The following is a 52,718-nucleotide window of genomic DNA, read 5'->3' as shown; positions in this document are numbered from 1 at the left end:
TTAGGCACGCCGCCAGCGTTCATCCTGAGCCAGGATCAAACTCTCCAATAAGAGTATTGATTGCTCAATAAGTTTGTTACTTAGAATTAACGTTGACGCTTGTATTATGTTTAGTTTTCAAAGAACTAATTTGGAGCGGGTGATGAGAATCGAACTCACGACATCAGCTTGGAAGGCTGAGGTTTTACCATTAAACTACACCCGCAAATATTAAATTTCGTCTGGTCGGGAAGACAGGATTCGAACCTGCGACCCCTTGGTCCCAAACCAAGTGCTCTACCAAGCTGAGCTACTTCCCGATATAATATGGCGCGCCCGAAAGGAGTCGAACCCATAGCCTTCTGATCCGTAGTCAGACGCTCTATCCAATTGAGCTACGGGCGCATATTGTGAAGTGATTCAAAATCAGCGACTTTTCTATAATAGCATCTTACAAAGTTAATTGCAAGTACTTTTTTAAAAAAGTTTTTTTGGTGCGGTCGAGAAGACTCGAACTTCCACGGGATCAACTCCCACTAGGCCCTCAACCTAGCGCGTCTGCCATTCCGCCACGACCGCAAATACATCAAGTACAGTGCGGGTGAAGGGACTCGAACCCCCACGTCAAAGACACTAGATCCTAAGTCTAGCGCGTCTGCCAATTCCGCCACACCCGCATATACAATTAAAATGGTGAGCCATGAAGGACTCGAACCTTCGACCCTCTGATTAAAAGTCAGATGCTCTACCGACTGAGCTAATGGCTCTAAAATGGCTGGGCTAGCAGGATTCGAACCTACGAATGACGGAGTCAAAGTCCGTTGCCTTACCGCTTGGCTATAGCCCATTGAGTTAACTTCACGAATATCTTCATCGAATATGCTGCATGAGCTTCTCCGCAAGAGGATATTCTGAAAAATTTCAGCAGGAAATTTTACGGAATATCGTCGACATCCCCAGTTATCCTTTAAAACCTTCTATAACAAAACGCTATAAGTTACATACATGTTTTAAATGGTGGAGGATGACGGGATCGAACCGCCGACCCCCTGCTTGTAAGGCAGGTGCTCTCCCAGCTGAGCTAATCCTCCATTTATAGAGATAGAAATGGGAGGTAGGAATTTTGAATCCTACATCCCATGATTGTATGACCCGTACGGGATTCGAACCCGTGTTACCGCCGTGAAAGGGCGGTGTCTTAACCGCTTGACCAACGGGCCATTTTAAGCTGGCGGAGAAGGAGGGATTTGAACCCTCGCGCCGCTTACGCGACCTACACCCTTAGCAGGGGCGCCTCTTCAGCCACTTGAGTACTTCTCCATTGGCTCCGCAGGTAGGATTCGAACCTACGACCGATCGGTTAACAGCCGATAGCTCTACCACTGAGCTACTGCGGAATAATGTAGCGACATTATTTATTATAAAAACAGACCTTCCTGTTGTCAAGAGCATCTGTTATTTATCTGTTTTTTGTCTGTCCGTTTTCGCGGCGACTTTTATAATTTATCACAGGAATAAACACGAGTCAATATTTTTTTACTTGAACTAATTTTCCAGAGCATTTTCCGCAAACATAACGATTTGTATCGATTCTTCTTTTTCTTACATATCCTATCCCACAGCCTTTACAGGTATACAAATATTGTTTTGAAGTTTTTCGTTTCTTAACGGATTCTAATGGTTTACAAAATCGTGGAGCATCGACAGCTTTTAAGAGATTCCGAAAGTCACGATCGCGATGCTGGTATCCCTTCCCTTCAAGATGCAAATGGTAATGACAGAGTTCGTGTTTAATGATTCCCACCAACTCATCGATTCCACGCTCCTGGTAATATTTAGGGTTTAGTTCAATATTGTGGGATTTCAATAAATACCTACCACCAGTCGTTTGCAATCGATTATTGAATGTTGCTTTATGAAGGAATGGTTTTCCAAAGAACTCAAGAGAAACTTCTTCCACGATTTTTTGCAACTCAAACTGTTCCATTTTTTACTTCCTTTCCATCCTTTTCGAACAGGACGTACTGTATGTGCATACACTATATATACTCAAACGTTCAATTTGGTAACTGTAATTACTATAGTATCATTCTTTTTGTTTTCCTGAGGATAAAAGTTATTTACGAGGAGGTTTAGGGTATGCCTACTTGGTTTCAGAATCAAATAAAACGTGCCTTTTATGAAAAAAATCGATACCAAATTAAAGTATTGAATCAATGCTGGTATTTTTATAGAAAAAAACACTGCTCCTAAAAGCAGTGTTTTCATTTTTAGCTTTGTGGCGGTAGCATTGTTAATGCGACTCTACCCTTTTTCACGTCGACATCGTCAATCCAGACGGTTACAACATCGCCTACTGAAACAACGTCAAGTGGGTGTTTAACGAAGTTTTTACTTAGCTTAGAGATATGGACTAAGCCATCTTGCTTAACTCCGATATCTACAAAAGCTCCAAAATCTACAACATTTCGGACAGTTCCTTCGAGCTCCATTCCTTTTGCGAGATCTTCAAGCTTAAGGATGTCTTTTTTAAGTAATGGTTTTGACAACTCATCACGTGGATCGCGTTCTGGGCTAACTAAAGCTTCTGTAATGTCGTGAATCGTAATTTCACCGATTCCTAATTCAGCAGCTATTTCTTCCGGAACAATGGATGAAATGGCTTCTTTTAATTTTTCCGTTCCTAAGCCATTACTTGTTAGACCGAATTTTGCAAGTAGTTTTTTAACCTCTTTATAGTTTTCTGGGTGAATCCCAGTGCGATCTAATGGCTCGTCTCCATCAATAATACGGAGGAATCCAATACACTGCTCATAGGTTTTTGCACCCAGACGCGGAATATCCTTCAATTCGCTTCTATTCTTAAATTTACCTTGTTCCTCACGTTTTTTCACGATATTGTTAGCGACCGCTTTTGATAGTCCTGCTACATATTGTAGTAAGGAAGGAGATGCTGTATTAACATTTACACCAACCTTGTTAACTACTGTTTCAACAACAAATGTTAGCTGTTCATTTAGCTTTTTCTGGGAAACATCATGTTGGTATTGACCGACGCCTACTGACTTCGGATCAATTTTTACGAGTTCAGCTAATGGGTCCTGAAGTCTTCTTGCAATCGATACAGCACTTCTTTCTTCAACATGTAAATCAGGGAATTCTTCACGTGCAATCTCAGATGCAGAGTACACACTCGCCCCCGCTTCATTCACAATGATATAAAAGATTTCTTGATTGACTTCTTTTAGAACATCCGCAACAAAGCTTTCCGTTTCTCTTGAGGCCGTACCATTTCCGATAGCCACCATTTCTACCTTAAATTCTTGTATAACGGATTTTATTTTCTTAATCGCTTCATCCCTTTTATTCACTGGTGGATGCGGATAAATTACACCTATATTAAGAACTTTTCCGGTTTCATCAACTACCGCAAGTTTACATCCAGTACGGTAGGCAGGGTCCACTCCAAGAACAATCTTCCCTTTAAGTGGCGGTTGTAAAAGTAGATTACGAAGATTTTCTGAAAAAATATGAATGGCACGATCTTCCGCTTTCTCTGTTAGCTCTTTTCGAATTTCCCTTTCAATCGAAGGCTGAATAAGACGTTTATAACTATCCTCGATTGTTTCCACAATATAAGGAGTTGCTGGAGAATTTTCCGTTTTTACGATTTTTCGATTTAAAAAGGTTAAAATTCGGTCAAGAGGCGGCTCAATTGTTACACGTAGGATTTCCTCTTTTTCTCCACGGTTCATCGCTAGGACACGGTGTGGAACAACCTTGTGGATCGGCTCCTTGTATTCATAGTACATTTCATAAACATTTTTCTCGTCTTTTTCTTGGTCTTTCACAGCTGTTTCAATGGTCCCTTGTTTGAATGTTTCATTGCGAATCCATTGACGAAAAGCAGCGTCATCGGAAATCCATTCTGCGATAATATCCTTCGCACCACCGATAGCATCTTCAGCGCTCAGAACTTCTTTTTCCTCTGAAATGAATTGAGTCGCATATTGTTCAACATCCACATTCATCGGGAACGTATATAGCCATTCTGCTAATGGCTCAAGTCCTTTTTCTTTTGCAACAGTCGCTTTTGTACGCCGTTTTTGTTTATAGGGTCTGTATAAGTCCTCAACCTGCTGAAGCTTTGTGGACTTCACGATTTCTGCTTGAAGCTCATCGGTTAGCTTCCCTTGTTCAGAAATGAGGCGAATCACCTCTTCTTTTCGTGATTCGAGGTTTTGCAAATAAGCCCATTTTTCTTGAACATCTTTAATTTGGACTTCGTCTAAAGACCCAGTTAGTTCCTTTCTGTAACGCGCGATAAAAGGTACAGTATTACCTTCATCTAAAAGGTTGATTACACTATGAACTTGCTTAGTCGTGATTCCAATTTCTTTGGCGATGGTTTTTACCATCATTTCGTTTGTTTGCAATATCTGACTCAAAACTGTTTCCTCCTACTTTCCACTACTATCTCTATTTTACCAAAATTACCTCATCCAAGTACGGCTTGCCGAAGCTTTTTAATAGCACTTCGCTGAATGCGAGAAACATGCATTTGTGAAACACCCACGATTTTCCCTGTATCTCTCTGACTTTTCTCTTTTATATATGTGTAATAAAGAATTCTTTTTTCTCGTTCTGACAGAACATGGAGGGCTTTCTTAACATCTAATTTCTTTAACACCTTTTCATAGCCTTTTTCCTTTTTTCCTACTGTTTCTAGGATGGTTTTTCCTTCTGAATCTGGATCAGTTGGCGTATCGATAGGCTGTGTATGATAGGCTTGTCTTAATTCGATTGCTTCTAGAACTTCCTTTTCATCTACCTGAAGATGATTTGCGATTTCATATATTTCTGGCTTCCTTTGCAAGTAGCTTGTAAGCTCCTCTTCAGCCTTTATAATCTTAATTCCGAGCTCTTTTGCCCTTCTTGGTACATGAACACTCCAGGTTTTATCTCGTAAATAGTGTTTGATTTCACCAATAATGGTTGGGATTGCGAAACTGTGAAAACTTCTTCCAATTGTTTGATCATACCTTCTTATCGCACCTAAAAGTCCCATCCTGCCCACTTGGACGATGTCCTCGTGAAACGACTGGCCCTTGGAGTATTTCCAAGCGATTGAATGGATCACTTTTTCATACTTTTCAACGATTTCCCTTTCTGATTGTTTTGAGCCAGTTTTTTGGAAGTTCTGTATCAGCCTTTCTACTTCCTCACGTTTCGGACTTGTAGATTGCTTTCTCATTTTTTCCACCGCTCTCTTTTTTATTTGTCATGAAAGGTAGTTTGGGATAATCCCTATGATGTATTTCGATTAAAATGATGTGATTTCCTTCACATTCTGTGATTTGTTACACAAGTAAAATATTTTTGTAATATAACATAACGCAAAAATAAAAGAAGCTACCACGGGGTAACTTCTCATAGACGTATCATATAAAAAAATGAATTAAAAATCGATGAGTCCTAAACTAATTTGTAAGGCATCATCCACTCTGTCCATCATCTCTTCATCGAGATGTGTAATCTTATCGGTTAGACGCTGCTTATCGATTGTACGTATTTGTTCTAACAGAATAACTGAATCGCGCTCAAATCCATAGCGCTCCGCATCAATTTCAACATGTGTTGGAAGTTTTGCTTTTTGAATTTGGGCAGTTATAGCTGCGACAATGACTGTGGGACTAAACCGATTCCCGATATCGTTTTGGATGACAAGAACAGGACGAACGCCTCCTTGCTCTGAGCCAACAACTGGGGAGAGGTCTGCAAAATAAACGTCGCCACGTTTTACAATCAAATGATTACCCCCCGCTAACTAAGCGTTCTACGGTGTGGTCAGCCTCAGATTCAGCCAAAAAAGCCTCCGATGCAATAGTAAGGTTAATTTTCGCCATTTCCATGTAACCGCGTCTCATAGATTCTGTAATCTGGCGCTTCTTTCGCTCACGTAGATACATTTTTGTAGCCTGATAAATCAGTTCATTTCGGTTACCGTTTTCTTGTTTCACTAGGCCATCCAACTCACTAATTAAGTTTTGTGGTAATCGTACTAGAATTTCTGTTGTTGCGCTGGATTCAGACACAAACATACACCTCCACCAACTTGCCACCATTATTCTACTCCAATCTTAATAATACCATTATTATGATTGGATGCAAAGCTTAATCCCATCAATTCTTATTTATTATCGACATTTAGAATTGGTTTTTATGCACATCTTTTACAACGTTTCCAAAATCTTCATTCGACTACACGCATAAAAAAAGAATGTACCCTATTTCTACAACTAATGTACTAACTTTTTCTACTAGTAATGTCTTAATAACGGATTTCTCACTTCAATTATTCTCTTATTTCTTAAAAAAATACGCGGAACACGAAAACTTATTGAACATGTGACCTCGTAGTTAATTGTTTCAAGCGCCTTCGCTACATCGTCAACACTAATGAATTTGTCGTTTTGTCTTCCAATTAAGGTAACTTTTGTCCCAACGGGAAGTTTCTTTGGAAGACGGACCATAAATTGGTCCATACAAACGCGACCGATGATTTGGCAGAGTTCACCGTTAACTAAGACATGCGTATTTTGTAGTTTTCGGATCCACCCATCCGCATAGCCGACCGGGACGGTTCCAACCCACATATCTTCATCCGCTGTAAATGTTGCACCGTAACTTACTTTTTCCCCTTTCGCAAGTTGTTTTACATGGACAAGCATACTGTGGAAGGAAATAGCTTGTTTAAGCTCATATGGAAGCTGGTCTTTTATTTCTAAAGATGGTGTCAATCCATACATTCCTATACCAAGTCTTACTGCATTAAATACTCTTTCTGGAAAACGGTAACCAGTTGCACTGTTTCCGCAATGGATCATTTTCGGTTTGTTCGGGATCCACTCAAGCATTTTTAGGAAATTCTGATACTGCTGGTCAAAATAGGAGGTATCTATTTCGTCTGCTGTTGCGAAATGAGTAAAAACGCCTTCAAGTTGAACTTGAGGATGTTGCTCAATTGTTGCAAGGATTGTTTCTAGTTCGTCTTTTTTTCTTACTCCAAGACGCCCCATCCCTGTATCAAGTTTCAAGTGCAGGTTAAGTGGAGTACTGCCGTGATAGTTTTCAATGATATGATTTAGACATTCTTGACTATAAATAGTGAGTGCTATATTGTGTTGTGCAGCAATCATGGCGTCGGTTGGACGTGAAGCTCCGAGAACGAGTATGGGTGCATCAATTCCTCTATGACGCAAGGAAATACCTTCATCAATAAAAGCTACCGCAAGATAGGTTGCACCCGCTTCAAGTGCCGTTTTTGCAACCTCAGCATCTCCGTGACCATATGCATTTGCCTTAACGACTGCCATAATGTCCACTTGTTCTGGTAAAAAGCTTTTCATGTTTTTCACGTTTTCAAAAATGCTGTCTAAATCAACTTCAACCCACGTATCGCGATAAAAATGGGTAGAATCCATGAGTATACACCTTCTTAGATTAATTGCTATTACGATATATAAGTTCGATTTTAAACCTCATTTTGTCCATGTCAATGGTGTTTTTTGTTATACCCTTTTCTTATACCCATCTTAACATATGACGGAAAAAATAAAATATGAAAGGGAAATTTCGAAAGCATGACAAAGACCCCTTTGGGTGGTCAAAGGGGCCTTACAAATTTCTTATTTAAAAATTAACACCTTCCCAACTGTACCATCAGCACTTTGACCAACAACTCGGAATTTCAGACCGTATTCAGGAATGTTTCGCCCTGCGTCGACCAAGCCTGGGTTGCTGTAGTCAGCACTGTCATCAAATAAAGGTGTGCGTTGTGTAAAGTTATCCTTTAGTGTTACTCCTAATAAATCAGTGTAATCCAAGAACATTTTCTCTGTTTTATCTAAACTAAATGCTGCATCGTGTAGTTGATATCGGGTTGAACCTACAGCTTTATCGCTCCAGCTTACTGCATGCTGGTCAGCATCGACAACCCCTAAGAAACCATCTCCAGGATGGACGCCTGTCCAGTTGTTGTCATAGCTTTCATCGACATACCACACTACTAAACCTGGGTCATATGACATTAGGCTTGCACCACGGCGGATGTTCTTTAAGCCTACATCCACACCATTATGGGATCTCCATTCTAATAAATAGTAATGAGGAGATGTATATTTACCATCATGCTTTTCAAAACCATCTAATGTAAATTGAGGTTCTCCCTCTGCTCCATCAGAGAATACGACATCGGCATCTGCTTTAACAGTTACATTATCTGTAAAGAAGCCGTCAAGATTTGTAGCCCAGTCGGTCATTGAACGGAATTGAAGCTGAATTTTTTGACCTGCATAGTCACTTAAATCAATCGTTTCATGAACCCACCCATTACTTGAGCCAGTGTAGCCTGGGAGGTTTTCTTTAATCGCCGGATAACCATCTGGGTCAAGTGTTGATGATGTTCTGTCGCTTGAAAGTGATATCCATGTTTCTCCTCCATCGGTTGAAACTTGAACCATGGCATAGTCCCAATCTTGTTCGATATTATACCAAGCATCAAAATCAAGAGTAGCCTTATCAGCGCCAGTTAAATCAATTTCAGCGACCATTTTATGGTCAACCTCATCCCCTTTACCGCCGAAATACTCAAAGTTTCCTTCAGCAGGTGTATTTAAAACATTAACCTTATCCGGTAAATCTACTCGTACAGCATCATGATTAGTACCTTTTGTTACTGCTTCATCAAGAAGTAACTCCGTACCTTGTTTTGTAATATCATCGGCATGAAGTGTTGTCCCACTTAACCAGTTCCCACCATGCCATGCTTGAAGTTTTTCTTTAGCATACGCACTCATGCCAGGTGGTTCTGTTCCCGGAATGTCTCCAGACCAGCTTCCACTTGCCATTACAGACCAGTAAGCAACCGCTTCACCTGCTCCACTATACACTGTGTCATACTCATCAGGAAGACCTAGATCATGTCCGAATTCATGTATAAATACACCTGCAGCTCCATCTTCAGGTTCAATCGTGTAATCGTAGGCACCCAAAAGTCCTCCAAAGCGGTCACTATTTGATGTACCACCTGGTACCGCTACAAGATTTCCTAGGTTCCATCGGTGTGACCAAATGGCGTCACCCCCAAGTGAGCCACCACCTGCTTCCTCTCCTACACCAGCGTGAATAACCATCAGATGGTCAATGATTCCGTCAGGCTCATTATATACACCGTCATTATCATAATCATCGCGGTCCCACACATCGTATTCACTTAAATCAACATTTGGATCCTGGCCGGCTTTTGTTAATGCTTCATATACTAACGTACGCGGACGTGCATCACTGCCATCTGGCGTTGGATAATTTCCACCATAATATGCAGCCGGATGGTCTGCCGTATACCAGCCCGCCACAGTTCCATCAACTGTATAACTTCCTCCTGATTGTTGTTCATAGTATTGTTTCATCGATAATAAATTTTCACCATTTGGACCTTCATATCCATTTTCACCGAAAATCATATCTTGGAAATGGTCATGGGTATAATCTTCATACCACATATCTGTTTCGTCTTTTGTAATGGAGCTTTTTTTATAATCAGGGAAATCGATGGCTAGGACTAAAACTTTATCGTGGCGTACTTCACCATCATAATTTTCTTTTTCAACTGAATCTATTTTGTTTTTCTTAGCTTGTCCAAGCTTGTTCCCCTTTCCATTTTTCAAGCCATTATCATTTTCTTTATTCGCAGATTTAAGATTTGCATCTAGCCCTTTTGGTAGCTTGTCCTTTGTTTTACCAGAGTTAGCTGCTTTTGTTTGTAGATATGTTTTCAATACCTTCTCCGCTTCTGCTGGTGATGCATTTTTTGCTATTTTTCCGTTTTTCTTGAGCATTTCAATGAGTTTTTCATCGTTTGCGATTCCTAGATCGATTGGCGAACCATGTGAAGCTAGTTTTGAGGATACATCTGATGCGTTAGCTTTTGGTGTCATGGTTGGACCCGCTACTAGTCCAACGCTTAATGATAATGCAAGTGCTGTGGTTAAAATCTTTCGTTTCTTCAACTTCATACCCCTCCTAAAAATCTGGTTTACGTTCTGTACATTTTTAGCCTTAATTTTGTGTAAATCCAACCCCCTTCAAGACTATGGACAATCCTTGCTTAGATAATGTAACAGAACTTTCAAAAGAAATTTGTAGAAATTCAATATATAGAACTTTTTTCGTTCGTTAAATTCTACGTTCCCTCTACCCCATCCGACAATATCCTTCGATATACGAAATAAATAACCTTGTAATTTGTCGAGATTTTAAAATAAAAAACAGGTCCGATCATTCGGACCTGTGATTAACTATTTATTTTACTGACTTACTTTGTACTGTACGTGCGACAGAGATTAACTCTTCTTGAGATAAGTCATCAGAAGCAATCATGAATTCAGCACCATTGTATGTCCAGGAAATAGATTTATCTGTAAGGGTACCCACTGTGAATCCAAGGTCAACTGGTTCACCACTTAGTGAAATCGTCGTAGCAACCTCTGCAACACGTGCCCTTTCTTGAATCAATGTGAAGGTTTTCTCTCCACCGAATGTCATAATTACTCGTGTACCATTTTCAGTTTCAATTTTCTTTTCTTCTTTTAATTCAACACCAGCAAGCGCGTCCTCTGAAGGATAGAGAACTTCAAGTGGCTGCTTATCCACTTCGCCCATAACTGGGATTTCATCTAAAGTAGCAGAAGACATATTCTTATCTACATCAAATGCTGATTTATCAAAGCTTGCATCAAATTCTACTTTTTTAAACTCCACAAGTAGCAGGACTTTTCGATCCGGATCCATCACTTTTACAGACACAGGTTTTAAATCCTTTTTGCTAAAGGTAATTTCTTGTTTTGGTAGCATATTATTATTTTTATAGTTTGTTTTTGTTTCGAAAACATATTGATCCTTAGTAGCCGTAAATTTCGCCTCTGGATCTTCCTTCACATCGTGCACCAAGGACTCAAACAAATAGGCCTGGCTACTGTTTTCTGGCCAATCACTCTGGAAGCGGAAGCTCTTATTAAGGGCAGGTGTTAACACGAACACACCTTCTTCATTACGTAAAATCATTTGGCTTTGATCTTTTTCTGCATTTTTTAGGTTTACGCGATAGAAAGTTGGATCCTTGTGCCAAATTTCCACTTCGTACACCTGTGGATCATTACCAGTTTGAAGCGTCATCTTTGCATCTGCTTTATAGCCTGTCATCTTTTGCACCTTTTCATCTAGTGCGCTAACCACATCTTCCTGTGATTTTTCCCCACATGCCGCGAGTACAAGGGCAATGAGTAGCCCTAATAACAACAAAAATACTTTTTTCTTCATTTCTTCTTCAACCCCTTTGCCTCTTATCGACTATTGGTTGAGACAAAGCCTACTACTAGATGAACAGGTTAGGAATCATTTCCGTGCTTATTAGGACCCCCAAAATTCTTATGTGAGTTTTTCTTCATTCCATTTCCCGTTTACGTACTGCTACGTGTAAACTAAGAAAAAGTCACACCGTTCACCATACTCGTACACCTTGTCTCACCTACCGCACTAAAAATATATGAGACAAAGTTGTGTAATATGCAGACTAGCTTGACAAGCTTTCTAAAATTACTTGTGCAACGGCATACTCTTTACTGTGAGAAATGGATAAATGAGCCTTATAATTCAAGGGCTTGGTAAGGACTGGCTTACCATGCTCATCCGATAAAACCTCGATATCTAAGAAGCTTACATTCTCACCAATCCCGGTCCCAACTGCCTTTGAATATGCTTCCTTGACGGCAAAACGTCCAGCAAGAAACTCAATTTGACGGGACTCTGATAAACGAAAAAATTTTTCTTTTTCTCCGTCTGTTAAAATCCGATCTACAAACTTTTTTTGTCTATGTAAAATCTTTTTAATACGTTCAAGCTCGACAATATCGATACCTGTACCAATGATCATTTCATAAAATCCTCTCTTCTATATAAAAACTTTCAATCATAAGATGGTACAAACTCTTTAAAGAATATAGTACGATAAAAAAGAAATTCAAATACACCTTGGCGTATTTGCGCCCGGTTTTTTTGCCCTCACGAGGTAGGTCACAAAGACGTTGCCACGGGGAGTGGCGATCTTAGTCTTTGATCCTACTGCGAGATACAGTGAAACTTCAATCTGTGGAAGCTTTACCCCACAGATTGATAGTTGAACCAATCAGGCTTTTACTGGCATTCGCCCTCAGTGAGGGCTTAGTGCCAGTTAATGCTGAAAAATTCCCTTTGAAAAATCGTGGCATCCGCCAGAGGCTAAGGCCCACACGAGGTGGGTCACTCAGACGTTGTCACAGGATGTGACAATCTTAGTCTGAGTTCCTTAATCTCAGTCAGGGATAAACCCTGTACTGAATTGTTTCTTGTTGCATTTAACACACCATATTATAAAGTGGAGTCTAATACTGAATAAAGTTAAAAGGAGAATCAAAATGTTTATACGGACTGAAAGCTTTCGTCAATTTTTACGATTATATCCTATTATATCAATAATCATCGCGATTCATATCCTACTCTGGCTGCTAATCTTTTTGTCCCTACCATTTGGGACGACACTTCTGCAGCACATGATTGGGTTTAACTTCTTGATTTCCGAGGGAGAATATTGGAGACTTGTTACGCCGATTTTTGTACATAGTGGGTTTGGTCATATGTTGTTCAATTCATTCTCTCTTGTTTTGTTTGGCCCTGCATTAGAAAATATGTTGGGTAAAGTCAAATTTGTCATTGCCTATCTTTTAACCGGGATTCTTGCAAATCTAGCAACCTTCTACATCGAGCCACTGGAATTTGCCCATGTCGGTTCATCGGGTGCCATTTTCGGATTGTTTGGGATTTACTTATATATGGTTGTGTTTCGCAAAGACTTGATCAATCAAATGAACTCACAGCTAATCATCACTATTTTAGTGATTGGCCTAGTCATGACCTTTATCAATTCAAATGTGAATATTGTGGCCCATATCTTCGGTTTTATAGCTGGCGCAATCGTTGCACCACTTGTTTTACCGAAAACCTCTGGTCAGCCGCAGATTATTATGGCAGGTGATACCTCATATCGACCGCGACTGAGGATTCCTAGACAATTTTCAATAAAGCATCTATTATGGTTGATTATTATCATCTTAGTGATTCTCGGAATTTTCCTTTAAAATCAACAAGGAGCTAAAGTGACTTTAGCTCCTCTTCTTATTCAACGGTTATTTCTTCTGTCAAATTCTTATTGCGCTTTGTGTACCATTCCCAAATAACCCAACAATCTGAGTCATCCAAATCCTTTACCTCAAATCCCTTGCCTGTCACTGCCGATTTAATAAAGGTCCGAACTGAACCAAGTTCTTTTTTCCTTTGTAAAAACGATTGTTTCTTGTCCATCGATTGAATTCGCTTTTTATGATGGAGAACAGTAACTTTACTAAAAAAGCGAAATTGCAGGGTTAGCTGGTCATCAACGATACTCCAGCCCGCTACTTTATAGCGACTATAGCCTAAAATTGCCCCTATTGGTAAAAGGAGTAACCCTAGATAGCCCCACGCACTAAAAACATATGACAGCATTACAATAGCTGGGACGAATATAATAAAAAATAACATTCCCCTAAACATATATCTCCACTTCGCCTTTGGTGGTACAAAGTTTTCAACATCTTGCATCTGGTAATCCGGGACAAAATGCTGTAGTAAATCATTAATCGCTGATTTTTTGACTAAAGGAAATAGCACTGTCGAAAAATCTTCTCCTTTATCAAGCGAGCCACCCGCGCTTTCAATATAGACCGTTGCATAACCCAATGGCTGTCTAATTAAATTCTCACCAATGCGTATAGCCTGAATACGCGTTAATGGAATGGTTGTCTGCTTTTTTTCAATCAAGCCTCTCGCAATGAACAACTCATCTTCCCGTTTTACAACTGTAAAATTGGCATAGCGCAATGTCATAATTAAAATACCGACAAACCATGCGATAAACAAGAACAATGCAATTAATACAATGATATAAATTAATATGGATAGACTAACATATTTTTCAATCGTATTATATAATTTTTCAAAAGGTAAGTATTCAGCAAACTGACTCAGGAATGCCAGGACACCAGAGATAACAATTCCAATCCCACCTGACGTGGATGCTAGAATAAGTAGCTCTTTTGGTGTAATTTGGTAGGTAACCCTCGTATGTTGCGTTTCAATTTCTTCTTGATGGTTCTTTGAACGGGATAACAGTTCACGTAATTGATTGGCCTCTTCTTCTTTGATGGCGGTTAAAACGGCTTCAGCTTGCATACCCCCACCAGCTGTTTCCACCTGCAGCTTCACCAATCCAAAAATCCGTTGAATAATTCCAGCAGACACATCAATCGTTTGAATTCGCTCAATTGGAATAAAGCGTTTTTTACGGATAAACACACCATATTCAATTCGTAATTCTCCATTTTCAATCCTGTAAGTATACCGGTACCAATGAAGTATCCCGAATACTAGCATTAAAAAAATGACAACACATGCACCTAATAAATAATACGTTTCAAAATCATCTCCAGGTCCGACAAAAAAGAGAAAAATAAACGGAAGTATTATTTCCTTCAGCTGCTTTAAAAAGCTTAGAAAGCCCGCAACTGGGTGCATACGACGTGGTTCAAATATCATCTTCATCCACCCTCGCTAATCTTGAGATGGAATCACGCAATTGGTCCGCTTCTTCTAAATCAAGCGCGGGTATTTCATGAACCGTTGCCGCTGTTGAAATTGTAACGCTTGCTAAATGATGTTTGCGAAGCAATGGACCTTGTTGTGTATCTACGTGTTGGACACGGTTCATCGGGATAATCGTTCTTTTGACAATTAACACCCCACGTTGAAGGTCAATTTCATGTTCATGTACCTCATATCTCCATCGCTTCCATTTGAGCTTTGGTAAGATAAAAATGGTTAAAATCGATTCGAGTAACGATAGAATTAGCAGGATTGCAAAAATCCAAAATGGCCAATCAAAAATGATGGTGAAGACTAAAACGGCAATCGCACCAATCCAACCAATCAAAGAAGTAATAATTGCAGATGTTTTCCATACTGTTAAGGCACGTTCACTTATCCGATTTTTTGGGATATCTCTCATCATCCGACCAACCTTTCCCCCATTGGAATATTTTTCATATCAACCTTTTCAGTATAAATGATTTTGTCGAAATATCATACATAAAAAAAAACAGCGCACATAAATTGTGCACTGTTTTTTGCTATTAATTTTCGTTTTTACGGAAGTTACCGCGACGATTGCCACCACTTGAAGAATAACGATTTCCTCCTGATCCTTGACGTCCACCATTACCACGTCCACGATCTCGGTTTCCACCCTTATAACGTCCGCGATCACGTCCACCGCGGTTGTTATTATCTCTATTGTCTCTCTTCACACGAACAGGTGCTTCTTCAGTTAATTTAACTGGTGTTGCGTCTGGCTCTTTTGTCATTAACTTAATCGCAGCTGCAACAACGGAAACTGAATCATGTTCTTCTAAAAGCTCTTCAGCGATACGAGTGTAATATGATAAATTATTGGACTCGATCATCGACACGATTTTTTCCATCGTAATTTTTTGTTGACCTTCTAAAGCCTCATCTAATGTTGGTGGCTTCATTTTGTCCATTTTACGTTTTGTTGTATTTTCAACATTCTTAAGTTGACCAATTTCACGTGGTGTAACGAAAGTCATCGCCATACCTGTTTTACCTGCACGACCTGTACGTCCAATACGGTGAACATAGCTTTCTGGGTCTTGAGGAATATCAAAGTTGTAGACATGTGTTACACCCGAAATGTCTAGACCACGTGCTGCTACATCTGTCGCTACTAATACTTCGATAGATCCTTCTTTAAACTTACGTAATACCGATATACGTTTAGCCTGGCTAAGGTCACCGTGGATTCCTTCAGCCGCATAGCCTCTTAGAGTCAAGGCTTCAGATAGCTCATCAACACGACGCTTTGTACGTCCAAAGATGATTGCCAATTCTGGAGATTGGATATCTAATAAACGAGTTAACACATCAAATTTTTTCTTTTCCTGTACTTCTAAGTAGTACTGTTGAATATTCGGTACAGTCATTTCTTTTGTTTTTACTTTTACAACTTTTGGGTCTTTCATGAAACGCTCAGCAATGCGTTGAATTGGACCTGGCATAGTTGCAGAGAAAAGCAGAGTTTGGCGTTCTTCAGGAACTCCTTTTAAAATCGCCTCAATATCCTCAATAAAGCCCATGTTTAACATTTCATCTGCTTCATCAAGCACCACTGTTTTTACATTTTGAAGCTTCAGCGTTTTACGGTTAATGTGGTCAATTACACGACCTGGTGTACCTACAATGATATGTGGGTGTTTTTTTAGTGAACGGATTTGGCGAGTGATGTCCTGTCCACCGTAGATTGGTAAAATACGGACGCGGTTAAAGCGACCAATTTTATGAAGTTCTTCCGATACTTGAATCGCAAGCTCACGAGTTGGTGCAATAACAATTCCTTGGATGTTGTCGCTTTTTATATCGACATTCTCAATAAGTGGAATTCCAAATGCTGCTGTTTTTCCTGTTCCTGTTTGAGCTTGACCAATTACATCATGCCCTTCGAGTGCTAATGGAATCGTTTGTGATTGAATGGGAGTTGCTTCTTCAAACCCCATTTGACTAATCGATTTCATTAGATCTTCGCTAATCCCTAATTCGTTAAATGCTGCCAATTTTTTCATACTCCTTTTGCTAATCTATTTGTACAATGACAAAATTGACTTTTAGACGGGAAATCTGTATAGACACTGGGCTTTCGCCTCGTTTAAGCTGGATACAAATGAAGATTGTATTATGATCGCAAAACCTACACATGATGAGATATGCAACTGTAGGTAGGCATCTTCCTAGTATTTATAATAGACCAGAATCGAATTCTGCTTAAAAAAAGGACATTCTCCGTGAATGTAACGGAAGTAATGCCCTTAGGGTTCACGTCCAAAAAGTTAATAAAAGGGCGCCACTAATGGGTTATACGAGCAATGCCCTTTTTAACACTGTAGTTGTAATCTTACCACTACCCCATTAGAAATGCAATAAAGTGAAACTTCCAATCATTAGTATATATATTCTTTTGTTGGTTCATGTAGGAAAGAATCCACCTCTTCAAATAGTTTATCCTGGTCTTCACCATAACAAACATGATGCTTTGCACATGGCAAAAAAAGGAGTCTTTTTTCAGTTGATGAGATGACTTGATGTAAGTAATGCGCACTTTTCACCGGCACAATTCCATCGCATTCTCCTTGGACGATTAGAGTTGGAACTTTAATACGGTGAAGCTCAGGCCTAATTTTTCGTACTAACTTTCGAAATTCAATAGTTGCAGATAAAGGTGTATCCACTATTTTCTTTTTATAGCGCAAATATAGTTCATTTTTATGAAGGTTTTTGTTTAATCCATCGCGAAGCATGATCCTAATATCTGCTACTAACTGCTTCGGATTGATATAGTAAGCAGCTGCACTAAGTAAAACGAGCTTTTGAATAGGATAACGAGTTGCTAAATAGCCTGCAATAAGACCACCCATTGAAAACCCAATAACAAATACTTTGTCACAAATACGGAGAAGTTCGACTAGTTCTCTTTCAGCATGTTCAATCCATTCTGTGTAATGTGTGCCTTTTAAGGCTAGGGTCTCACCATGACCAGGTAAGGTCGGCGTTCGGACAACCCAATTGGTTGAATGACGGATATACATTGCAAGGGGCTCAATTTCATATGGAGCCCCAGTAAAACCATGTATGAACAAACAGCCAATCATGAAATAAGACCACCTTTCAATCAACTTACGCCCTGGCGTATTTGTAATAAAAAATATTTTTGAAATAATTGTAATGTTTTTGTAACATTTTTCGTTTTCAATCGTACTAATAAGTAAGAAGCATTTAAGGAGGTTTTAAAATGGACAAGCTATTCAATGAAAAACCTGATTTTATGAAAGAACTATTATCTTACTCCTTAGGAATCTTACTTACTATTTTAATTATTCTTCCATTTATTAACTAGAAAAAAGCTCGGTAATTAGCACCGAGCTTTTTCTTATTTTTTGAAGGCAAGGATAACTTCTTCAAGCTTCATTCCTCTTGAGCCTTTAACCAAAAGGATGTCCCCTTCAGATAAATAATTTCGTAAGGCTTCAATGAGTTGTTCTTTATCTTGGTATGCAAATACTCGGTCTTGTGGGAACTGCTCCCTTGCACCACTAGCAATATGCGCTCCTAATCTGCCATACGTAAATACATAATCAACCCTATCAGGCTGAATGAATCGACCCACTTCTTCGTGATATTCATTTTCTTTGTCTCCAAGCTCTAACATGTCCCCTAACACGACAATTTTTTTACCTGCCGTTTGTAGATCATGGACTAAGCTAATCGCTGCCTTCATAGATAACGGGCTTGCATTATAGGCATCATTAATTAATTTCGTTCCATTGATACCTTCAATTAATTCAAGTCTCATATTCGTGATTTTGATTTGTTTTAATCCACTTTCAATCTTTTCCCAGGATAAGTCGTAATGACGTGCCACAGCAATCGCTGCCATCGCATTGTTAACATTATGCTTGCCGAGGACTGGCACGAAAAATTCCTTCTTCTCCTGTTTATTAATTGAAAAGTAGGTTCCCTCGTTTTCCTGTTTGATCGTGAGTGGATATAAGTCATTTTGCTGTGACTCGCCAAAGGTTGTTGTCTGGATATCCATTTCTTTAACTTTTTCTGTTAAAAGAGGTTCATCCCCATGGTAAATGAGCAAACCTTCTTTTGATAATCCATCAACGATTTCAAGCTTAGCCTTTGCAATTCCTTCGCGGGAGCCGAGTTCCATCATATGTGATTCACCAATATTCGTAATCACCGCCACATCAGGGCGTGCTAATCGAGTAAGGAATTCGATTTCTCCGAAAGCACTCATCCCCATTTCAAGCACAGCAACCTCTGTATCTTCTTTAAGTCGTAAAATCGTTAAAGGTAAACCAATCTGGTTGTTAAGATTACCTTCTGTTTTTTGTACACGCATGGAAGTTGATAAAACAGCTGTAACCATGTCTTTTGTGGTTGTTTTCCCATTACTTCCTGTAATCCCCACCACTTTCATTGTAAGCTCATCACGGTAGCTTTTCGCGAGGGTTTGAAGAGCTTCTAACGTATCCTTTACAAAGATAACTGGGACTTGCCGTGGCGGATTTGGTTGGTCACTCCCCCACAACACAGCCGCTGCCCCATTTTCTATGGCTGCATTTACAAATTGATGGCCATTAAAGGTCTCACCGATGATTGGTATGTACAGATTCCCTGATGAGATGGTCCTTGTATCGATGGATACCCCTTCGATTACGACATTCTTGTGTTGCGGGTCAAGCTTTTCACCATTTGCCATCTGTTCGATTTGGGCTAAAGTCTTTTTAATCACAAGGTTCTCCCCTTTTCATGAAGAAACACTATTCAGAAGGAAGAATAGTGTTTCTAGTTGTTAAATCGTGTATTTGATCGTTTGTTTTTCAGTGTGACGCTCAATTGCAAGCTCTACCAATTTTTCAATAAGCTCTGGATAACTTACACCAGCCTCTTGCCATAGTAACGGGAACATACTAAATGGTGTAAATCCAGGCATTGTGTTGACCTCATTAATAATGACTTTTCCTTCTTTTGTTAAGAAGAAATCTGCTCTTACTAATCCTGAACAATCGAGGGCTTTGAATGCCTTAATCGCCTCTGTTTTGACGGATTCGTATTCCTCAGCTGTAATATCAGCTGGAATAATAAGTGCTGTATCGCCATCTTCATATTTAGCTTTGTAGTCATAAAAGTCCTTCTTCGGTACGATTTCACCAACAACTGAACAGCTTGGGTTATCGTTTCCAAGGACACCAATCTCGATTTCACGACCAATGATTGCCTCTTCAATGATGACTTTTCGATCAAACATAAATGCTTCCTCAAACGCTTTTTCAAGGCTTTCACGGTTGGTCGCTTTGCTAATACCAACGCTTGAACCTAGGTTTGCAGGTTTTACAAAGCATGGATAACCTAGTTCTTCTTCAACCTTTGCATAAGCTTCTTCCGGATTTTGCTTCCATTCACTTCGAATATAGGAAACATATTTTGCTTGAACCAGTCCCGCTTGACCGAAGATGTTTTTCATAATGACTTTGTCCATACCTGCAGATGACGCAAGTACGCCGTTTCCGACATATGGAATGTTAACTAGCTCAAGTAGTCCTTGAACCGTTCCGTCCTCTCCGTTTGGTCCATGTAACAATGGGAACACGACATCAATCATTTCATCTTGATTTGATTGCTCTGCTGGGAAAAGTTCAGCATTTAATGAAACTGGTGAAATTGGAGTTCCCGTTTCTTTTAGAACTAGTTTCTTTACGTCATCGACAGGACCAGTTAATTGGCTTCCGCGAATCCATTCGCCTTCTTCCGATATATAAATGGGATGAATATCATATTTTGTGTGATCTAACGCTTTGATTACAGCTAATGCGGTTTGTAAGGAAACCTTATGCTCAGCTGATTTCCCTCCGTATAGCAAGCCTAGTTTGACTTTCATAAGCAAGCTTCCTCCTAAAAAATCAATATACCCTTTATTTTAACATTAACGCGATTATATTATATAACAATTACGTAACATTTCTATAATTTATTACATATGTCTAGAAAAGTGTCTGTCTAGGCTTGATCTTAAATTTTCGAGTAGAAATGGTGGTATTGCTATACTCTAAATCAAGGAATTGCGTTTTAACAATCAATAATTGCATGTTATTAAAGGCGAATTGCGTCCTTTTTTAAATAATTGCGCCTAAAACAGCAATAATTGCGTGTTCCTAATTTTCCAGTCACAAAAAAAGCCTCAACGGCAGATACCGTCAAGGCTTTTACATGTTTATTCAAGTGCGCTGGCACTTTGGCCAATGGTGTAAATATGTTCTTGTTGGATGATCTTTTTGATTTCAAGTGATTTAATATGGTGACCGTCCATTTCGACGATTCTAAACTCATAATCCCCGTATGGAATTTTATCACCAGGGTGGATGTCAATTTGTTCGGTTAAAATCCAGCCACTAATTGTATCCACATCCGTATCATCAATGTGCAATCCAAACAAGTCGTTAACCTCACCGATTAAGACCTTCCCATCTAAGATGGTAGTCGTATCGTTAATTTTTTGGATAGCTGGTTTTTCATCTGTATCAAATTCATCGCGGATTTCCCCAACGATTTCTTCAATAATATCCTCAACCGTCACCAATCCAGAAGTTCCACCATATTCATCAATTAAGATGGCCATGTGAACGCGTTCTCTTTGCATTTTCGCTAATAATTCTTGAATTGGAATTGATTCAATCACATGAATAATCGGTCTCGTATAATCCTCAATTGTTTTACCATTTGCACCCGTACCTGTTACTACATCAGTAAGCAGTTCCTTTAGGTTAACCAATCCGATAATATGGTCCTTATCGCCATCAACGACTGGATAACGAGTGTATTTCTCACTTGTCATAATCATTAAAATTTCTTGGACTGATTTTTCCTTATCGAGAGCAATGATTTCGGTACGAGGTACCATGATTTCCTTTGCCACGCGATCATCGAATTCAAAGATATTATTTACATATTTATATTCAGACTGGTTAATTTCACCATTTTTATAGCTTTCAGATAAAATCAGACGCAATTCTTCTTCTGTATGGGCAATGTCGTGTTCTGATATTCGCTTATAGCCGAACAAACCAGTTAACAAGCGAGCAGAACCGTTTAGCACCCAAATAAATGGATACATCAATCTATAGAAAAAGATTAATGGTCTAGCAAAGAATAAGGTAATTCTTTCTGCCTTTTGAATTGCAATTGTTTTTGGTGCGAGCTCTCCGACTACTACATGTAGAAACGTAATGATTAGGAACGCTAAAGCAATTGATAATACACTTGAAAATGAAGTTGGTATGTTTAACATACCGAATATTGGATGAAGTAAAGCCTCAACAGTTGTTTCTCCAAGAAAACCAAGTCCTAAAGCTGTTACTGTAATACCTAACTGACATGCAGACAGGTATTCATCCAGGTTTGAGATGACAGTCTTAGCAGCAATTGCGCTCCTGTTCCCTTCTTGTACGAGTTGGTCGATACGAGTACTTCTTATTTTTACAATCGCAAACTCCGACGCCACAAAAAAGGCAGTTAACGCAATCAAAATTGCAACCATGACTAAATTAAATATCTCCAAATAGTTTCCTTACACGTCCTCGACGAGTAAGGATTACACCTCCTAAATAGGTAAGTTTTTCATTTTTCATTTATGTTGTTTATACAAAGTATTTATGACAATGATTTTTTATTCTTTAAGAATGAATTTTTATTCTGTAAGTTTCATAACTATATGATTCTTGCATTTCAAGTAAACAGAACCATGAGTAATTTAGCGAGTGTCATGCTTTGTGTTGACATCTTACTCATCACAGATTTTTGTTGTTCTTCTGAGAGAGACTCAAGCATTGGCTTCATATCTTTTAATTCTGTTTCTAAATACTCCATTCGCTTGGAAAGTGCCTGTGTGTATTTCAAGACTTTCTCTTGCTCCACACGATTTGTGTGGAAAAGCTCTACCTTTTCCTTAATTTCAAGCAATGGGATGTTTAATTCCTTATACTGCGCTACGAGATGAAGAGTTTCCACAGCCTCGTCACTATAGAACCGATAGTTCGAGTCAGATCGTTCAGGGGTTAAAATACCTAGCTGTGTGTAATAATCAATCGTGCGCTTTGATACATTTGTTTCTTTTGCTAATTCTCCAATACGGTACAACTTCCCAACGACATCACCCCTTCTAGAGGATGTTCAAATGTCCGGTGAAAATGACACATCGAATTTCTTTGTTGGCTTGTTTTTCCGTTGCTCACGTATTCACTACACACGTTCCGCTACTCAAAACTGCGCCGCCTCGAAATGCTCGGTCCTTTTCATCCTCCTTTTGAACGCACTCTTCTATCAGACTTCTATTCTTCTATTATATGTAAAACAAACCGTACAGTCAAACGTGATGGTTTTTTCTGTACGGTTTGTTCTTTTTACTTTTTCTTTTGTCCAGGAGTAGCCTGTGTTTTCAGACTATAGAGACCACCCTTCAAGTGGGATAATGGTAAATCTCTATGCCTTCTACGTAACACTTTTGCAGCCTGTTTGCTTCGTATCCCTGTTTGGCAATATAAAATAATGTCCTTATCAGTGGGGATCTCTACCTTGTTTCGTTTAATTTTAGATAAAGGAAGATTAATGGCCCCTTTAATATGGTTTGTTTGGTATTCATAAGGGTTACGCACATCGATAAGCACGAATTCCTTCGGCTTTTTCATTTTTTCTTTAAAATCCGCTTCCGATAAATGTTCTAGGTTTTTTACAGGTCTAAAAGAATCGTAAATTAAAATAACAAAAATAACCCCTAATCCAATTTGCAACCATGTAATTGTATCCATTTTTCAACATCCCTTTTCACACACGTTATTTCCCTATTATAATCGAAATGTGGAGGAAACGAAAAAACTCATGTGACAATGCCTCCTATTTACGGTAGAGTAGACTAGAAAAATGTTATAGGGATTGGGGAATCTACAAATTGGGGCAGGCTTTAAAACGATTTTTAGCTGGTACGGTGTTTATCACTTATTCACTATTTCTTATCTATTGGATGTTTTTTGCATATTTTCGGACAAAGGGCGGGGAATTCCGTTATAACCTAACGCCTTTTTCAACGATTAAAAAATATTTTACGTATTACGATCATTTTCCCTTACACATCTGGATCATTAATATCGCAGGAAATATTGGCGTTTTTATACCATTTGGGATTGTACTTCCCATTCTTTTTCCAAAGCTTTCAAATTTCTTTTTATTCTTTTTTGCGTTTGTCATAGGCATTTTTTCTCTTGAAGTTCTTCAGCTTTTTAGTAAACTCGGAAGCTTTGATGTGGATGATATTATTTTGAATACAGTCGGTGCTGTGATTGGGTTTATTTTATTGAAGATTTTAAGACGACGAAAAAAAAGGAGATGAGGTCAAATACCTCGTCTCCTTTAGCGATTGACGGATGCTGCCATTCGTACATATGTATGGCGTTTTCCACGAATCGCGATTGAATACGTCATAATGTTTTCAGGGATAGCGATGCCATGGAAGCCAGCATCCCCAATATGATAGATATCCGCACCTGCCATTTTACTTGTTAACGCAATCTGGCGAATGGTTGCTTCATCTGCACCTTCTTGGCTTGTACCAATTGTTAGCATCACCAATGCACCTTTGGAATGAACAAAACGGACATTCTTTTCCGTTGTTTCAAGCGTGATTCCTGGAACGGTTCCAGGTGCTGGCATTAAAATCACATCTGCCCCAGCGTCAACAAAGCTTTCTAATGCTGTATCGGAAATGATCCCACTTCCAGACTCATTGGCTACTCCCGCACCGTGCATTTTTCCAGCAATAATAAGACCTTCATTACCAAATACTTCACGTGCCTTCTTAATCGCAACGACAATTTCATTATTTGTAACACCCGTTTTCGGGTTTCCAGTTAAACAAACAAAGTCAAATCCCAGTTTTTTCGCTTCTCGTAAGGATTCCTCTGTTGCCAAGCGACCTTTTGGAAGTTGACTTAGTTTTTCAAGTTGCTGTGCATTGGGGTCAACAGGCTCTAAATTTAAGCCAATTGGTCTGCCGGTAAGCTCCTTTAGCTTTTCAACGATGGATTCACCCTCCCCAGCTTCAAAGCCTTCTACAAAAGGAGAAAAAACATCAAAATAATTAAAAATCAAGAGATCGGCACCAAATGCTGACGCCATTTCGGCATTCGTTACGGCTGGATATATTGGCTGAAAGGAACCAATTACCTCTGATAAAATAACCCTTCCTTCAGAAGCCTTAATGGATTGTTTGAGATCCTGTCCGTTCATTTTTTGAAAATCTGAGGCTGTACAATCTAAAAGTCGTTTCATGATGAAACCTCCTACTATAATGTTCGAACCACTTCCACCTTATATTTATATCTATCACCACGGTAATATGATTTTACAAACTCGAGTGGTTGCTGATCCTCAAGGTATGATGTTTGTTGAAAATATAGAATAGGTGCTCCCACCTTAATTCCCAACGCAGATGCCTCACGCTTTTGGGCGGTCGTTGCTTCAAGCTCCTGAACCCCAGAAGTGATATGAAGCCCAATTTCCTCTGCATATCCAAATATGGAGCGCTCTGCCACTTCCCATGTTAGACCTGGCACAAGGTCTTGTGACATATAAAAAACCTCAAAAGCCATTGGCTGCTGGTCTGCAAGTCGTAATCGTTCAATTTTGTAAACCTCTGCCCCTATTTCCACCTTAAGTCGCGAGGCAATTAAAGAGTCTGCTTCTATTATTTTAAAGCTTAATACCTTTGTAGCTGGTTTAAGCCCTCTAGAAAGCATGTCCTCTGAGAAGCTCGTTAACTTCTGAGTATTCTTTTCAATTTTTTTTACAGTAACGAAAGTCCCTTTTCCTCGTACTCTTTCTAAATAACCTTCATTGACAAGATTATTGATGGCTTGTCTAACAGTCATCCTACTGATTTGAAACTTTTCTGCGTATTCTCTTTCAGATGGAATCATGTCGCCAGGCTTCAGCTCTTTTTTTTCGATTTTTTCACGAATTCCTTGCTCAATTTGAAAGTAAATAGGTACTGGTGAACTCTTCTTTATCACGATCAAAGCCCCTCTTTTTTTCATCATCCACTAATGAAAGTGCCTCTTCATCTGCAATAATCGTAACGTCAGGATGATTCTTTAAAACAGTAGCCGGAATGGTTTCTGTGATGCCCTCGTTGATTACTTTTTCAAGAATTTCAGCCTTTGTTTTTCCTGAAACGAGCAATAGGATCTTTTTACTTTTCATAATGGTAGAGATCCCCATTGTAACAGCATGTGTTGGGACTTCTTCGATGCTATTGAAAAAACGCTTATTCGCTTGTCTCGTTGATTCTTCAAGTTCGACAACATGAGTTGCAGAATCGAAAGGTGTACCAGGCTCGTTAAAGCCAATATGGCCATTCACTCCGATCCCAAGTAATTGAAGGTCGACTCCACCTAAATCCGAAATGACCTGTTCATATTTTTGGCTTTCCTCTTCATAATTATTTGCCAGCCCGTTTGGAATATGGGTATTATCTTGATTAATATTGATATGGGAAAAAAGGTTTTCCATCATGAAATGATAATAGCTATTTGGATGGTTCTTATCAATTCCCAAATATTCATCTAGATTAACGGTATGAATGTTTTCATACGACGTATGATTTTGCTCGTGATCCTTAATTAATTCCTTATATGTGCCCACTACAGTACCACCAGTCGCAAGACCTAGTACCGAGTTTGGTTTTTCTTTTACTTGATGTGAAATCATTGCTGCTGCCAGTTGGCTCATTTCTTCAAAGTTCTTTACTGCTACAACTTTCATCATAATTCCTCCCTATTTTGAATACGCAATTTTTCCACGACAAAATGTCATGATTACCTCTAATTGATCATTCACTATAACGATATCCGCATCCTTACCAGCCTTAATGCTTCCTTTTCGGTCAAAAACATTGATTTGCTTTGCAGGGTTAACGGCTGTCATCACGGTGATGTCCTGTAGAGAGCAATCTGCGAATTTCATCATGTTTCGAACTGCATCATTTAATTTTAAAATACTTCCCGCCAAGGTTCCATCTTTTAATACAGCTCTTTCCTCATTCACAATTACCTCTTGGCCACCTAAATCATACGTTCCTGCACCAAGACATTTAGCTCGCATTGCGTCGGTTACAAGAATGGAGCCTTCACTCCCTTTATTTTTATAAGCAAACTTCACCATTTTAGGAGCGATATGGATACCATCCACAATCATTTCACATTTAACTTCATCGTGTAAAAGTACAGCGCCTGCTACACCTGGTTCACGGTGATGAATGCCACGCATGCCGTTAAACAAATGGGTAGCGTGGGTAACTCCAGCTTCTATCGCTGCTTCAACTTCATCGTACACCGCATCTGAGTGACCAATAGAGGCAACAACGCCTGTATTTTTCAAATGTGACGTTAACTCAAGTCCTCCTGGCTCCTCTGGTGCTAATGTCACAAGCCGAATATTGTCACCTGATAATGATTGCCATTGTTTGAACAGCTCTACATCTGGGTTAATGATATTATCGGGATGCTGGGCTCCCGCTCTTTTCGGGGATAAAAATGGTCCTTCTAAATGTGCACCTAAAATTTCTGCAGCCCCGAGATTTTGGTTTGGCATAAAATCAGCAATATTTCCAATTGCGGCTTCAATATCGTCTTTTGTCTTCGTCATTGTAGTCGCTAGAAAACTTGTAGTACCTTCCTTAGGTAACATATTTGTCATTGTTTCTAATGCAGCAGGGGTTGCATCCATTACATCGGCACCGCCGGCCCCGTGTATATGTAAATCAATCATACCTGGAATGAGTGAGTATGAATCATCAAAGGTAATGACTTCGTCTTTATCGCTTGCTTGGAAGTCAGCCATTTGGCCCACCCTTTTTATCTTATCTCCATCAATTTCAATAAAACCTTTTTCAAGGATACCATCTTCGGAATATATAGTCAGATTTGTTATATACATATCAAGGACTCCTTTTATGTTTCTTATTATAAGTATATCTTTAGTCGTGACTAGTTGTCTATACCACTATATGATTTGTTATTTTTCTTTACTTTTCCCATCTTATCATAAAATTATTGTTTTCCTAGTAAAGAAGGAAGGACCGTCCCTAGGTGGGACAGTCCTTCTTTTTTATTTTTCTTTACGAATTTTATGGACTTCGTCTGCAACGAATTGTACGTTTGTTCCTACAATCACTTGAATGCTGTTTTTACCAACAATGTTGATTCCCGGAACTCCAGTTGCTTTAATTTTTTGTTGATCGACTTTATCCATATCTTTAACTTCTAAACGTAGACGAGTTACACAGTTATCAACTGACGTTACGTTCTCGTCTCCACCTAAGCCTTCATAAATTTGAGCCGCCATAGCCGCGAATCTTGTTTTTCCATCTGCTTGAATGGCTTGACCTTCTTCTACATCATCTTCCCTACCAGGAGTTTTGATATTAAACTTCGTAATTAAGAAACGGAAGATTACATAGTAAAGAACAAAGAACACTAGACCCTGTAGCAATAGCATATATGGCATATTTGCCAATGGTAATCGTGAACTTAAGATAAAGTCAACTAAACCTGCACTGAATCCGAAACCTGCAGTCCAGTGGAAAGTTGATGCGATGAATAATGAAATACCAGTTAATGCTGCGTGAACCACATATAATGCAGGTGCAACGAACATGAATGCAAATTCAAGTGGTTCTGTAACACCTGTAAAGAATGATGCAAAACCTGCTGCTAACATTAAAGAAGCAACTTGTTTTTTACGAGCTGTTTTCGCTGTATGATACATAGCAAGTGCAGCAGCTGGTAGACCAAACATCATAACTGGGAAGTATCCAGCTTGATACATACCCGTAATACCTTTTTCTCCTTTTCCTGACCAGAAGTTTCCGATATCGTTAATACCTGCAACGTCAAACCAGAATACAGAGTTTAAAGCATGGTGTAATCCTGTTGGAATTAATAATCTGTTAAAGAATCCGTAAAGTCCTGCTCCGATAGAGCCTAATTCACTAATTCCTTTACCGAATGAAACTAATCCTGTATAAACCACTGGCCATACAAAGAAAAGAATCGCTGATGCGACAATCATCGCAACAGATGTCATAATTGGTACTAATCGTTTACCACTAAAAAATGCTAGAGCATCTGGTAATTGTACCTCACTGAAACGATTGTACATCGCTGCAGCAACTAAACCTGAGAGGATACCAATAAATTGGTTTCCAATTTTTCCGAAGGCCGCATTTACTTCACCCGGGTCCACCCCTTGAAGCATTGCAACTGTGTTTGTTCCAAGTAGCGTTGTAATAACAAGGTATGCAACCAGACCACTTAATGCTGCTGATCCGTCTTTATCCTTAGACATACCTAAAGCAACACCGACCGCAAATAAAATTGACATATTGTCAATAATTGAAGATCCTGCCTTGATTAGAAATGCAGCAATCGCGTTGTCTGCACCCCAACCAGTAGGGTCAATCCAGTAACCGATACCCATCAAAATCGCCGCTGCTGGTAATACCGCAACAGGTAACATCAATGAACGACCAATTTTTTGAAGATACTTCATCATGATGATAATTCCTCCTCTATTTTGTAGTTTTCCTCTTATCTTTGGCCCTCTAACTTCTTAAAATAATCAAGAATGAATTCAATTATAGGCAACGCTTACACGTTAGTGTAACCAAAAGATAGGCAGAATACTTACCGCAACTCATTTTAACATCAGGGGGTTTAGTTGTCTATACCAGTTTTAGAGAATTTATGACAAAAAATCAGCATTTTTATCTACTACAATATTACTAAAGGCGTATAGATGAAGGGATTTCATTATATTACACTAGGGATAAGCAATTGATTAGGAGGTATTCCATGAAACAAGGCGATAAAGTTGTTTATAATAACGATTTGTACGAAGTTCTATATGTTTATGAAAATGGAATGTATGAGATTAAACAAATGGAATTTCTCTTCAAAGTAGAACTTGTAAATCAGAATGATCTCATACCTTTTGCTTCTTAATGACAAATCCCTCCTTTCCAAAGGTTAAAAAAATCCATTGTTTCGAAACAATGGATTTTACTGTGTTTCCCCTATATGTTTTTTAGTACAGCACGTACTGGACTCCCATCTGCTCCTTCGATAGGTAATGGGAGTGCAATTAATTCATAATCACCTGGTTCCACAACATCTAATACAATCCCCTCAAGAATATATATGCCATGCTTATGTAGTTGATGATGGGCTTGTAAATCTTTGCTATCCAACTGATCTACAGATGGCGTGTCCACCCCAATTAATTGAATTCCTATTTCAGCTAGAAATGAAGCGATCTTTGGATTTAAGCTTGTAATCGTTGTCGGAAATCTGCTTCGATTTTCCCAAGAATTTGTGCGGATTAATAATCTTCTCACACCCCTTAAATCAAACCTGTTAAGGTCCTCAATTCCAATCTCGTTTTTTCCCGATACCTCAATTACTCGTGCTTTACCCACATATACGTCAAGTTCTAGTTCATGGACTTTTTTTCCTTCATCATCAAAGTGGAAAGGTGCATCAATATGAGTTCCAATATGGGTACTTGTTGTGATTTTTCCCACATTAACTGTTGAAGCTTCCTTAATGGACCAAGATAAGTTGTATTCAAACGGAGTATCATTCGGCCATTCTTGTGTTGTATGACTTAACGGCTGTGAAATATCAATGAATTTCATGTTATTCACCTCTACCTATATTTTCTTCTCCTATTAAGTATACGATTTGGGTCTAACAAATCTGTCATTTTATTCTTAACATAAATTAATATCTAGCGGAGATTCTAGAAATGTCTTCTCAAAAAGAAGGTGATGTCATGAGATTACAACCATTAAGGAGGATTATGATGGGAATATTAAGTGGAAATCCAAAGGAAGAACCCATGCATTATGGTGAAGTTTTTGGTGTATGGTCTCACTTATTAGCAGCAAAAGGTATGGTTTCTGCTTACCAGACGTTACTTAATCATACAGGCGATGACGATTTAAAGAAACTTTTGGAAGACATTATTGAAAATGGAATCAAACTTGAAATTGAAGAAGTTGAAACGTTGTTAAAGGAAAATGGAGTAGGACTACCTCCTGCACCTCCAGAGCGACCTAATGCATGTCTTGAGAATATCCCTCCAGGTGCTCGTTTTCTAGACCCTGAAATTGCTGCAAAGGTTTCTGCCGATATTGCTGCAGGTTTAGTTGCTTGTAGTACGGTCATGGGACAATCCATTCGTGAGGATATTGCTGCAATGTATGGGCAATTCCATATGAAGAAAGCTCAGTTTGGTGCAAGAATGCTACGTTTAAACAAAGAAAAAGGGTGGCTTGTTCCTCCTCCGCTTCATATCAATAAAGCTGAGGGATGCTAAAGATTCCTTGAAAGGCAGTTCCAATACGGAGCTGCCTTTTTTTATTGGTAATTTTAACATTTTTCATTTGTACTAACGTTCTGTCTGCCTCTCTCTTTAATTACCATCCATACTTTCTTAAGGGAAGTAGCAAAATATAAAAGTAAATCGAATCATGCAAAGGAGGAATTTAGATTGCAAAGATTTACAAAAACAGGTATAGCGATTCTAGGGTCTGCGATGCTTTTATTATCTGCGTGTAATAACAACAACGCGGCAGATGATACTGATACGAACCGTTCAGCAAACGTAGAGAATGTGAATAACGGCTATCTCATAAAACAAGACCGTCCTTATCGCACGACAACGTCTAGCGATAAGTATCCACATACCACAAGTGTTCAGAACACACAAGGCGAACAAAAATATTTTCGTTTCATTAACAAAAAAATCGTCGTTGGAACGCCAAACGGAACGAACGTAGTGCCGAATGGGTACAATCAATTTACTGGTGGACCAAATAATGCGGTACCAGCACCAAACAATGTTGCACCGGCACCAAATTATCCAACAGGGCAAACGCCACCTGTTGAACAAAACCGTCAGCCTGCCACTCAGCAGCCTGCGACTCCTGCTCCAGCACCTGCGACGGGGGGAGTTAGTAATTTTGAAAGACAGGTAATTGATCTTACAAATGCACAGCGTAAGAAAAACGGTTTACCTGCCCTTCAGATGGATACAGCATTAAGCAAAGTTGCAAAGACAAAAGCAAATGACATGCAGCAAAAAAATTATTTTTCCCATACGAGTCCTACTTACGGATCTCCGTTTGATATGATGAGGGACTTTGGGGTATCGTACAAGACGGCTGGTGAAAATATTGCCAAAGGACAAACATCTCCAGAAGCTGTGGTAAATGCTTGGATGAACAGCGAAGGACATCGTAAAAACATCCTGAATGCAAACTTCACACATATTGGAGTTGGTCACCAAGCAAGCGGTAACTACTGGTCACAAATGTTTATTGGAAAATAAATAAAAGAGGGGCAGACATAGTAATATGTCGCCCCATTCTTTATTACTTTTTAATTTTTACAAATTTACGCTTTCCGACTTGAACAATCATGTCGTCTATAACTTCCACTTCTAAATGAATATCCTCCACTTTTTCGCCATTTAGTTTGACGCCACCATTTTGGATCATTTTCCGTGCTTCCCCTTTGGACTTTTGTAAATCCAACTGAACAAGTAAATCTATAATGGAGATTGAGTTTTCTCCTGACCAAGTGACTTCTGGAATGTCTTCTGGAATTACTCCTTTTTGAAAGACTGTTTTAAAATGATTTTCAGCTAGCTGGGCTGCTTCTTCATCATGATACATTCTCACAATCGTTCTACCAAGAAGCATTTTTGCATCACGTGGGTGAAGCGTTCCATTTTCTATGTTCACTTTGATTTCATTCTTTTCTTCAAGAGATAAGTCAGTAACTAAATCAAAGTATTTTGCCATCATTTCATCCTGGATAGACATCGTTTTTCCGTACATATCATTTGGCGCCTCATCAACGCCAATGTAGTTCCCTTTTGACTTGGACATTTTTTCAACGCCATCAAGCCCCTCTAATAATGGAAGAAGAATAACAACTTGCTTTTCTTTACCAAAATGTTCTTGTAAATGTCTTCCCATCAACACGTTAAAGTGTTGATCATTTCCACCTAATTCAATATCGCTTTCTAGCGCAACAGAATCATAGCCCTGCATAAGTGGGTAAAAGAATTCATGAAGCGAAATCGGCTTCCCAGTTGCTAAACGTTCAGAGAAATCATTTCTTTCAAGCAAGCGAGCAACTGTAATACTTGCCGCTAAATTGATAATGTCCTCGAAATTTAAAGTTGATAGCCACTTCGAGTTGTAATGTAGCTCAACCTTCTCCATGTCTAAGACTTTTCCAAACTGCTCAAAGTATGTTTTTGCATTATGCTTCACTTCTTCGTCTGTCAGCTGTTTACGAGCAACGGATTTACCAGTTGGATCACCGATTTTCCCTGTAAAGTCACCGATTAGAAGCTGGACAACATGCCCATTTTCTTGGAATTGTTTTAATTTATTTAACACCACGGTATGTCCTAAGTGTACATCTGGTGCAGATGGATCAAGACCCAGTTTAACTTTTAGCGGTTGGTTGGTCACAATGGATTTGGCGATCTTTTGTTTTAGTTCATGTGCAGGAACTATTTCTTGTACCCCATTTGAATAGATGGCAAACTGTCTTTCTAGTTCTATTTTTTGTTCATCTGTTAATTGTTCAATAAAGTTCTCCATTCGGTTTTCCTCCTAGTTTGTAATGTTTTAAAATGACCTTCTTATAAGGATTTTGGATTTAGAAATCGGTCAGTCAAAGACATTTCACATAGTATTGATGGAATTTAGTCTTTGAGACAACTGATTAGAGACATATTAGTCTATGCTCAACCTGCTTTTGTCCGCGAGACCGCCTCTCAAAGACACTTTTTCCTGTGATTAACTCACTTTTGTCCCTGAGATATCCCATCAGAGACATTTCAGGCTGCGCTTAACACGCTTTTGTCCTTGAGGCACTTCCTCAATCCCACAAAAAAACATAAAAAACCACGCCCCTAAAAAAGGGACGTGGTTGCACGCGGTACCACCCTTGTTTGAAGATATCTATCTTCCGCTTCATTCGAATAACGGTTCGTCCGTTCTTTGCTAATTTCCAATTCGTGTTCACAAAGAAAGCTCAAGGAGGTAATTCGCAATTATCTTTGTTCCGGTTTTCACCAACCACCGGCTCTCTGCAACAGGGAGATAAGCTGCTACTGATTCCTATCATCACTTAATTATTTATTTATAATGGCTATTGTATCGAATCGTTCCAAAATTAACAAGTAAAAATCCACTTCCTTTTTTCGACATAAAAACAGAAGTGGATTGTAAGCGCTTTAATAACTATCGCTGTAAAATTAAATTTTCGGCAAACGTTATGCTCTTTATTGTAACTGGAAGACTGCCCGCTGGTGTATTGAGTAGTACGTTATCATCCACTTTTCGCAACAACAATTGCCTTCCAACTGGTGATAAAAATGATATACATCCTGCATCCGGGTCCGATTGCTTTGGCAAACATATATAATAATCCTCTGTATCGTCATCTCCATCAAACATGACAGTCACCTTTGTTCCGATAAAAACCTTAGGTATAGGTCCAGATACTTCGATATCCAAGTAGCTTTTAAGTTCATTGATATATGAACTAAGGAAGTTCTGATCCCTTTCCTTAAGCGGTGTGGAGGACAAATAGAGACTTTTTAATTCCTGAAAATTTGTGTCGATCAATTGGAGCTGCTCGGCAAAATAACTTTTATGGCTCATAATAGATATCCTCCTTACTAGGATCAAACACCCTGCAGAATTTCATTAAAACCTGCATTTTTTATTTCCCCTTCCTGTTTTTGAATATAAAAATGTAGACCTCCCTCTAATCGAGAAAGGCCTACCATACATTTCCAATTATATCATAGTTATATTAACAAAATCTAGTTATCTCGTAATCTGTTCATTCGACAAAATTTGGACGTTTGCGGTATACCATTTATCGTTTTTCGGTTAGGTGATATACCGATAATCCTGTTTACCGCGGTATATCATTTATTATATTGCGGAAACACCATAAAAAGCAGCTACCCAAAGATAGCCGCCTAATTGCTTAATTCAATGTTACTTATGCAACAACAAGTCTAATTTTATTTTCAGAAGGATCCTTTGTAACTACAACCCCATCCTCTTCTTGGACATATGCGCCGATTTGCTTTAAGTTATCGACGGTTGTTTGTAAGGCATTTTCGTTTGGCAATACAAGTGTGAACAACTTAATCCCAGCACTATTGTCAGATGGTGCAGGTGCACCTACGCCATTCCACGTGTTAAGTCCAATGTGGTGATGGTAGCCACCTGTTGAAATGAATAATGCCATGCCACCATAACGGCAGACAACATCAAAACCAAGTCCTTTTGTATAGTATTCTTCGGTTTTTGCCAACTCAGATACGTGCATGTGGATATGTCCCATTACTGTACCTTCAGGAAGTCCAGTCCATTTTTCACCATTTGCAGTAGCAAGTACACCTTGGCCGTCAAGAGGTTCTGTTACCATTTTCACTTCGCCATTTATCCATTCCCATTCTGTATCAGGACGATCTCTGTAAATTTCAATGCCATTTCCATCTGGATCGTCTAAATAGAGAGCTTCACTCACCGCGTGGTCAGATGCGCCAATTCGTACATTATTTTGGACCAAGTGATATAGTATTTTTCCTAAGTCCTCACGTGTTGGTAAAAGCAACGCAAAATGGTAAAGCCCTGTTTTGCGTGGCTCTTTTGGAGTAATGCTTTCAGGCTGTTCAATAGATAATAATGGTGTTTTTCCATCTGCAGTTAAAAGCGCCTTTTTGTCAGATTGCTCTAATACTTTAAATCCAATGATATTTTGATAAAATGTTAACGAACGCTGCAGGTCAGTTACTTTTAGTTCTACTAGGCCGACAAATGTATATGGTGGGCGTTGATATTTCATTTTCGTGTGCCTCCTAAGTTTATTTAGTTACTTACTTTATGTAAGTAATTATATTTTTATAATTAAATTATGTCAAGTAAGTTTATTATTTGTTACAATGCGCTATAATATATTCATAGGGGTGATGGAAATATGGATACAAATGTAATTTGTCCTAAATTCGAAAAAGCTATGAGTTTAATTGGGCAAAGGTGGACAGGACTTGTCATTTACCAACTTCTCTCCGGTCCACAGCGTTTTTGCACGATTGAATCTTCAATCGGAATCAGTGGAAGAGTCCTTTCAGAAAGACTTAAGGACCTAGAAAGTCAAGGTATCGTAAAACGACATGTATACCCGGAAACCCCTGTACGTATCGAATACACATTAACGGAAAAAGGGATGGCCCTCAAACCTTTAATGGATGAAATCCAAAAATGGTCGCAGGACTGGGTAGAAATAGATTCATAAATCATCAAGTTTAAGCAGATTGTATTGAATACAATCTGCTTTTTTCTTTCATAAGCCTCAGGTCTTATTTGGAAATATATCGGTAGTGCGTTACATGAACCCCTCTCTCCATTTATGATAGGGATAGAATAAATAATAAAGGCAGGTTAAAAAAATGAAGAAAATATTAATCATATTTTTCGTTCTTATTGGGGCTTATCTATTAATCACAAATCTATACCGTATTCCTGGGCTTCCTTTTGGGGGGAATTCTGGAGACTCTGTTAAGGTTACCGACAAAATTGATGAGATTGAAATTGATGTAGCATCAATTAGCACGACTGTCATTCCTGAAAACCGCGATGACGTGGAAGCTGAACTGAATGGCAAAGGCAAAGTTCATGTGTCAAAAAGTGGCGACACAATAGAGGTCACTTATGAACGTGGATTCATCAACTTTGGGTGGTTCCCTTTCTTTAAGAATTCGAAACTAACGGTGTATATCCCAGAAGATTATGACCGAGATCTAGCGCTTAGAGTTGGTTCCGGACATTTAGAGTTCAATGGTGCTCCAATGGAGTTAAACGAACTTTCTGCTGATGTCCATTCTGGGAATATGAGATTGCAAAACCTTTCGGCCAAAACATTTACACATAATGTCGCATCTGGTAACTCTAGAATTGAGAAGCTTACAACCGAAAACGGAGAAATCGATGTTAGCTCTGGTAATGTGACAGTGGATGAATATACTGGGAAACTCGAAGCTGAAGTACACTCTGGGCGTTTAAAAACAACCATTACAAACCTTACTGATTCAATTGATGCAAGCGTAAAATCAGGTCTACTTGATATAGACCTCCCAGATGATGCTGACTTTACACTCAAAGGTAAAGCAAATAGCGGCTACATTTCCAATGACTTCTCTTTAGATGATTCAACACGGGATAAAGGGAATATTGAAGGAAAACACGGTGCTGGGACCCACGATGTAAATATTGAAGTAAATAGTGGAAAAGCAACTATTAGATAATGAAAAAAGCGCTCGAAACTCGAGCGCTTTTGCTGTTTATTCCTGTTATCACTGATATGCCGAAATTCCTAACATCGTTTCTAAATCCACGATTTCATAGCCCTGCTTCTGTAATTCTTCAATGATGCCTGGCAATGCTTCATATGTATCGTATTCATCGGAATCCGTATGCATAAGGATGATATCGCCGTTACGTATGTTAGTCACTACATTTGAATATATTACATCTGGGCTTTTTTGTGCCCAATCGAGTGAATCAATCGACCAAAGAATAATGGAATACTTATTTTCTTTTGCCACGTCAGCAACTAATTCATTCGTTGACCCATAAGGTGTCCTTATATATGCAGGCTCTTTGCCAATGATGGATTCGATCACATTTCCCGCCCGCTCAATTTCATTCTGTATTTCCGCTTCTCCCAACTGATCCAGTTGGATATGATTGTAGCTATGACTTAGCACGAGATGTCCTTTTTCATAGGCTTCTTTTACAACCTCTGAATGCTTCTCTGCTTCGCTTCCTAAAAAGAAAAAATTCCCCTTTACCCCGTATTGGTCTAAAACTCCAATCACCGCTGAAGTCACCGTACTATCTGGTCCATCATCAAAGGTTAAGGCTACCTGTTTTTTATTAGGACCATTGATAAAAAGTTGATCCTGAGTTTTGGAGAATTCAATGATCTCTTCCCGCCATTTTTGCATAGACGCTACAGTCTTTTTTTCTAAAAATGAAGATTCCCCCTTGATTTCAAGGAGGTATTCCTTTTTCCATGAAAGATCTGCAGGAAATCTTGCTTCAGGAATGGTATTTTCCTTAGGCTCCATATTGTGATTCCCTTGGGCTACTCCCCCAACCTCCTTCACTTCCTTTGATTCACAGGAAGACAACAAACTTACCGAGCATATGATAAAAAATACAATCAATTTCCGAACCATGAAAGCGTTCCCCCTTTCCTTTATTCTAAACACAGAACATATTTATGGAAAGATTAATAAATACTATTTATTGATAAAAAATGTACTGACAAAATTTTCAATCTATTTTATTATTATTAATAAAACACTATAACCAGGAGGTCCTTTTGATGAGTATTGCGCTCATTTCCGATATTCATGGAAATATGACTGCACTTGAAGCTGTACTAGAACATATTAAAGCACGTGGGATCGAGACGATTCTTTGTCTTGGAGACCTTGTTGGAAAAGGACCTAACTCAGCCCTAGTGGTTGACCGGATTCAAGAGGTGTGTGAGGTTGTGCTTTTGGGGAATTGGGATGACTTTATTCAGAATGAACATCCCGATGAGGGTATCACATGGCATCGAAATCAGCTTGGAGAAGAACGACTTTCATACTTAGGAACACTTCCCTTCCATTATGATTTTTATATGAGTGGTAAATACATTCGGCTATACCACGCCTCAGCAAAAAGTGTCCACCACCGTGTAGTCCCAATGATTCATTCTGATGATGAAAAAAGAGCCATGTTTGCGCGTTCTGAATGGATTTCACCTTTAGAGGACAGAACACCTGACATCATCGTATTTGGAGATATACACGCTGCCTTAATTGAACCAATGGATACAGAACAGACCCTAGTGAATGTCGGAAGTGTTGGCAACCCTCTTGATACAACACAAGCAACCTTTGCCATTTTGCATGGTGTGTACCAATCAAAAGAAGTTGAACCATTCTCAATCGAAATTGTTCGTCTTCCATATGATGTAGAAAAAGAATTAACGATTGCAGCCAACATGGGCCTACCGTATTTTGACAAATATGCAGCGGAACTTCGCGAAGCCGTTTACCGAGGTGCTCCAAATAGGGAAAAATAACTAGTTCTTGAAACTTGCACATTTTCAAAGAATCAATGTAAAATAATAAAATAAACGAATTTTCACACGTATAGTTTTCATAAAATTTGTATATAATGTTTTTTATTTGAGCCTCTAAAATTACAATCCTGAGAGGAGAATTGCCTTGACTGCCAATAACGAACCTAAAAAAGAGATCACGGTTAATTCAACTGTACAGTTAAAAGGAATCGTAAAAGCCATTTTTAATGATTCCATACATGTACAAATTGGAGGTAAAATCATTACACTTCCCGCTTCAAATCTTTTAAAACAAAATAAACCATTAACCTAATAACAGAAAAAGGAATACCAAGCTTACTGGTATTCCTTTTTTATTTTAGGCTGTTTTCTCAAACTTTGTTGTTTTTGATATATACCATTAATAATTATTAGACACACGGTGTTCCCTCTAGCGATTGGAGCGTATGGCACGAGATCCTTGAAAATGCAGGCATTTTCTTCGTGCGGTGTAGTTTCAAGGAAGCAGACTCAACGTCCTGCGGGAATAGCGAGCCAAGCGAGACCCCGCAGTGAGGCACGAGCGAGGAGGCTTGCGGATCGCCCGCGGAAAGCGAGTGCCAGTAGCGGAAATCACCCTAGTTTCACCAATAACGTTAAGTTAATAACAACAATCTTTTTAAAAAGAGCATTATTTTATAAAAGGGTTATAAAAACGATTACCATCATGAAAAGTCACGACCATGGTGATAATTAAAATGGCAATAAATACAATCACCGTCACATAATCGGCTATTTGAAAGGAGCGTAAACTATACCAGGTACGCTTTTTATTTTTTCCGAATCCACGTAGTTCCATCGCATTACTGATGATTTCTATTTTGTCCAAACTTGATAGGATCAAAGGGATAATGATAGAAGCAACATTTTTTATTCGCTTATGAAGCCTCTCATTCTTTGACATATCAATCCCTCTTGCTTGCTGAGAGCGTGCAATGTTCCAAAAATCCCTCTGAATCTCTGGTATATAGCTAAGCGCTAGTGCAACCGCATAAGAAATGCGATAGCTAATACCAATACGATTTAAGGATGCAGCAAATTCACTTGGATGTGTCGTTACGATAAATAATAATGCAGCTGGAATAACTGTAAAATACTTAATTGTAATATTGAACTGGTAAAACAGTTGTTCAAGTGTCACATTATATCTTCCGACAAACTCCACTAACACATGACTCGTCCCATAAATTTTTACCCCCTCTTGAGGAGAAAAAGCATAGATAGCAAGATTATTAATCAACAAGAAGAGTAAGATAAACAAAAGGACAAACGAAATCTCTTTTAGTTTAATTTTAGAAACAAGAAAAATAATGATGCTAAACCCAAATAAAAAAAGGAGGATTCTTGTATCATACGTCAACATTGCAGCAGTAGACCATAAAACAAAGCAAATAAGTTTCGTTGCACCTGTCAATTGATGAACTGGAGACTTGCGTTCAATATAGGATAGCATTTCTACTGCCATGTCTGACGTACCTCCTTATCAAACACAATAAATCGTTCAACAAATTCAAGTGGTTCCTCTATACCTGCTCGTTTTGCTAATTCAAATAAAGACGTTTCCTTTAAGTTAGCTTGTTTAATAATTTCAGAGTCTGTTAGTACGCTTGCAGCAGATTGATCGGCAATCTTCTCTCCATTAGCGATTACGATTGCACGTGGTGTATACTCCAACATGAGATGCATGTCATGTGTAATCATAATAATTGTCATACCCTGTTTATTTAATTCCACAAGAAACTCCATAATTTCAGTGTAATGGCGAAGATCTTGTCCAGCAGTTGGCTCATCTAAAATAAGTACTTCTGGCTCTAACACTAGAATAGATGCTATGGTTACACGTTTCTTTTGTCCGAAACTTAGAGCAGAAATCGGCCAGTTTCTAAACGGATAAAGACCGCATACCTTTAGCGTCTTCTCAACCCGTTGCCTTATCTCATCCTCTGGTAAGCCACGAATCACAAGTCCTAGCGCAACTTCGTCATAAATTAAATGTTTGGAAATCATATGGTTAGGGTTTTGCATAACCATCCCAATCCGTAAAGACCGTTCTTTGATCGTATCAAATGTTATATCTTGACCTGAAAAACGAATCTTTCCGGAGCTTGGTTTTTCAAATCCGCAAATGAGTTTTGAAAGAGTGGATTTCCCAGCGCCGTTTTTTCCAACTATACTTACCATCTCTCCCTTATCAATGGAAAAGGATACATTCCGAATCGTTTCTCTTCCTTGATGATAACTAAATGAAAGATGGTCTAGCTCTAAGATAGGTTGAGTCTTCTCTTTCTTATTAGGGGTTTCCACTTTTTCAAACCACTCTTTTAATCGAACTTTACACGCATCCACATCAAATAAAGGTAGATAGGCTGGGTTCATATTCTCAGTTACGTCACAGCCAGCATATTTTACTGCCTTGACATACAAGGGTTCACGTATATGGCGCTCCGCTAAAATAGGTTTGGACAAAAGCTCATCGGGTTTCATATCACCGACAATTTCCCCTTCATCCACAACAATAATTCGATCTACATGACGATATAAAACATCCTCTAAACGATGTTCTATAATAACTACTGTTGTGTTCGTTTCTTTTTGAATTCGATCGATTAGGTCAATTGCATGCTGTCCAGTTGCAGGGTCAAGATTCGCAAGTGGTTCATCAAAAAGAAGGATGTCTACTTTATCAACCATTACCCCCGCAAGAGAGACTCTTTGCTTTTGTCCACCAGATAACTGGTGAAGGGAAGACTGCAAATTCTCTTCCATTTCTACCATTTTTGATACTTCCTCAACCGTTTCAAACATTCTCTCCTGTGGTAAACAATCATTTTCAAGAGCAAAGGCTATGTCTTCTCCAACAGAAAGCCCAATAAACTGACCATCGGGATCCTGTAAGACTGTGCCGACCATTTTAGAGATTGTAAAAATATCCAGATCCTTTGCTTCTTTCCCCATAATTGTAAGACTACCTTGAATACTACCTTTATAAGAAAAGGGAACAAGCCCATTGATGCAGTTTCCAATCGTGCTTTTCCCTGATCCTGAAGGGCCCACAATTAATACCTTTTCGCCCTCATAAATTTTTAGAGTAATGTCCTGAAGAGTAGGCTCTGCTTGGCTACGATATGTAAAGCTATAGTTTGTAAATTCGATAACAGGTTTTTTCATCTTACTACTCTCCTAGTAAACCATAAACTACTTTTCTATATTATAAATCCTTGGTCAAGCTTCCACTTTTACTTCTTGTTTTTGCATAAGCTACTATTAGAATTGTACCAATGATTCCTACTGTGACCATATTTGCAATCCCAGCTCCAATTCCTTGGACATACACTTTATTTGCTGGCTCAGCATAAATCCAAACATCCAATGTTGGTGCAACAACAAACCAACCAATTGCTTGAGCGATTACTTGAACAATGTTAAATGTCACAATCTTCTTCGCATTGATAATTCCTGATTCAATATCAATTTTGTTTTTAGCAAGACCAAATAAAAATCCAACAAGCATTGAAACAATAACCCAACTCCACCAGATAGAACCATACGAAATAGCATCATTTAATGCATGGCCAATTAATCCAATCAATGCCCCTGCAATGGGACCAAATACTAGGGCCATTAAAGCCAAGAAAGCGTATGATGTTTGAACGGTGGTATTCGGTATTGGTGTTGGAATTGCTGCAAATTTTGCTAATATCACAAAAACAGCAGCCCCAATTCCGATTGCAACAATGGTTTTAATAGATAAACTTTTCATGAATTTCTTCCCCCTAAAAATTTCTTAAAATAAAAGTTAATTATATATTATTTTCGGAACCTTGCGAATATAAATTTTCCAGTTTGTACCTGTCTCAATATGATAAGCCTTGGCAAATGAACCTTGGTTGATTGCTACCCCAATTTTATCAAGGGAATTGATAAACAATAATGGTTCTCCTAGATGGCTATCTGCAAAAGAACGGCCATATGTCATAATATTTTTATATACTTGGCGTGTTTCATTTTCGATGGTCACTTCAAAATGATCTCCATACTCCACATTAAGTTGTTTGAAGGTCTCGCGCTCGATATTCGTCCATAGATTACCAAAACGAATATCAAGAATATCAATCGTACCTAAGACACTATCCGTTTGAACAGTTGCCTCTGTTGTCTGCAACTCAACAAGCGTATCAACAGGAACAAGGGGCCCAACCTCTTCATATGAAATTACGCCTGAGGCAAGTCGAGCCCCCGTATAGGCATAGACATCTCTCCCATGAAATGTATAGGACTCTCCTGAAAAAGGCAAACGATTTATACTTTCATCAATAACCCTCACCTCTTTAATACCAAGTTTTTGCTGTATATGTGTGACCGTACCATTGTCAGGTGTTACAATATATTGATTTGTATCTGTCTTAACCACGATACTACGTCGATCAGAACCTACACCTGGGTCAACAACCGAAACAAAAACAGTGCCTTCCGGCCAATAGGTAATCGTCTGATACAATCGATAAGAGCCTTCCCAAATATTATATTGCGGAATATCGTGGGTTAGGTCAAAAATTCGAAGTGTTGGATCCACTGAAATTGCTACACCGTACATTGCACTTACTGCCCCATCACTTAAACCAAAGTCCGTTTGTAATACAAGATGATTTTTCGTCACAGTAAATTCCTCCATTTTTTGTAATTTAACGGATTTACCCGTTTTTTGGAAATAAAAAAACCACGTCATTATCAAATACGATAAGGACGTGGTTTATCTCACGTGGTACCACCTTAATTCACTGTTTGCTCACACAAACAGTCTCTGCAAGTACGCGGATCTATCAAAGCCCGTATACTGTGGTATTGATAACGAGTACCAAATCTCGTCGGAACCTACTCATAACAATTGTTACTTTCAGCACGAAACTCAGAGGCCATTGTTCAGATTCGTATTTTTGCTTCTTTTCAGCTACCGAAGCTCTCTGTGTAAAATAGCTAAATCCTACTTTTTCTCTTCATCGTCTTTAGTTAAGGTTAGTATTCTAATGTTGAAAGTAATTATAGCGGAACATTTTTTTAAAAGCAAGTAGAACTTTTAGAATTTTTTTATATTTCCTTTAACGCTTGCCTGATATCCGCCTTCAAGTCCTCTATATGCTCTAATCCTACAGAGTAGCGGACAAAATTAGCAGGAATGCCCGCTGTTTTCATTTGTTCTTCATTCATGGCACCTTCCCACATTGCGGCAGTATGGACAACTAATGAATCAATTCCACCTAAACTTACTGCATTAGTTGAAAGCTGCAATGCCGAAACAAATCTCTGGGTGGCAGCGTAATCTCCCTTAATCGCAAACGCAATAACAGCCCCAAAACCTTTCATTTGTTTCTTGGCGAGCTCATGCTGAGGATGGCTCGAAAGTCCTGGATAATACACTTTTTCAATTTCTAGCTGTTCCTCTAAAAATTCAGCTAATGCTAATGCATTCGAATTGATTCGTTCCATTCGCAATGGAAGTGTCCTTAAGCCTCTTAACAATAACCATGCATCCATCGGGGATAGGACTGAGCCTATTGATGTATGGGTATCCCAAATTTTTTCCGCAAGCTCAAAGCTTGTACAAATGACCCCAGCCGTTAAATCATGATGCCCCCCTAGATACTTTGTTGCACTATGCACCACAACATCCACACCTACATCATGCGGACGTTGATTAAGTGGTGAAGCAAATGTGTTATCAGCCACTACAATGATCTCCTGTTTCTTTGCCAAACTTACAACTGCCTCAAGGTCAGTCACTACCAAGGTCGGATTAGCCGGCGTTTCAAGCATAATCAGCTTTGTATTGGGCCGGATTGCCTCCTCGAATGCCGAAATATCGGACTGCTCCACGACTGTTACCTCTACACCAAAACGCGGAAGCATCTCATCCATAATTTTTGCCGTACTCATATAATGTCTTGTTTGTGCAATGACATGGTCTCCCGCAGAAACTAAGGCAAGAATGGTAGTCGCAATAGCTCCCATTCCAGATCCTGTTACAAGGGCTGTTTCAGTTCCTTCTAAATCCGCCATTATTTTATTCACTCGCTCATGAAGCGGATTTCCATAACGTGTATAATAGCTTGGGTGAAGAGGAGTTCCTGCCATTTCTGCAAAATCAGCCGAATCCTCTGCCCTAAAGGTTGATGAATAATAAATTGCCGGTGAAACGCTCTTTTCCTTGTTTGCCCATTCTTGATCAGCATGCAATACAAGTGTTTCATCATTGTAGGTTTGTGTTTTTTTAGTGTTCATCGTCTTCTCCTTTTTGTATAATTCTATATTTTTAGTTATTTTATTTCAATGAAAAAGCGTCCTGCACTTAAAGATAGCAAAAAAGAATTGGCCACAATAAGCCAATCCTTTTTTAGAAATCCTTTTATGAAGTTGTCGGTAGTTTAATTTGCTCTTGGCGATTGAAGCACGCCACTCCGAACGTTTGTCAACTATAGAATCGGGGATAAGAGTCTTGAAATCGATTCTTTGAACTTGATGTTCCCCCCTCTTTTTTCGTATTCTTCATATGTTAGTAGCTTCGATCGCTTGATATCTTCTTTAAAAATGGCTGTTAGCTCTTTTGAAATGTTTTCATCATATAAAAAGGCATTCACTTCAAAGTTAAGTCGGAAGCTCCTCACGTCGATATTCGCTGTACCGACTGATGAAATCTCCTCATCGACCACAAGTGTTTTTGAATGAATAAAACCATTACTATAAATATAGACATTTGCCCCAACCGGAAGCAGTTCCCCAATATGCGAAAGGGTTGCCCAATACACGAAAGGGTGGTCTGGTTTATCTGGAATCATGATATTCACTTCTACCCCTGAAAGGCACGCTACACGTATTGCATCCAGTAAACTTTTATCTGGAATAAAATAAGGCGTCTGCATATAAATCGACTTTTTTGCTGAGTAGAGCATTTTGATATAAGCATTTTTAATCTGCTCAAAGTCGGTATCAGGTCCACTTGTCACAATTTGAATCCCAACATTTCCAAGTCTGACATTTTCTATTGGAAATAACTCAGGATCATACATGATATCAAAATCACGAGATGCTTGGTTCCAGTCCAAAATGAAGCGAACCTGCATCGTATCAACAGCAGTTCCCCTTATGCGTAAATGAGTATCTCGCCAATACCCAAACCTAGAATTTAACCCAAGGTACTCATCCCCAACATTAAAGCCACCGACATATCCTATCTTTCCATCAATAATGACCAATTTCCGATGGTTTCGGAAATTCATCCGCAGATTGATAAAACGCAATTTCGATGGGAAAAAGACCTCGACAAGCCCACCAGCTTCACGAAATTCTTTAAAAAACCTTTTTGTCAATGACCTAGAACCTAGCTCATCATATAGAACACGGACTGTTACACCCTCTTTTACCTTTCTTGTTAAATGCGCGATTAATTTTCGTCCCAGATTATCATTTTTAATAATATAATATTGCAAATGAATCGATTCCTTTGCAGCTTCAATATCTTCAAATAATCGGCGATATTTCTCTTGCCCATCTGTAAATACTTCTACTGCATTATTTTTCGTAAACAAAGCATTCGCATTAACAAGGTTCATATAAATAAGGTCTTGATTATCTTGTGTAATCGGATTGTTAAATAGGAATCTTTGTGTTCGTAACAGTTCTTTTTGCTTTTCAAGTACTTCTTCTATCCCACTCTTTTTTAAATCATCCCATTGGAATAAATGGTCACGGGTTAAATTTCGTCCTAGAAGTAAATATAAAATAAAGCCAGCTACAGGAATGAAAAAAAGGACTAATAACCACGCCCAGGTCGAACTCGCATCTCGTCTTTCGCGAAAGATGACAACCACGGCAAATACAATGTTTAAGACCATAACCAACCCTAATAAAACTGATGTAATATTTACCATATTTCTCCTCTCTCACCGATTCATTCTACATTCCAATATACTATATTTCAGAATGTTTATGAAACAAATAGCTATATGGTGTTTTCATATCCGCTCTATAAATTTTATTGTATTTCTATATTCTTTATTTCAATTCTAAGGTTATTAGTAAGATTAAATATGTAGAGCAAGAAACCTGGCATTTTCTTAGCCAGGTTCCATACACTAATGAATGTTTTTATCTACATACCGTCCATAGTCCGGAATTGCAATTTGATCGAAGTCCCTAACTAATCTATCTAAGGATTCTTCCAATAGTTCACCGGTCATTGGTAAACCATGTCCCGTGATGGCAACACTCGGCTTAAGCGCCGCCAACGTTTCAACGGACTTTTTCGCAGCCTGCCAATCTGTTGTTAAGTATCTTGGTGGACCACTGATTTCCTGGTCTTGCGTAATTACCTTGTACAAAGACTCCTGTTTAACTGTCACAAATGCATCTCCAACAATAAGGGCACGATCTTTTTCACGGAAAAAGGATACATGTCCTGGCGCATGCCCGGGTGTATGGATCCAACGGAAATCTGGCAAATGTGGGACTGTTCCATCTACAGGTAATTTTTCTACATGGTTTCCTAACTGAATGGGCTCATTTGGAAACATCGGCGACATCTTCGCAACCATGCCACCTTCTACCGTCGGGTCTGGCTCCGGATAGCTTTGTTGCCCTGTTAAAAATGGCATTTCAAGTTCATGCGCGTAAACAGGAACATTCCAGTGCTCCACTAATTCAACGATTGCTCCCACATGATCAAAATGACCGTGCGTTAACAAAATCGCCTTCGGGCGACTATTTGTACCAAAGCGTTCCTCACAAACTGCTATTATTTCCTCTTCAGAACCCGGCATGCCCGCGTCAATAATTACAAAATCCGCTGTTCCCAGCTCTCCGGCCACCGCAAAATTCACAATTTGGATGGTATGACAATAAAGATCTGGTAGCACCTGCATCCCCATCCCACTAGCGATAGAAGTAGCAGGAATAAATTTATAGTCACTTCCATATTGCATATCCTTCTCCATAAAAATCCTCCTTACAGGTCTACATAGTGATAGTGTTTCACAGAAGTAGCAATTTATTTATGAAGAAGACATACACATTAGTCACCCAGGTTTGACAGCCATTGCTTTAGTTTACTTTTTGGATAATAAACATTCCCATTTAATACGATATGTGGAATCTCTGGGTGCTCCTTTATTAATTCCTTAGCATCCTCTTTGGAAACCCCAATATGGTAATGGATATCCTTTTCCTTTATTAGCTCGAATAAATCCTCTTCATCAAGTTTCTCCATAACACCCTTAGCTTCAGGATTTTTAAAATTTTTCAAGCCGTCTCCAATGAAATAACCGGCAACAGCTATACCAATACCTATAAATAGGTCCATCTTTCCACCCACTTTATTATAATAAACCTCTATAGTATGTATTACGTTACGTCTATTAAAAAGTTTCACATATACAAAAGGAACCAGTATGCACTGGTTCCCTTAGGTATGTTTTTTTACACGTTGAGGATAATGAAAAATCATCCTTAGTATCGTGTAAAATAACAAAACAAATACAATTGTATTCACAATCCAATGGGTACCTATCAGAATGTTAGCTACCGCAAATAGGACAACTGACTTTGTTAACGCAAACGCGCACATCTTCCACAGAAATTGAAATTTCAACTGGCGGTGTGTAAGCTTGCTGATTCCTACTCCTAATCCCGCTAATACAGAAATCCCCGCGATTCCTAAAAACAGCATTAAAAACGGATAAAATAATAGAACCTGGATGATGTAAATATTTTGTGGAATGTCGCTTTCCTTATAGGAGTCATCCAATAGCAAATTGATTTCAATCGGAAGTGCAATGATAAACAATAATAACAGCAGGAAAACGATCGTATGTCTCATTTCCAGCTTATTCAACCGCTTCATCGCTGCCTTATTTGGCAATCTCAAACTATCCATAAATGTCGACATGAGTTTCACATAAAGCCACTCGTTTCGTTTTAAAAATAATTGGACATAAAGATACCTTTCCGTAAGAAGAAAGGTATCCCAGACTGTTGACAAACGCTCGCATACTTCGTTGCTTGCCTCTCTCGTCCGCTCATGAAGGCAACTTCTATTCGCGTCTTCGATCGGCTGCGCGCCTTGTCTGACAAGCGTTTTCAAGACAGTCTGGGGAAAGTAATTTACATCTAGATACCTGTAAAAAACGTGTAGACAAAGTCAGTACTGACTTTGTCTACACTCTGAGATACCTTTCCGTAAGAAGAAAGGTATCCATTCATATTACTTATAAAATTCGTCAGGAATATTGCCGAATTTACGGTTGTGATAAAGGAGTGGTGGCTTGCTATCATTTTCAATCTCAACCACTTCACCAATTAGAATCGTATGGTCGCCCGCTTCAACGGTTTTGAACGTTTTACAGTGTAAAACGCCTGCAGACCCCTTCAAGATTGGAAGATTGTTATCAGACATCTCCCATTCACAGTTTGCAAATCGATCTGTTCCCTTGCTTGCGAAAAGGGCACAAATATCCCCTTGGTCACCTGCTAGTACATGTACCGCAAATTTATCTGTTTTTGTAAAAATATCATAAGTGGATACTCTTTTGTCAATTGACCATAAAATTAATAATGGATCCAATGAAACAGAGGCAAAGGAGTTTACCGTAAGCCCAAGTGGCACTCCGTTTTCGTCAGTCGTTGTCACAACTGTTACACCCGTCGGATAATTCCCCATGACGTCTTTAAAAGTCTGTACTTTATCCAAAGTTCACACACCTTTCTACACGATGACATACTTATTTACTATAAATCTATATTTTCAACTTACAAAAATCGTTAATATTACTATATCATGATTACTTTGACAATTCTAATCGTTTGCCTAATGTGTAGACGTATAAATATTCCCTTGGCGAATCCATTTTGTTGCGACCCATTTTTCTCCCTCAGATACAGGGATACTTGAATGCAACGACATGCGATCTACCTCACCTTTACTGTTCCCATACTGAAAATACACAGCAGAGCCTCTCTTCGGAACAATCGAAATGCCCGCTTTTGGAAAAATCGTTTCTCCTCCAGCAAGTACATCATTTAAATAGATTAGGAATGTTCCCACCCGTTGACCTCCTTTTTCGGGGTCTACCTTACTCGGTGGAAAATAATCAAAATGACTTTTATATTCCTCACCAATACCATAATTTAATACCTGGAGCCCTTCCCCATTTTCAACAGGGAACTCCGTTAATTCTGAGATTCTCGCTTCTATATCTTTAATAAATTCATTTTCTCGTAAATAAAAAGACATTCCTTTACTTGTTCGACCAGTTGCAGGTTTTTTTTCACCAGTCTTCGGGTCAATGACAGTCGACGGCTTAAGGCGGCTTCTTGACAATTCAATCAACTGTTCACATTCCTCATCGCTTAAGAAATGATCTAAATGCAAAATAAACGGTTTTTCAACTTTTGATAAAACCTTTATTTCTCGATCTTTTGTGCGTAAAATACTCCCTTTTTTCGCAATTTCGGGCTGTTCATATTCATATGGAGCTTGTACACCTGGTGTGTCAATCGGTTTATTTCCGACAATTCGAAACAGAGTTGTATAAGAGAGTCTAGGGTCATAGCCTTTCCGAATCATAGCATCTACAATTGCTTCAGGATTCACGCCACTATTTAGAGTTTTAATAATCCAATCCATAAGTGCACCTGGAATTTGCTTTACTTTCTCCATTTCTTCCTCCCCTTTTGGAACGAGGGACCAGTCCCTATGTTCCGAGCCCGTGTTTTAGATAAAGTAATCCCTTACATTCCATTTTAATATATTCAAGTAAAATTGTGGTAGTAATTACTTTTTTCCAATGATTGTATATTTGGGGTTGCCACGTTTTCGACAAAAAAATAAAAGTAACCACAATTGTAGTTACTAAATAGTTTTGGTGTTCTTTATGTATGTGGGTTGGTTAGATTCCAAAAAACTCTCTTGCTAGGTCAACAAATCCAAGTTCATCATCCGGTACTTCGTCCTCATTATAAATGGCATCCACTGGGCAAACAGACACACAAGCCCCACAGTCAATGCAAATGTCAGGATTGATATAATACTGATCATCACCAGGCTCGATACAATCGACAGGACACACCTCTACACACTCTGCTGCTTTCTCCGCCCCACATGGAGACGTAATTACATATGCCACCCAATCCCCCCTATTTGAAGGCTTTCTAGTAGACTAGAAGTCTTCCATATTCACTACACCCTATGTTGCTTAGGCGAGATGTATTCCGGATATTGGGATTAAGTTTGAGGGGAATGGAGATTGGATGTGGACTTCAACGGCATTCGGAAAGCTATTGCTAATTCTGGTTGTCGTATATGATTAGGTTTAATTCCCGACTTACTCTGGCTGGTTCCCTTCTTGAGTTGTCTGAATCAATGCTTATTTGGACTCATACGAACGGTTTTTCTTATCTCTCTGTCCAAATCAGCACCCCAGTTGGACTCAACACTCACATTTCCCTTCGACCTCCGTCCAAATCAACGCTTCTTTTGGACTCAACCTGCCCTCTTTCCACACCACCCTATCCAAATTCCTCCACTAAAAATAGGGCAAGACCAAACGATCTTACCCCATCATAACCTTAAATCGTTATTCACTTTTTTGTCCTGTATACACATGAATGGCGTCTCTCAGGAATGTTGCCGTTCCTGGCTGTTCTTTATCGTAATATGCCGTGAATCTCTCGTCATCAACATACATTTGCGCTAACCCCGCATGCGCTTCTTTACTATAACTTGGCCAGTAAAACATGAGCCATTGCTTATGCATCTCTGCCGCTTTTTGGGCAAGTTCTCCAGCAGGGTCGCCCGTCTTCATCGCTTCCCTTAATGTCTCCATTAGTTCCTCAGCAAGTCGGGTCACCTCATCATGATCTTCTTTAGACATGTTCATAAATTTCTCATTTGATTGTTTAACCGTTTCCTCGCCATATTTTTCGCGGATTTCTTTTCCGTATTTTTTCTCATTTTCATCAATGGCTTTCTTTTTAAAGCCTTCAAATTTTTCTTGATCGGACATCGTTATTCTCCCTTCTTTTTGCGCAATGGTTTTTTCGACATTGGCAATTAATTGATCAATTTGTTTTCGTTTATCAAGGAGCTGCTCTCGATGTTCTTTTAGTGCTTTGGATTCATCAAAAGCAGGGTTTGTCATGATTTGCTTAATATCCGTTAGATTGACTCCGAGCTCACGGTAAAAAAGAATTTGCTGCAGACGATTGACTTCATCTTGACCATAGATTCGGTATCCTGATGAATTGATTCTAACCGGCTTAAGAATCTCAATTTCATCATAATATCGAAGTGTTCTTGTACTTACTCCCGCTAGTTTCGCTAACTTTTGAACCGTGTATTCCATCTCATCACCCCCTGATATGTTCACTTTACACCTTTACGTAACGTTAAGGTCAATACTTCTTTTTACGAAAAAATAAGAAAAACCGGGCATAGCCCGGTCCTTTTCATGGTTAGAGAATATCCGATAATTTGTACTCTATGCCATGTACCCCTTTATAATACTCAGGATACATTTCACCCCCACATTTTTCACATGCAAA

General features: G+C 38.9%; 51 protein-coding genes, 11 tRNA genes and 2 other annotated features. Of the genes, 10 read left to right on the top strand and 52 right to left on the bottom strand.

Annotation, left to right across the window (positions count from 1 at the left end):
- Positions 1 to 131: 131 nt before the first annotated feature.
- The 12 genes from DZB84_RS22800 to DZB84_RS22745 form a co-directional block, all read right to left on the bottom strand.
- Positions 132 to 205 (bottom strand) — tRNA-Gly (locus tag DZB84_RS22800).
- Between the two features lie 17 nt (positions 206 to 222).
- Positions 223 to 299, bottom strand: a tRNA-Pro gene (locus DZB84_RS22795).
- An 8-nt stretch (positions 300 to 307) separates the two neighbouring features.
- A tRNA-Arg gene (locus DZB84_RS22790) sits at positions 308 to 384 on the bottom strand.
- Positions 385 to 471: 87 nt separating this feature from the next.
- Positions 472 to 558, bottom strand: a tRNA-Leu gene (locus tag DZB84_RS22785).
- A gap of 17 nt (positions 559 to 575) precedes the next feature.
- Positions 576 to 656 (bottom strand) — tRNA-Leu (locus tag DZB84_RS22780).
- Between the two features lie 14 nt (positions 657 to 670).
- Positions 671 to 746: transfer RNA gene (locus DZB84_RS22775), tRNA-Lys, on the bottom strand.
- Positions 747 to 751: 5 nt separating this feature from the next.
- Positions 752 to 826, bottom strand: a tRNA-Gln gene (locus DZB84_RS22770).
- Positions 827 to 994: 168 nt separating this feature from the next.
- Positions 995 to 1,070, bottom strand: a tRNA-Val gene (locus tag DZB84_RS22765).
- 57 nt (positions 1,071 to 1,127) lie between these two features.
- A tRNA-Glu gene (locus DZB84_RS22760) sits at positions 1,128 to 1,199 on the bottom strand.
- Positions 1,200 to 1,208: 9 nt separating this feature from the next.
- Positions 1,209 to 1,299 (bottom strand) — tRNA-Ser (locus DZB84_RS22755).
- Between the two features lie 2 nt (positions 1,300 to 1,301).
- Positions 1,302 to 1,376, bottom strand: a tRNA-Asn gene (locus tag DZB84_RS22750).
- Between the two features lie 128 nt (positions 1,377 to 1,504).
- Positions 1,505 to 1,966, bottom strand: a complete 462-nt coding sequence (locus tag DZB84_RS22745) for a SprT family protein (protein WP_116354598.1) — start codon at positions 1,964 to 1,966, stop codon at positions 1,505 to 1,507.
- Positions 1,967 to 2,118: 152 nt separating this feature from the next.
- On the opposite strand from DZB84_RS22745, the gene cmpA reads away from it, so the two are divergent.
- Positions 2,119 to 2,232, top strand: coding sequence for a cortex morphogenetic protein CmpA (gene cmpA / locus DZB84_RS22740; protein WP_116354596.1), 114 nt, complete (start codon positions 2,119 to 2,121; stop codon positions 2,230 to 2,232).
- Positions 2,233 to 2,249: 17 nt separating this feature from the next.
- On the opposite strand, the gene DZB84_RS22735 is transcribed toward cmpA, so the two are convergent.
- The 8 genes from DZB84_RS22735 to acpS all read right to left on the bottom strand — a co-directional run bounded on the left by DZB84_RS22735 (position 2,250) and on the right by acpS (position 11,971).
- Positions 2,250 to 4,400 (bottom strand): Tex family protein, encoded by a 2,151-nt coding sequence (locus DZB84_RS22735; RefSeq protein WP_116354602.1) that lies wholly within the window; start codon positions 4,398 to 4,400, stop codon positions 2,250 to 2,252.
- A 77-nt stretch (positions 4,401 to 4,477) separates the two neighbouring features.
- On the bottom strand, positions 4,478 to 5,233 hold the full coding sequence (gene sigB / locus DZB84_RS22730) for an RNA polymerase sigma factor SigB (protein WP_116354594.1): 756 nt from the start codon (positions 5,231 to 5,233) through the stop codon (positions 4,478 to 4,480).
- 204 nt (positions 5,234 to 5,437) lie between these two features.
- Positions 5,438 to 5,788 (bottom strand): type II toxin-antitoxin system endoribonuclease NdoA, encoded by a 351-nt coding sequence (gene ndoA, locus DZB84_RS22725; RefSeq protein WP_010284636.1) that lies wholly within the window; start codon positions 5,786 to 5,788, stop codon positions 5,438 to 5,440.
- A gap of 4 nt (positions 5,789 to 5,792) precedes the next feature.
- Complete coding sequence (locus tag DZB84_RS22720; protein ID WP_010284645.1) at positions 5,793 to 6,074, bottom strand: CopG family ribbon-helix-helix protein; 282 nt, start codon at positions 6,072 to 6,074, stop codon at positions 5,793 to 5,795.
- Positions 6,075 to 6,299: 225 nt separating this feature from the next.
- Positions 6,300 to 7,463: an alanine racemase gene (alr, locus tag DZB84_RS22715; RefSeq protein WP_116354592.1), complete on the bottom strand. Its 1,164-nt coding sequence runs from the start codon at positions 7,461 to 7,463 to the stop codon at positions 6,300 to 6,302.
- A 204-nt stretch (positions 7,464 to 7,667) separates the two neighbouring features.
- Complete coding sequence (locus DZB84_RS22710; RefSeq protein WP_116354590.1) at positions 7,668 to 10,049, bottom strand: immune inhibitor A domain-containing protein; 2,382 nt, start codon at positions 10,047 to 10,049, stop codon at positions 7,668 to 7,670.
- A gap of 292 nt (positions 10,050 to 10,341) precedes the next feature.
- Positions 10,342 to 11,358 (bottom strand): LolA family protein, encoded by a 1,017-nt coding sequence (locus tag DZB84_RS22705; protein WP_116354589.1) that lies wholly within the window; start codon positions 11,356 to 11,358, stop codon positions 10,342 to 10,344.
- A gap of 253 nt (positions 11,359 to 11,611) precedes the next feature.
- Positions 11,612 to 11,971, bottom strand: a complete 360-nt coding sequence (gene acpS / locus DZB84_RS22700; protein ID WP_116354587.1) for a holo-ACP synthase — start codon at positions 11,969 to 11,971, stop codon at positions 11,612 to 11,614.
- A 520-nt stretch (positions 11,972 to 12,491) separates the two neighbouring features.
- Between acpS and DZB84_RS22695 the strand changes: the two genes are divergently transcribed.
- A complete protein-coding gene (locus tag DZB84_RS22695; RefSeq protein ID WP_116354585.1) occupies positions 12,492 to 13,211 on the top strand; it encodes a rhomboid family intramembrane serine protease in 720 nt (239 codons plus the stop codon).
- Between the two features lie 37 nt (positions 13,212 to 13,248).
- Here the strand turns inward: DZB84_RS22695 and DZB84_RS22690 are convergent, their stop codons facing one another.
- From DZB84_RS22690 to DZB84_RS22650, 9 genes are all read right to left on the bottom strand, one after another.
- Positions 13,249 to 14,706 carry a PH domain-containing protein gene (locus DZB84_RS22690; RefSeq protein ID WP_189655343.1) on the bottom strand — a complete coding sequence of 486 codons (1,458 nt, stop codon included), beginning with the start codon at positions 14,704 to 14,706 and terminating at the stop codon, positions 13,249 to 13,251.
- On the bottom strand, positions 14,696 to 15,175 hold the full coding sequence (locus tag DZB84_RS22685) for a PH domain-containing protein (protein WP_116354601.1): 480 nt from the start codon (positions 15,173 to 15,175) through the stop codon (positions 14,696 to 14,698). Before DZB84_RS22685 ends, DZB84_RS22690 begins: the two co-directional genes overlap by 11 nt.
- A gap of 124 nt (positions 15,176 to 15,299) precedes the next feature.
- Complete coding sequence (gene cshA, locus DZB84_RS22680; RefSeq protein WP_116354582.1) at positions 15,300 to 16,793, bottom strand: degradosome RNA helicase CshA; 1,494 nt, start codon at positions 16,791 to 16,793, stop codon at positions 15,300 to 15,302.
- A 384-nt stretch (positions 16,794 to 17,177) separates the two neighbouring features.
- The gene (locus DZB84_RS22675) at positions 17,178 to 17,885 is read right to left on the bottom strand and encodes an alpha/beta hydrolase (RefSeq protein ID WP_116354580.1); all 708 of its coding nucleotides are present in this window, start codon (positions 17,883 to 17,885) and stop codon (positions 17,178 to 17,180) included.
- Between the two features lie 278 nt (positions 17,886 to 18,163).
- Positions 18,164 to 19,537 carry a UDP-N-acetylmuramoyl-tripeptide--D-alanyl-D-alanine ligase gene (locus tag DZB84_RS22670; RefSeq protein WP_116354579.1) on the bottom strand — a complete coding sequence of 458 codons (1,374 nt, stop codon included), beginning with the start codon at positions 19,535 to 19,537 and terminating at the stop codon, positions 18,164 to 18,166.
- A gap of 60 nt (positions 19,538 to 19,597) precedes the next feature.
- Positions 19,598 to 20,683, bottom strand: coding sequence for a D-alanine--D-alanine ligase (locus DZB84_RS22665; RefSeq protein ID WP_116354577.1), 1,086 nt, complete (start codon positions 20,681 to 20,683; stop codon positions 19,598 to 19,600).
- Between the two features lie 333 nt (positions 20,684 to 21,016).
- Entirely contained in the window at positions 21,017 to 22,339 is a 1,323-nt protein-coding gene (locus DZB84_RS22660; RefSeq protein ID WP_223254536.1) for a hemolysin family protein, read from the bottom strand.
- A gap of 188 nt (positions 22,340 to 22,527) precedes the next feature.
- Positions 22,528 to 22,938: a MerR family transcriptional regulator gene (locus DZB84_RS22655; RefSeq protein WP_116354575.1), complete on the bottom strand. Its 411-nt coding sequence runs from the start codon at positions 22,936 to 22,938 to the stop codon at positions 22,528 to 22,530.
- 263 nt (positions 22,939 to 23,201) lie between these two features.
- Complete coding sequence (locus DZB84_RS22650; protein WP_116354574.1) at positions 23,202 to 23,606, bottom strand: rhodanese-like domain-containing protein; 405 nt, start codon at positions 23,604 to 23,606, stop codon at positions 23,202 to 23,204.
- A 140-nt stretch (positions 23,607 to 23,746) separates the two neighbouring features.
- On the opposite strand from DZB84_RS22650, the gene DZB84_RS22645 reads away from it, so the two are divergent.
- On the top strand, positions 23,747 to 24,184 hold the full coding sequence (locus tag DZB84_RS22645; RefSeq protein WP_116354573.1) for a VanZ family protein: 438 nt from the start codon (positions 23,747 to 23,749) through the stop codon (positions 24,182 to 24,184).
- A gap of 20 nt (positions 24,185 to 24,204) precedes the next feature.
- On the opposite strand, the gene DZB84_RS22640 is transcribed toward DZB84_RS22645, so the two are convergent.
- The 5 genes from DZB84_RS22640 to nagE all read right to left on the bottom strand — a co-directional run bounded on the left by DZB84_RS22640 (position 24,205) and on the right by nagE (position 29,403).
- Positions 24,205 to 25,122, bottom strand: coding sequence for a DUF7916 family protein (locus tag DZB84_RS22640; protein ID WP_116354572.1), 918 nt, complete (start codon positions 25,120 to 25,122; stop codon positions 24,205 to 24,207).
- Positions 25,123 to 25,136: 14 nt separating this feature from the next.
- Positions 25,137 to 25,862, bottom strand: coding sequence for a GntR family transcriptional regulator (locus DZB84_RS22635; protein ID WP_116354571.1), 726 nt, complete (start codon positions 25,860 to 25,862; stop codon positions 25,137 to 25,139).
- Positions 25,819 to 26,613, bottom strand: a complete 795-nt coding sequence (nagB, locus tag DZB84_RS22630) for a glucosamine-6-phosphate deaminase (protein ID WP_116354570.1) — start codon at positions 26,611 to 26,613, stop codon at positions 25,819 to 25,821. Before nagB ends, DZB84_RS22635 begins: the two co-directional genes overlap by 44 nt.
- 12 nt (positions 26,614 to 26,625) lie before the next feature.
- On the bottom strand, positions 26,626 to 27,786 hold the full coding sequence (gene nagA / locus DZB84_RS22625; RefSeq protein ID WP_116354569.1) for an N-acetylglucosamine-6-phosphate deacetylase: 1,161 nt from the start codon (positions 27,784 to 27,786) through the stop codon (positions 26,626 to 26,628).
- Between the two features lie 171 nt (positions 27,787 to 27,957).
- A complete protein-coding gene (gene nagE, locus DZB84_RS22620) occupies positions 27,958 to 29,403 on the bottom strand; it encodes an N-acetylglucosamine-specific PTS transporter subunit IIBC (protein ID WP_116354568.1) in 1,446 nt (481 codons plus the stop codon).
- 299 nt (positions 29,404 to 29,702) lie between these two features.
- On the opposite strand from nagE, the gene DZB84_RS25080 reads away from it, so the two are divergent.
- Positions 29,703 to 29,852, top strand: coding sequence for a hypothetical protein (locus DZB84_RS25080; protein WP_189655342.1), 150 nt, complete (start codon positions 29,703 to 29,705; stop codon positions 29,850 to 29,852).
- Between the two features lie 71 nt (positions 29,853 to 29,923).
- On the opposite strand, the gene kynB is transcribed toward DZB84_RS25080, so the two are convergent.
- Positions 29,924 to 30,544, bottom strand: coding sequence for an arylformamidase (gene kynB, locus DZB84_RS22615; protein ID WP_116354566.1), 621 nt, complete (start codon positions 30,542 to 30,544; stop codon positions 29,924 to 29,926).
- A gap of 167 nt (positions 30,545 to 30,711) precedes the next feature.
- Here kynB and DZB84_RS22610 point away from each other — a divergent pair, with 167 nt between their 5' ends.
- On the top strand, positions 30,712 to 31,227 hold the full coding sequence (locus DZB84_RS22610) for a DUF3231 family protein (protein WP_116354565.1): 516 nt from the start codon (positions 30,712 to 30,714) through the stop codon (positions 31,225 to 31,227).
- A 174-nt stretch (positions 31,228 to 31,401) separates the two neighbouring features.
- Positions 31,402 to 32,241 (top strand): CAP domain-containing protein, encoded by an 840-nt coding sequence (locus tag DZB84_RS22605; protein WP_116354564.1) that lies wholly within the window; start codon positions 31,402 to 31,404, stop codon positions 32,239 to 32,241.
- Positions 32,242 to 32,284: 43 nt separating this feature from the next.
- On the opposite strand, the gene tyrS is transcribed toward DZB84_RS22605, so the two are convergent.
- The 3 genes from tyrS to DZB84_RS22590 form a co-directional block, all read right to left on the bottom strand.
- Positions 32,285 to 33,529: a tyrosine--tRNA ligase gene (gene tyrS / locus DZB84_RS22600; protein WP_116354563.1), complete on the bottom strand. Its 1,245-nt coding sequence runs from the start codon at positions 33,527 to 33,529 to the stop codon at positions 32,285 to 32,287.
- 318 nt (positions 33,530 to 33,847) lie between these two features.
- Positions 33,848 to 34,067 (bottom strand) — a binding site (T-box leader).
- Positions 34,068 to 34,174: 107 nt separating this feature from the next.
- Complete coding sequence (locus DZB84_RS22595) at positions 34,175 to 34,597, bottom strand: GreA/GreB family elongation factor (protein ID WP_116354562.1); 423 nt, start codon at positions 34,595 to 34,597, stop codon at positions 34,175 to 34,177.
- 349 nt (positions 34,598 to 34,946) lie between these two features.
- Entirely contained in the window at positions 34,947 to 35,798 is an 852-nt protein-coding gene (locus DZB84_RS22590) for a VOC family protein (protein WP_116354560.1), read from the bottom strand.
- Positions 35,799 to 35,930: 132 nt separating this feature from the next.
- On the opposite strand from DZB84_RS22590, the gene DZB84_RS22585 reads away from it, so the two are divergent.
- Positions 35,931 to 36,248, top strand: a complete 318-nt coding sequence (locus DZB84_RS22585; RefSeq protein ID WP_116354559.1) for a winged helix-turn-helix transcriptional regulator — start codon at positions 35,931 to 35,933, stop codon at positions 36,246 to 36,248.
- Between the two features lie 154 nt (positions 36,249 to 36,402).
- A complete protein-coding gene (gene liaG, locus DZB84_RS22580) occupies positions 36,403 to 37,257 on the top strand; it encodes a LiaG family protein (RefSeq protein ID WP_116354557.1) in 855 nt (284 codons plus the stop codon).
- A 48-nt stretch (positions 37,258 to 37,305) separates the two neighbouring features.
- On the opposite strand, the gene DZB84_RS22575 is transcribed toward liaG, so the two are convergent.
- Complete coding sequence (locus DZB84_RS22575; RefSeq protein WP_116354556.1) at positions 37,306 to 38,193, bottom strand: polysaccharide deacetylase family protein; 888 nt, start codon at positions 38,191 to 38,193, stop codon at positions 37,306 to 37,308.
- A gap of 149 nt (positions 38,194 to 38,342) precedes the next feature.
- Here DZB84_RS22575 and DZB84_RS22570 point away from each other — a divergent pair, with 149 nt between their 5' ends.
- Together DZB84_RS22570 and DZB84_RS25075 are read left to right on the top strand one after the other, a co-directional pair.
- The gene (locus DZB84_RS22570) at positions 38,343 to 39,092 is read left to right on the top strand and encodes a metallophosphoesterase family protein (RefSeq protein ID WP_223254535.1); all 750 of its coding nucleotides are present in this window, start codon (positions 38,343 to 38,345) and stop codon (positions 39,090 to 39,092) included.
- Positions 39,093 to 39,237: 145 nt separating this feature from the next.
- Positions 39,238 to 39,405 carry a hypothetical protein gene (locus DZB84_RS25075; RefSeq protein ID WP_165439152.1) on the top strand — a complete coding sequence of 56 codons (168 nt, stop codon included), beginning with the start codon at positions 39,238 to 39,240 and terminating at the stop codon, positions 39,403 to 39,405.
- A 357-nt stretch (positions 39,406 to 39,762) separates the two neighbouring features.
- Here DZB84_RS25075 and DZB84_RS22565 read toward each other — a convergent pair whose 3' ends face one another.
- The 13 genes from DZB84_RS22565 to DZB84_RS22505 all read right to left on the bottom strand — a co-directional run bounded on the left by DZB84_RS22565 (position 39,763) and on the right by DZB84_RS22505 (position 52,519).
- Complete coding sequence (locus DZB84_RS22565) at positions 39,763 to 40,596, bottom strand: energy-coupling factor transporter transmembrane component T family protein (protein WP_116354553.1); 834 nt, start codon at positions 40,594 to 40,596, stop codon at positions 39,763 to 39,765.
- The gene (locus DZB84_RS22560) at positions 40,587 to 42,299 is read right to left on the bottom strand and encodes an ABC transporter ATP-binding protein (RefSeq protein ID WP_116354552.1); all 1,713 of its coding nucleotides are present in this window, start codon (positions 42,297 to 42,299) and stop codon (positions 40,587 to 40,589) included. The genes DZB84_RS22565 and DZB84_RS22560 overlap by 10 nt, the downstream gene beginning before the upstream one ends.
- 40 nt (positions 42,300 to 42,339) lie before the next feature.
- Positions 42,340 to 42,891: an ECF-type riboflavin transporter substrate-binding protein gene (locus DZB84_RS22555; protein WP_116354551.1), complete on the bottom strand. Its 552-nt coding sequence runs from the start codon at positions 42,889 to 42,891 to the stop codon at positions 42,340 to 42,342.
- A gap of 36 nt (positions 42,892 to 42,927) precedes the next feature.
- A complete protein-coding gene (locus DZB84_RS22550) occupies positions 42,928 to 43,788 on the bottom strand; it encodes an SAM hydrolase/SAM-dependent halogenase family protein (RefSeq protein WP_116354550.1) in 861 nt (286 codons plus the stop codon).
- A 79-nt stretch (positions 43,789 to 43,867) separates the two neighbouring features.
- Positions 43,868 to 44,138: a binding site (T-box leader), on the bottom strand.
- Positions 44,139 to 44,216: 78 nt separating this feature from the next.
- Positions 44,217 to 45,407 carry a trans-sulfuration enzyme family protein gene (locus DZB84_RS22545; protein ID WP_116354549.1) on the bottom strand — a complete coding sequence of 397 codons (1,191 nt, stop codon included), beginning with the start codon at positions 45,405 to 45,407 and terminating at the stop codon, positions 44,217 to 44,219.
- 191 nt (positions 45,408 to 45,598) lie between these two features.
- A complete protein-coding gene (gene cls / locus DZB84_RS22540) occupies positions 45,599 to 47,053 on the bottom strand; it encodes a cardiolipin synthase (protein ID WP_116354548.1) in 1,455 nt (484 codons plus the stop codon).
- A 204-nt stretch (positions 47,054 to 47,257) separates the two neighbouring features.
- Positions 47,258 to 48,115, bottom strand: coding sequence for an MBL fold metallo-hydrolase (locus DZB84_RS22535; RefSeq protein WP_116354547.1), 858 nt, complete (start codon positions 48,113 to 48,115; stop codon positions 47,258 to 47,260).
- 77 nt (positions 48,116 to 48,192) lie between these two features.
- Positions 48,193 to 48,480, bottom strand: coding sequence for a DNA-binding protein (locus tag DZB84_RS22530; RefSeq protein ID WP_116354546.1), 288 nt, complete (start codon positions 48,478 to 48,480; stop codon positions 48,193 to 48,195).
- 102 nt (positions 48,481 to 48,582) lie between these two features.
- Positions 48,583 to 49,065, bottom strand: coding sequence for a DUF1189 family protein (locus DZB84_RS22525; protein WP_223254537.1), 483 nt, complete (start codon positions 49,063 to 49,065; stop codon positions 48,583 to 48,585).
- A gap of 315 nt (positions 49,066 to 49,380) precedes the next feature.
- The gene (locus DZB84_RS22520) at positions 49,381 to 49,836 is read right to left on the bottom strand and encodes a flavin reductase family protein (protein WP_116354600.1); all 456 of its coding nucleotides are present in this window, start codon (positions 49,834 to 49,836) and stop codon (positions 49,381 to 49,383) included.
- A gap of 147 nt (positions 49,837 to 49,983) precedes the next feature.
- Positions 49,984 to 50,835 (bottom strand): 2OG-Fe(II) oxygenase, encoded by an 852-nt coding sequence (locus tag DZB84_RS22515; RefSeq protein ID WP_116354544.1) that lies wholly within the window; start codon positions 50,833 to 50,835, stop codon positions 49,984 to 49,986.
- A gap of 229 nt (positions 50,836 to 51,064) precedes the next feature.
- The gene (locus DZB84_RS22510) at positions 51,065 to 51,301 is read right to left on the bottom strand and encodes a ferredoxin family protein (RefSeq protein WP_116354543.1); all 237 of its coding nucleotides are present in this window, start codon (positions 51,299 to 51,301) and stop codon (positions 51,065 to 51,067) included.
- 450 nt (positions 51,302 to 51,751) lie between these two features.
- On the bottom strand, positions 51,752 to 52,519 hold the full coding sequence (locus tag DZB84_RS22505) for a MerR family transcriptional regulator (protein ID WP_116354542.1): 768 nt from the start codon (positions 52,517 to 52,519) through the stop codon (positions 51,752 to 51,754).
- Between the last annotated feature and the right edge of the window lie 199 nt (positions 52,520 to 52,718).

It is taken from the genome of Bacillus sp. HNG (assembly GCF_003400205.1).
Classification (GTDB): Bacteria; Bacillota; Bacilli; order Bacillales; family Bacillaceae_L; genus Ferdinandcohnia.
This window is presented reverse-complemented; position numbering and strand designations above follow the sequence as displayed.

Excerpts from the sequence above, each read along its gene's own strand:
- DZB84_RS22675 (WP_116354580.1), bottom strand. The coding sequence starts at position 17,885 with ATGATTGGCTGTTTGTTCATACATGGTTTTACTGGGGCTCCATATGAA.
- DZB84_RS22530 (WP_116354546.1), bottom strand. The coding sequence starts at position 48,480 with ATGGACCTATTTATAGGTATTGGTATAGCTGTTGCCGGTTATTTCATT.
- DZB84_RS22525 (WP_223254537.1), bottom strand. The coding sequence starts at position 49,065 with ATGTCGACATTTATGGATAGTTTGAGATTGCCAAATAAGGCAGCGATG.
- DZB84_RS22705 (WP_116354589.1), bottom strand. The coding sequence starts at position 11,358 with ATGAAGAAAAAAGTATTTTTGTTGTTATTAGGGCTACTCATTGCCCTT.
- DZB84_RS22685 (WP_116354601.1), bottom strand. The coding sequence starts at position 15,175 with ATGAGAGATATCCCAAAAAATCGGATAAGTGAACGTGCCTTAACAGTA.
- DZB84_RS22640 (WP_116354572.1), bottom strand. The coding sequence starts at position 25,122 with ATGAAACGACTTTTAGATTGTACAGCCTCAGATTTTCAAAAAATGAAC.
- DZB84_RS22695 (WP_116354585.1), top strand. The coding sequence starts at position 12,492 with ATGTTTATACGGACTGAAAGCTTTCGTCAATTTTTACGATTATATCCT.
- nagA (WP_116354569.1), bottom strand. The coding sequence starts at position 27,786 with ATGTATATAACAAATCTGACTATATATTCCGAAGATGGTATCCTTGAA.
- DZB84_RS22560 (WP_116354552.1), bottom strand. The coding sequence starts at position 42,299 with ATGAAAAAACCTGTTATCGAATTTACAAACTATAGCTTTACATATCGT.
- DZB84_RS22595 (WP_116354562.1), bottom strand. The coding sequence starts at position 34,597 with ATGAGCCATAAAAGTTATTTTGCCGAGCAGCTCCAATTGATCGACACA.
- nagB (WP_116354570.1), bottom strand. The coding sequence starts at position 26,613 with ATGAAAGTTGTAGCAGTAAAGAACTTTGAAGAAATGAGCCAACTGGCA.
- alr (WP_116354592.1), bottom strand. The coding sequence starts at position 7,463 with ATGGATTCTACCCATTTTTATCGCGATACGTGGGTTGAAGTTGATTTA.
- nagE (WP_116354568.1), bottom strand. The coding sequence starts at position 29,403 with ATGATGAAGTATCTTCAAAAAATTGGTCGTTCATTGATGTTACCTGTT.
- tyrS (WP_116354563.1), bottom strand. The coding sequence starts at position 33,529 with ATGGAGAACTTTATTGAACAATTAACAGATGAACAAAAAATAGAACTA.
- DZB84_RS22690 (WP_189655343.1), bottom strand. The coding sequence starts at position 14,706 with ATGATATTTGAACCACGTCGTATGCACCCAGTTGCGGGCTTTCTAAGC.
- DZB84_RS22555 (WP_116354551.1), bottom strand. The coding sequence starts at position 42,891 with ATGAAAAGTTTATCTATTAAAACCATTGTTGCAATCGGAATTGGGGCT.
- sigB (WP_116354594.1), bottom strand. The coding sequence starts at position 5,233 with ATGAGAAAGCAATCTACAAGTCCGAAACGTGAGGAAGTAGAAAGGCTG.
- DZB84_RS25080 (WP_189655342.1), top strand. The coding sequence starts at position 29,703 with ATGAAACAAGGCGATAAAGTTGTTTATAATAACGATTTGTACGAAGTT.
- DZB84_RS22590 (WP_116354560.1), bottom strand. The coding sequence starts at position 35,798 with ATGAAATATCAACGCCCACCATATACATTTGTCGGCCTAGTAGAACTA.
- DZB84_RS22520 (WP_116354600.1), bottom strand. The coding sequence starts at position 49,836 with ATGGGGAATTATCCGACGGGTGTAACAGTTGTGACAACGACTGACGAA.
- DZB84_RS22610 (WP_116354565.1), top strand. The coding sequence starts at position 30,712 with ATGGGAATATTAAGTGGAAATCCAAAGGAAGAACCCATGCATTATGGT.
- DZB84_RS22585 (WP_116354559.1), top strand. The coding sequence starts at position 35,931 with ATGGATACAAATGTAATTTGTCCTAAATTCGAAAAAGCTATGAGTTTA.
- DZB84_RS22535 (WP_116354547.1), bottom strand. The coding sequence starts at position 48,115 with ATGGAGAAGGATATGCAATATGGAAGTGACTATAAATTTATTCCTGCT.
- kynB (WP_116354566.1), bottom strand. The coding sequence starts at position 30,544 with ATGAAATTCATTGATATTTCACAGCCGTTAAGTCATACAACACAAGAA.
- acpS (WP_116354587.1), bottom strand. The coding sequence starts at position 11,971 with ATGATCATTGGTACAGGTATCGATATTGTCGAGCTTGAACGTATTAAA.
- DZB84_RS22745 (WP_116354598.1), bottom strand. The coding sequence starts at position 1,966 with ATGGAACAGTTTGAGTTGCAAAAAATCGTGGAAGAAGTTTCTCTTGAG.
- cls (WP_116354548.1), bottom strand. The coding sequence starts at position 47,053 with ATGGTAAATATTACATCAGTTTTATTAGGGTTGGTTATGGTCTTAAAC.
- DZB84_RS22505 (WP_116354542.1), bottom strand. The coding sequence starts at position 52,519 with ATGGAATACACGGTTCAAAAGTTAGCGAAACTAGCGGGAGTAAGTACA.
- DZB84_RS22565 (WP_116354553.1), bottom strand. The coding sequence starts at position 40,596 with ATGGCAGTAGAAATGCTATCCTATATTGAACGCAAGTCTCCAGTTCAT.
- liaG (WP_116354557.1), top strand. The coding sequence starts at position 36,403 with ATGAAGAAAATATTAATCATATTTTTCGTTCTTATTGGGGCTTATCTA.
- DZB84_RS22735 (WP_116354602.1), bottom strand. The coding sequence starts at position 4,400 with ATGATGGTAAAAACCATCGCCAAAGAAATTGGAATCACGACTAAGCAA.
- DZB84_RS22515 (WP_116354544.1), bottom strand. The coding sequence starts at position 50,835 with ATGGAGAAAGTAAAGCAAATTCCAGGTGCACTTATGGATTGGATTATT.
- DZB84_RS22575 (WP_116354556.1), bottom strand. The coding sequence starts at position 38,193 with ATGGTTCGGAAATTGATTGTATTTTTTATCATATGCTCGGTAAGTTTG.
- DZB84_RS22570 (WP_223254535.1), top strand. The coding sequence starts at position 38,343 with ATGAGTATTGCGCTCATTTCCGATATTCATGGAAATATGACTGCACTT.
- DZB84_RS22660 (WP_223254536.1), bottom strand. The coding sequence starts at position 22,339 with ATGGTTGCAATTTTGATTGCGTTAACTGCCTTTTTTGTGGCGTCGGAG.
- cmpA (WP_116354596.1), top strand. The coding sequence starts at position 2,119 with ATGCCTACTTGGTTTCAGAATCAAATAAAACGTGCCTTTTATGAAAAA.
- DZB84_RS22545 (WP_116354549.1), bottom strand. The coding sequence starts at position 45,407 with ATGAACACTAAAAAAACACAAACCTACAATGATGAAACACTTGTATTG.
- DZB84_RS22650 (WP_116354574.1), bottom strand. The coding sequence starts at position 23,606 with ATGGATACAATTACATGGTTGCAAATTGGATTAGGGGTTATTTTTGTT.
- DZB84_RS22665 (WP_116354577.1), bottom strand. The coding sequence starts at position 20,683 with ATGAAAGTCAAACTAGGCTTGCTATACGGAGGGAAATCAGCTGAGCAT.